At 60.5% G+C, this 57,671-nt stretch carries 45 protein-coding genes (1 of these 45 running past the window's edge); 12 read left to right on the top strand and 33 right to left on the bottom strand.

The window, feature by feature from the left end; translation table 11 throughout:
* The 11 genes from AC13RM_RS14645 to AC13RM_RS14695 form a co-directional block, all read right to left on the bottom strand.
* Positions 1–1,052: class I SAM-dependent methyltransferase (locus tag AC13RM_RS14645; RefSeq protein WP_488555222.1), on the bottom strand; the 1,052-nt coding region annotated here is incomplete at its 3' end.
* Between the two features lie 185 nt (positions 1,053–1,237).
* Positions 1,238–1,789 (bottom strand): glutathione peroxidase, encoded by a 552-nt coding sequence (locus AC13RM_RS14650; RefSeq protein WP_440478395.1) that lies wholly within the window; start codon positions 1,787–1,789, stop codon positions 1,238–1,240.
* Between the two features lie 79 nt (positions 1,790–1,868).
* The gene (locus AC13RM_RS14655; RefSeq protein WP_488555223.1) at positions 1,869–3,719 is read right to left on the bottom strand and encodes an ABC transporter ATP-binding protein; all 1,851 of its coding nucleotides are present in this window, start codon (positions 3,717–3,719) and stop codon (positions 1,869–1,871) included.
* Between the two features lie 50 nt (positions 3,720–3,769).
* A complete protein-coding gene (locus AC13RM_RS14660; protein WP_488555224.1) occupies positions 3,770–4,528 on the bottom strand; it encodes a DUF1028 domain-containing protein in 759 nt (252 codons plus the stop codon).
* Between the two features lie 5 nt (positions 4,529–4,533).
* Positions 4,534–6,321 (bottom strand): gamma-glutamyltransferase family protein, encoded by a 1,788-nt coding sequence (locus AC13RM_RS14665; RefSeq protein WP_440478392.1) that lies wholly within the window; start codon positions 6,319–6,321, stop codon positions 4,534–4,536.
* 23 nt (positions 6,322–6,344) lie between these two features.
* On the bottom strand, positions 6,345–7,223 hold the full coding sequence (locus tag AC13RM_RS14670; RefSeq protein ID WP_440478391.1) for an ABC transporter permease: 879 nt from the start codon (positions 7,221–7,223) through the stop codon (positions 6,345–6,347).
* Positions 7,220–8,167, bottom strand: coding sequence for an ABC transporter permease (locus AC13RM_RS14675; protein ID WP_440478390.1), 948 nt, complete (start codon positions 8,165–8,167; stop codon positions 7,220–7,222). Before AC13RM_RS14675 ends, AC13RM_RS14670 begins: the two co-directional genes overlap by 4 nt.
* Before the next feature lie 70 nt (positions 8,168–8,237).
* Positions 8,238–9,746 (bottom strand): ABC transporter substrate-binding protein, encoded by a 1,509-nt coding sequence (locus tag AC13RM_RS14680; protein WP_440478389.1) that lies wholly within the window; start codon positions 9,744–9,746, stop codon positions 8,238–8,240.
* A gap of 83 nt (positions 9,747–9,829) precedes the next feature.
* Positions 9,830–10,567, bottom strand: coding sequence for a FadR/GntR family transcriptional regulator (locus AC13RM_RS14685; RefSeq protein WP_374819194.1), 738 nt, complete (start codon positions 10,565–10,567; stop codon positions 9,830–9,832).
* A 188-nt stretch (positions 10,568–10,755) separates the two neighbouring features.
* Positions 10,756–12,198 (bottom strand): M81 family metallopeptidase, encoded by a 1,443-nt coding sequence (locus AC13RM_RS14690; RefSeq protein WP_374819196.1) that lies wholly within the window; start codon positions 12,196–12,198, stop codon positions 10,756–10,758.
* A 7-nt stretch (positions 12,199–12,205) separates the two neighbouring features.
* Positions 12,206–13,339, bottom strand: a complete 1,134-nt coding sequence (locus tag AC13RM_RS14695) for an ROK family transcriptional regulator (protein ID WP_374819198.1) — start codon at positions 13,337–13,339, stop codon at positions 12,206–12,208.
* A gap of 381 nt (positions 13,340–13,720) precedes the next feature.
* On the opposite strand from AC13RM_RS14695, the gene AC13RM_RS14700 reads away from it, so the two are divergent.
* Positions 13,721–15,220 (top strand): MDR family MFS transporter, encoded by a 1,500-nt coding sequence (locus tag AC13RM_RS14700; protein WP_113230975.1) that lies wholly within the window; start codon positions 13,721–13,723, stop codon positions 15,218–15,220.
* A 35-nt stretch (positions 15,221–15,255) separates the two neighbouring features.
* Here the strand turns inward: AC13RM_RS14700 and AC13RM_RS14705 are convergent, their stop codons facing one another.
* Entirely contained in the window at positions 15,256–16,050 is a 795-nt protein-coding gene (locus tag AC13RM_RS14705) for a FadR/GntR family transcriptional regulator (RefSeq protein ID WP_113230976.1), read from the bottom strand.
* 412 nt (positions 16,051–16,462) lie between these two features.
* On the opposite strand from AC13RM_RS14705, the gene AC13RM_RS14710 reads away from it, so the two are divergent.
* On the top strand, positions 16,463–17,926 hold the full coding sequence (locus AC13RM_RS14710) for a DHA2 family efflux MFS transporter permease subunit (protein WP_374819202.1): 1,464 nt from the start codon (positions 16,463–16,465) through the stop codon (positions 17,924–17,926).
* Between the two features lie 20 nt (positions 17,927–17,946).
* On the opposite strand, the gene AC13RM_RS14715 is transcribed toward AC13RM_RS14710, so the two are convergent.
* Entirely contained in the window at positions 17,947–18,087 is a 141-nt protein-coding gene (locus AC13RM_RS14715; RefSeq protein WP_285171838.1) for a hypothetical protein, read from the bottom strand.
* Positions 18,088–18,342: 255 nt separating this feature from the next.
* Between AC13RM_RS14715 and AC13RM_RS14720 the strand changes: the two genes are divergently transcribed.
* Together AC13RM_RS14720 and AC13RM_RS14725 are read left to right on the top strand one after the other, a co-directional pair.
* Positions 18,343–19,389, top strand: coding sequence for an NAD(P)-dependent alcohol dehydrogenase (locus AC13RM_RS14720; RefSeq protein ID WP_285171839.1), 1,047 nt, complete (start codon positions 18,343–18,345; stop codon positions 19,387–19,389).
* Between the two features lie 170 nt (positions 19,390–19,559).
* Positions 19,560–21,302, top strand: coding sequence for a cation:proton antiporter domain-containing protein (locus AC13RM_RS14725; RefSeq protein WP_374819205.1), 1,743 nt, complete (start codon positions 19,560–19,562; stop codon positions 21,300–21,302).
* Between the two features lie 4 nt (positions 21,303–21,306).
* Here AC13RM_RS14725 and AC13RM_RS14730 read toward each other — a convergent pair whose 3' ends face one another.
* On the bottom strand, positions 21,307–22,218 hold the full coding sequence (locus AC13RM_RS14730; RefSeq protein ID WP_374819207.1) for an acetamidase/formamidase family protein: 912 nt from the start codon (positions 22,216–22,218) through the stop codon (positions 21,307–21,309).
* A 135-nt stretch (positions 22,219–22,353) separates the two neighbouring features.
* Positions 22,354–23,304, bottom strand: a complete 951-nt coding sequence (locus AC13RM_RS14735) for a GlxA family transcriptional regulator (RefSeq protein ID WP_374819209.1) — start codon at positions 23,302–23,304, stop codon at positions 22,354–22,356.
* 85 nt (positions 23,305–23,389) lie between these two features.
* Here AC13RM_RS14735 and AC13RM_RS14740 point away from each other — a divergent pair, with 85 nt between their 5' ends.
* From AC13RM_RS14740 to AC13RM_RS14750, 3 genes are all read left to right on the top strand, one after another.
* Positions 23,390–24,079 (top strand): DJ-1/PfpI family protein, encoded by a 690-nt coding sequence (locus AC13RM_RS14740; RefSeq protein ID WP_285203127.1) that lies wholly within the window; start codon positions 23,390–23,392, stop codon positions 24,077–24,079.
* 251 nt (positions 24,080–24,330) lie between these two features.
* Positions 24,331–25,335, top strand: coding sequence for an alpha/beta hydrolase (locus tag AC13RM_RS14745; RefSeq protein WP_374819365.1), 1,005 nt, complete (start codon positions 24,331–24,333; stop codon positions 25,333–25,335).
* A 356-nt stretch (positions 25,336–25,691) separates the two neighbouring features.
* On the top strand, positions 25,692–26,525 hold the full coding sequence (locus tag AC13RM_RS14750) for an alpha/beta fold hydrolase (protein ID WP_113407562.1): 834 nt from the start codon (positions 25,692–25,694) through the stop codon (positions 26,523–26,525).
* Positions 26,526–26,603: 78 nt separating this feature from the next.
* On the opposite strand, the gene AC13RM_RS14755 is transcribed toward AC13RM_RS14750, so the two are convergent.
* The 17 genes from AC13RM_RS14755 to AC13RM_RS14835 form a co-directional block, all read right to left on the bottom strand.
* A complete protein-coding gene (locus AC13RM_RS14755; RefSeq protein WP_015342656.1) occupies positions 26,604–26,777 on the bottom strand; it encodes a hypothetical protein in 174 nt (57 codons plus the stop codon).
* Positions 26,778–26,944: 167 nt separating this feature from the next.
* Positions 26,945–27,451 carry a hypothetical protein gene (locus AC13RM_RS14760; protein WP_113230983.1) on the bottom strand — a complete coding sequence of 169 codons (507 nt, stop codon included), beginning with the start codon at positions 27,449–27,451 and terminating at the stop codon, positions 26,945–26,947.
* Positions 27,452–27,514: 63 nt separating this feature from the next.
* On the bottom strand, positions 27,515–28,546 hold the full coding sequence (locus AC13RM_RS14765) for a CorA family divalent cation transporter (RefSeq protein ID WP_374819212.1): 1,032 nt from the start codon (positions 28,544–28,546) through the stop codon (positions 27,515–27,517).
* A 129-nt stretch (positions 28,547–28,675) separates the two neighbouring features.
* Positions 28,676–31,333: a nitrate reductase gene (locus AC13RM_RS14770; protein ID WP_374819214.1), complete on the bottom strand. Its 2,658-nt coding sequence runs from the start codon at positions 31,331–31,333 to the stop codon at positions 28,676–28,678.
* A gap of 345 nt (positions 31,334–31,678) precedes the next feature.
* Positions 31,679–32,017 (bottom strand): nitrite reductase small subunit NirD, encoded by a 339-nt coding sequence (gene nirD / locus AC13RM_RS14775; RefSeq protein WP_374819216.1) that lies wholly within the window; start codon positions 32,015–32,017, stop codon positions 31,679–31,681.
* Between the two features lie 4 nt (positions 32,018–32,021).
* Positions 32,022–34,472, bottom strand: a complete 2,451-nt coding sequence (nirB, locus tag AC13RM_RS14780; protein ID WP_374819218.1) for a nitrite reductase large subunit NirB — start codon at positions 34,470–34,472, stop codon at positions 32,022–32,024.
* Positions 34,473–34,476: 4 nt separating this feature from the next.
* Positions 34,477–35,274 carry an ABC transporter ATP-binding protein gene (locus AC13RM_RS14785; protein WP_374819220.1) on the bottom strand — a complete coding sequence of 266 codons (798 nt, stop codon included), beginning with the start codon at positions 35,272–35,274 and terminating at the stop codon, positions 34,477–34,479.
* A gap of 10 nt (positions 35,275–35,284) precedes the next feature.
* Entirely contained in the window at positions 35,285–36,181 is an 897-nt protein-coding gene (ntrB, locus tag AC13RM_RS14790) for a nitrate ABC transporter permease (protein WP_440477773.1), read from the bottom strand.
* A 34-nt stretch (positions 36,182–36,215) separates the two neighbouring features.
* The gene (locus AC13RM_RS14795) at positions 36,216–37,514 is read right to left on the bottom strand and encodes a CmpA/NrtA family ABC transporter substrate-binding protein (protein WP_440477772.1); all 1,299 of its coding nucleotides are present in this window, start codon (positions 37,512–37,514) and stop codon (positions 36,216–36,218) included.
* Between the two features lie 368 nt (positions 37,515–37,882).
* Complete coding sequence (locus tag AC13RM_RS14800) at positions 37,883–39,181, bottom strand: CmpA/NrtA family ABC transporter substrate-binding protein (RefSeq protein ID WP_440477771.1); 1,299 nt, start codon at positions 39,179–39,181, stop codon at positions 37,883–37,885.
* A gap of 55 nt (positions 39,182–39,236) precedes the next feature.
* Positions 39,237–39,824, bottom strand: a complete 588-nt coding sequence (locus tag AC13RM_RS14805) for an ANTAR domain-containing response regulator (protein WP_092706529.1) — start codon at positions 39,822–39,824, stop codon at positions 39,237–39,239.
* A gap of 113 nt (positions 39,825–39,937) precedes the next feature.
* Positions 39,938–40,993: a DUF2218 domain-containing protein gene (locus AC13RM_RS14810; protein ID WP_488555225.1), complete on the bottom strand. Its 1,056-nt coding sequence runs from the start codon at positions 40,991–40,993 to the stop codon at positions 39,938–39,940.
* Positions 40,990–42,981 carry a Fe(3+)-hydroxamate ABC transporter permease FhuB gene (gene fhuB / locus AC13RM_RS14815; RefSeq protein ID WP_488555246.1) on the bottom strand — a complete coding sequence of 664 codons (1,992 nt, stop codon included), beginning with the start codon at positions 42,979–42,981 and terminating at the stop codon, positions 40,990–40,992. Before fhuB ends, AC13RM_RS14810 begins: the two co-directional genes overlap by 4 nt.
* Positions 42,974–43,819, bottom strand: coding sequence for an ABC transporter substrate-binding protein (locus tag AC13RM_RS14820; RefSeq protein WP_488555226.1), 846 nt, complete (start codon positions 43,817–43,819; stop codon positions 42,974–42,976). The genes fhuB and AC13RM_RS14820 overlap by 8 nt, the downstream gene beginning before the upstream one ends.
* 237 nt (positions 43,820–44,056) lie before the next feature.
* A complete protein-coding gene (locus AC13RM_RS14825; protein WP_488555247.1) occupies positions 44,057–46,243 on the bottom strand; it encodes a TonB-dependent siderophore receptor in 2,187 nt (728 codons plus the stop codon).
* Positions 46,244–46,411: 168 nt separating this feature from the next.
* Positions 46,412–47,296, bottom strand: coding sequence for a helix-turn-helix domain-containing protein (locus tag AC13RM_RS14830; protein WP_488555227.1), 885 nt, complete (start codon positions 47,294–47,296; stop codon positions 46,412–46,414).
* Between the two features lie 205 nt (positions 47,297–47,501).
* The gene (locus tag AC13RM_RS14835) at positions 47,502–48,140 is read right to left on the bottom strand and encodes a hypothetical protein (RefSeq protein WP_374819237.1); all 639 of its coding nucleotides are present in this window, start codon (positions 48,138–48,140) and stop codon (positions 47,502–47,504) included.
* A gap of 323 nt (positions 48,141–48,463) precedes the next feature.
* On the opposite strand from AC13RM_RS14835, the gene htpG reads away from it, so the two are divergent.
* From htpG to AC13RM_RS14855, 4 genes are all read left to right on the top strand, one after another.
* Entirely contained in the window at positions 48,464–50,353 is a 1,890-nt protein-coding gene (gene htpG, locus AC13RM_RS14840) for a molecular chaperone HtpG (protein WP_374819239.1), read from the top strand.
* A gap of 281 nt (positions 50,354–50,634) precedes the next feature.
* Positions 50,635–51,408, top strand: a complete 774-nt coding sequence (locus AC13RM_RS14845) for a siderophore-interacting protein (RefSeq protein ID WP_374819241.1) — start codon at positions 50,635–50,637, stop codon at positions 51,406–51,408.
* Positions 51,409–51,743: 335 nt separating this feature from the next.
* The gene (locus AC13RM_RS14850) at positions 51,744–53,483 is read left to right on the top strand and encodes a type I secretion system permease/ATPase (protein WP_374819243.1); all 1,740 of its coding nucleotides are present in this window, start codon (positions 51,744–51,746) and stop codon (positions 53,481–53,483) included.
* Complete coding sequence (locus AC13RM_RS14855) at positions 53,480–54,790, top strand: HlyD family type I secretion periplasmic adaptor subunit (RefSeq protein ID WP_374819245.1); 1,311 nt, start codon at positions 53,480–53,482, stop codon at positions 54,788–54,790. Before AC13RM_RS14850 ends, AC13RM_RS14855 begins: the two co-directional genes overlap by 4 nt.
* 89 nt (positions 54,791–54,879) lie before the next feature.
* Here the strand turns inward: AC13RM_RS14855 and eglC are convergent, their stop codons facing one another.
* On the bottom strand, positions 54,880–56,316 hold the full coding sequence (eglC, locus tag AC13RM_RS14860) for an endo-1,3-1,4-beta-glycanase EglC (protein WP_374819247.1): 1,437 nt from the start codon (positions 56,314–56,316) through the stop codon (positions 54,880–54,882).
* 585 nt (positions 56,317–56,901) lie between these two features.
* On the opposite strand from eglC, the gene AC13RM_RS14865 reads away from it, so the two are divergent.
* A protein-coding gene (locus AC13RM_RS14865; RefSeq protein ID WP_374819249.1) for an ABC transporter substrate-binding protein crosses the window boundary here: on the top strand, positions 56,902–57,671 show its 5' end (the start). Its footprint extends 862 nt past the window's final position; the window shows 770 of its 1,632 coding nt (coding positions 1–770); its start codon is at positions 56,902–56,904; its stop codon lies beyond the right edge, outside the window.

Here is a 57,671-nt window from a genome sequence, read left to right on the forward strand (position 1 = left end):
ACTTCGAAGACCATGTTGAACGGCGTTTCGGTCGCCTTGCGGAAATGCGAATAACCCGCATCCATGGCAACCTTGCGCAGTTTCAGCTCGCCGGCTTGCGCGCCCAGACCTAGCCCGACTTCCTGCGACAGCGAGGCCGGTGTACAGATCATCGTTGAAGCCCCGTAGTAGACGCGGCCGACCGGGTTGAGATTGTCCTTCAAGCAATCATGCGCAAAGGGCTCGACGATCATCCAGGTGCCGTCATCGGCGAGGGTTTCCTTGATATGTTTGCCGGCACCGACGGGATCGCCCATGTCGTGCAGGCAATCGAACATCGCCACAAGATCGTAGTCGGCAGCCGGGAAGTCCTTGGCGGTCGCCTGTTCGAACGTGATACGGCCCGCAACGCCTGCCTCCTGCGCCGCAGCTTTTGCTCGTTCGATGGACGGGAGATGGTAGTCGAAGCCGAAGAAGGTCGAGTTCGGATAGGCTTCTGCCATCAGAATGGTCGAGGCGCCGTGGCCACAGCCGACATCGGCGACAATTGCGCCGGCCTCGAGCTTTTCCTGCATGCCGTCGAGCGCCGGTATCCATTCCGGAATGAGATGGCTGTTGTAGCCAGGCCGGAAAAAACGCTCGGTGCCGCGGAACAGACAGGCGCTATGCTCATGCCAGCCAAGGCCGCTGCCGGTCTTGAAGGCGTTGACGACCTTCGGCTCGTCGATCCACATGGATTGAACGACATCGAAAGCGCCCGCGAAGAAGGCAGGGCTGTTTTCCTCCGCGAATACCATTGCCTGTTCCGGTGTCAGGTAGAAACGCTCGGTCTTGTCGTCATAACTGACATAGTCGGCGGCTGCCTGAGCTGACAGCCATTCGCGCACATAGCGCTCTTTCACACCGACTTTATCGGCCAAGTCAGCCGAAGTTCTCGGCGTTCCATCCGCCATAGCCTTGAAGAGGCCCAAATGATCTCCGAGTGTCACCAACACACCTGAGACCGCCGCGCCGAGATCGCCGACCAGGCGCCCGACAAGGGTATCGAGTTTCTGCATATCAGGTTCGCGCATGACATCCTCCCATCAGAATTGATGCAGCGTTCCATTGCGATGTATTCGAATGGGGAAGGATACTCCCCGGCCGGATGACAGGCAATTACGCCATCCGGCTGAACAGACTCAGTGCAGTCCTGAGGGCAGGCGCAACCTATTGATGCAATGTGCTATTTTGGAGGTTCACAAGCTGCTGGAGCGTCTCAGCCGGCACGCGCCAGCTCCTTTTCCAGAACCGAGAGCAGGCGTGGATCGTCGGCCGTTACGTCGGGCGCGAAGCGGGCGGCAACTTTGCCGTCGCGGCCGATGAGGAATTTTTCGAAATTCCAGACGATGCCGCCATCCTGTCCGGTTTCGAGACCGTGCTTTGCCAGGCGCTCGCGCATCGGCCCGTCGCCTGTTGTCTCGACGCCCGAGGCAATGAGATTGTTGTAGAGCGGATGGCGCTCTTCGCCTGTCACGGCGATCTTGGAGAACATTGGGAACTGGACGTCGTAGGTCAGGGTGCAGAAATTCAGGATTTCCTTGTCGCTGCCGGGCTCTTGGCCCTTGAAGTCATTAGCCGGGAAGCCGGCGATGACCAGACCTTCGCCGCGCTTTTCCTCATACAGCTTTTCCAGGCCTTCGTACTGCACCGTCAGGCCGCATTTGGATGCGACGTTGACGACCATGATGACCTTGCCGCGATAGTCGGCGAGCGTCGTATCGCTGCCGTCGATCCTCTTTACCGGAATATCGAGCACGCTATCGGTCATATCATTCAACTCCGTTGAGATGGAAAACAGGATGCCGATATTTGCCCGGATTTTGACCGCGTCAAGGCCAGAAACCGGCTTAAGCGGCTTCTTCCATCCGCACCAGATGGCCGCTGGACACTTCGCGATACTGTCGCGCGGGTGGTTGATATCCGACCGGGCGCACCGGGCTCTTCAATTCGTCGACGGCGAGATTGCGCTGGATGCCGCGCCGCGCCGGGTCCGGCACCGGAACGGCGGCCATCAGCTTCTTCGTATAGGGGTGCTGCGGATTTTCGAATACGGAGGCGCGCGGGCCGATCTCGACGATTTCGCCGAGATACATGACGGCAACGCGGTGGCTGACACGTTCGACCACGGCCATGTCGTGCGAGATGAAGAGATAGGAGAGGTTGAGGCTCTGCTGCAGATCCATCAGCAGATTGCAGACCTGCGCCTTGATCGACACGTCGAGCGCCGAGACGCTTTCGTCGGCGACGATCACTTTCGGATCAAGGGCGAGCGCGCGGGCGATGCAGATGCGCTGGCGCTGGCCGCCGGAGAATTCATGCGGATAGCGGCTCATCATATCGGCCTTCAGGCCGACGCGTTCCAGAAGATCGGCCGCCTTCTCCCGGGCTTCGGCGCGCGTGCCCAAGCGATGCTCAATGAAGGGTTCGGCAACCGCGGCGCCGATCGTCATGCGCGGATTGAGGCTCGCGAAGGGGTCCTGGAAGATCATCTGGATACTGCGGCGCATCCGGCGCAGATCGAGGGTATTGAGCTTCATCACGTCATAGCCGTCGAGGCGAACCTCGCCGGACTTGGGGTTGATAAGGCGCATGATGGAACGCCCGGTCGTCGACTTTCCGCAGCCGGATTCTCCGACTAGCGACAGCGTTTCCCCCTGGGCGAGATCGAAGGAGACATTCTCGACGGCATGGATGGCGCCCGTCGGACGGGCGAGCAGACCGCCGCGAAGATCGAAGCGGGTGACGAGATTCTTCACCTCGAGCACCGGTGTCTTGCGGTGATCGATGGTATCGGCGAGCGCCTTCGGTTCGCTGCGTTCACCGGTGCTCGCGTCGACAATCGGGAAGCGCAGCGGTTGCGGCTGGTCCTTCATCGAACCGAGGCGCGGCACGGCTGACAGCAGGGCGCGGGTATAGGGGTGCTGGCCGCGATGGAAGATATCGTCGGTCTTGCCGGTCTCGACCGCCTCGCCGCGATACATGACGATGGTGCGCTCGGATATCTCGGCGACGACGCCCATATCATGGGTGATGAAGAGGACGGACATGCCTTCCTCTTCCTGCAGCACCTTGATGAGGTCGAGGATCTGCCCTTGGATCGTCACGTCGAGCGCGGTTGTCGGCTCGTCGGCGATCAGCAGTTTCGGGCGGCTGGCAAGCGCCATCGCGATCATGACTCGCTGACGCATGCCGCCGGAAAACTGGTGCGGATATTCGTCGAAGCGCGAGGATGCATTGGGGATACGCACTTTTTCCAGGAGGCGGATCGTTTCCGCCTTCGCCTCGGCCTTCGAGATATTGCCATGGCAGGTCAGTGCCTCGGAAATCTGCCGGCCGATGGTGAAGATCGGATTGAGAGAAGTCATCGGCTCCTGAAAGATCATCGCCACATCCTTGCCGCGCACCTTGCGCATTTCGGTTTCCGGCAACGTCAGAAGATCGCGGCCGTTGAGCCTGACTACGCCTTCGATGCGGCTGCTGGCCCTGGCGAGCAGCCGCATGATCGAGAGCGAGGTCACGCTCTTGCCGGAACCGCTTTCGCCGACGATGGCGACTGTTTCACCCGGCATGACGTCGAAGGAGATGTCCTTGACGACCGTGCGCCACTCGCCATCGACGAGAAACGACGTGGTGAGATCGGAGACAGAAAGAACAGGCTGGGTGCCAGGATTGGTCATCTGCGCTGCAACGGTCGGCATGAAGTTCCCTTTTATGATTTTACCATTGGCCGAGCTTCAATCGAAGGTGTTCACGATGGGGCTGCCATGGTGGCATGGGAAGCCGAGGGCCGGCCTTCGGCAATTCTCCCGGCTTCGAGTGCGGCAATCTTTTCGTCGATCTCGCGCCGGTCGGTCATGCCACTGGGGTTCTGGCGCGTCGGCATGGTTTCGGCGACATGGAGATAACGCTCCTGCGCGACCGCATAGAGCCGTTCGAGCTCGGTGAGTGGATCGGCACTGTCGTCGACGCGAATGTTCAACCAGGCATAATCCTGGTCGCGGTGGATGACGAGTGCCGCCGACTGCTTGCCACGCTTATCCCCGCCAGCGTCTTCGCCGGCGCGCATCGCTTCGAGCAACCGTTCCGCAAGGGGCTTGCCCGCGGTTTTCTTGAAGGTCGCAAGCGTTTCAGCAATCACCTGTGGCCCTGCCAGCATGTTGCCGGCGACCGACACATTGTCGTCGACCAGATGGCCGGCCCAGTCGATGCACTTGGCCCCGGTAAAGGCGGCGTTGGCGCCCTTGCTGCCGATCAGGTGAAACTGCCGCTGCTCGCGGCCTTCGTCGCGAGCGCTCAGCGCCTCAACGATTTCGCCAGGCGCATGACCTGCTGCCAGCATGGCCAGTCCGTCGATACCGTAAAGCGGGCTGGCAAAGGCCTGCGTCGCAACCGCGCCGATGCCGCCGCGAATATGCGGCACGATGCTGCCGACGGCAAAGAAGCGGGTGGCGACGGCGATAGCAAGATTTCCGGTTTCCGGCTCTCGTGCAACGATCGACCAGGTCATCGGCTCTACCTCCCAACGGCGTAGGCTTGCATCAAACGCGGAGTTGCCGCAGCGCGTAAGAGGCCGTCGGCATCGCGGCGCGCTGCGGTGAGGCGACCCACGGTCCATTCCGGCGCGACGGTCAACTGATGGCCTTTCTTGCGGAGCGCATCGAGGACATCGGCGCTGAAATTCGCCTCCGCCGTCAGGCCGCCCGGCTCACGCGTGCGCGGATAGAAGGAGCTCGGGAAATGCGTGCTATGGAACAGCGGCTTGTCGATCGCCTCCTGCAGGTTCAGCCCGTGATGAACATAGCGCAGGAAGAAGGAAAGCTGCCACTGCTCCTGCTGATCGCCGCCGGGCGTGCCGAAGGCAAGCGTCGGACGCCCCTCATGCAGTGCCATTGTCGGGGTCAGCGTCGTGCGCGGCCTCTTGCCTGGCGCAAGCGAGGAGGGCAGGCCCGGCTGCAGCCAGAACATCTGCGCGCGCGAATTCAGGCAGAAGCCGAGGCCGGGAATGATCGGCGAGGATTGCAGCCAGCCGCCGGATGGCGTCACCGAAACCATGTTGCCCTCTCGGTCGATGACGTCGATATGCACGGTATCGCCGCGCTTCTCGGTCAAATGCGACATTGTCGGCTCATAGACCGCACCGCTCTTGGCTCCCGGCGCATCGAGCATCTGCATGGTGAGATCATACTGGCTTTCGAAACCGGCAAGCTTGCCGGGGCGCAAGGCAAGCGACGCCTCGGACGAAATTAGCCGGCGGCGCTCGTCGGCATAGGCATCCGACAGCAGGGTTTCGAGCGGTACATTCGTGAAATTCGGATCGCCGTAATAGACCTCGCGGTCGGCAAAGGCGAGTTTCATCGCTTCCGTGACGGTATGGACGAAATCGGCGCCTGCGGGGTTCATCGCGGCCAGATCGAAACCCTTTAGCAGTGCCAACGTTTGGAGGAAGACGGGTCCCTGGCCCCACGGACCGATCTTGGCGACCGTCCAGCCGTGATAGTCATAGGTCAGCGGCTCTTCGATCGTAGCCTGCCAATTGGCCATGTCATCCGCAGTCAACACTCCCTTGTGGCGGGTGCCGCTCGCATCCATGACCTCGGTCTTGCTGACATAGCTGTCGATCGCTTCAGCGACGAAGCCGCGGTAATAGGCATCGCGTGCGGCTTCGATCTGCGCTTCGCGATCGCTCTTGCTTTCCGCCTCGGCGACGACCCGCTTCCAGGTTTCGGCAAGAACCGGGTTCTTGAAGTTGGACCAGGGTTCGGGGGCGGCACCGCCGGGAAGCCAGGTGTCGTAGGAGGTCGGCCATTCCTTGCGATAGAAATCGGCAAGACCTGCGATGGTGGCGGAGACGCGCGGCAGGACGGGATGGCCTTTTTCGGCATAGTGGATCGCCGGTTCCAGCACGTCGCGAACGGTCAGCCGGCCGTAATCGCACAGCATCAGCATCCAGCCGTCGAAGGAGCCGGGAATGACGGTAGCGAGCAGGCCATCGCCGGGGATGAGCTTCAGCCCCTCCCGCGTGTAATGTTCGATCGTTGCGCCGGCTGGCGCTGGCCCCTGGGCGCAGATGACCTCGACCTTGTCCTTCTTCTTCGAATAGAGGATGGCGGGCATGTCGCCGCCCGGCCCGCAGAGATGCGGCTCGACAATCTGCAGCACGAAGCCCGTGGCAACGGCGGCATCGAAGGCATTGCCGCCCTTTTCGAGAATGCTCATGCCGACGGCCGATGCGATCCAGTGCGTCGACGTGACGACGCCGAAGGTGCCGAGGATTTCAGGACGGGTGGTGAATGCGGTCATTGGGGCATCCTTTTTGTGTTTATTTATGCTTCGCGCGGGTCGAGCGCATCGCGCAAGCCGTCGCCGAGGAGATTGAAGCCGATCACGACGAGAAAAATGGCGGCACCCGGCCACATGGCCATCCAGGGCGCCTGTTCGAGATAATTCTTGGCGACGTTGAGCATCGAACCCCAGCTCGGGGCAGGCGGCTGCTGGCCGAGGCCGAGGAAGGAAAGGCTGGCCTCGGCGATGATGGCGGTCGCGATGGTGAGTGTTGCCTGGACGAGGATCGGAGCAAAGACGTTCGGCAGGATATAACGGGTGATGATGCTGAAATGGCGCAAGCCGATCGATCGGGCGCCCTCGACGTAATCCTCCGTCTTGACCGCCAGCACTTGGCCGCGTGTCAACCGTACGAAAACGGGCGTTGCCGAAAGCCCGATGGCGATCATCGCATTGGTGAGGCTCGGACCGAGGAAGGCGGCAAGCGCAATGGCGGTGATGAGGAAAGGCATCGCCAGGAAGGCCTCGGTGATGCGCGAGACGATCTGATCGATCCAGCCGCCATAGTAGCCCGACATCAGGCCCAAAGGCACACCGATCGCAACCGCGATGGCAACCGAGAAGACGCCGGCCATCAAGGACGCCCGCGCGCCCCAGATCATGCGGGAGAGAATGTCCCGGCCGAGATCGTCGGTGCCGAGCCAGTGCGCGGCCGATGGTGCTTTGCGGATCGCAGACCAGCTGGTTGCGACCGGATCGGGGATCGGCAGGAGCGGTGCAAGCGCAGCAAGTGCGGTAAAGAACAGGATGATCGCAAGTCCGACCAGTGCCCCCTTGTTGGCTCGCAGCTTGCGCCAGGCCCGGTTGGGAGCACGCTTGACCGAGGCACTTGCGGCAGTCACCTGAACGATCGTGCTCATAGGGCCGCCCTCATGCGTGGATTGAGGAGGACGTAGAGAATATCGGCAATGAGGTTCATGGCGATGAAGCCGACGGCGGTGCAGAGCACCACGCCCTGGACGACGGCGTAATCCCGGTTGAAGACAGCATCGACAATCAGCTTGCCGAAGCCGGGAATAGTGAATATCTGCTCGGTCAGAACGGCACCGGCCAGGAGCTCTCCGAACAGCAGAGCGCTGACTGTCACGACCGGCAGGATGGCGTTGCGGAAGCTGTGCTGCAGCACGACGGCCGTTTCCGGCAGGCCCTTGGCGCGGGCCGTGCGGATATAGTCGGCACTGAGCACACTCAGCATCGACGAACGCGTGTGGCGCATCAAGGTGGCTGCCAGTGCATTGCCGAGCACGAAGGACGGCATCAGCATCGTCTGGATCGAGCGCCATGGATCTTCGAAGAAAGGTTGGTATCCCGAAGCCGGCAACCAATGCAGCTTCACCGAGACCAGCAGGATCAGCATGATGCCGAGCCAGAAGTTCGGCACCGACAGGCCGCACAGGGCAACGATATTGGCAAGAAAATCGATGAAGGTATTTTTCTTCACCGCCGCCAAAATGCCCATGGGAATGCCGATGGCAAAAGCGAAGATCATCGACATCACGGCAAGCTGAATGGTGACCGGCAGTTTTTCGGCAACGAGCGTCAGCACCGGCTGATTGGTGCGCAGCGAAACGCCGAGATCACCCCTGGCGACGCCCTGCAGCCAGTAGCCATATTGATAGATGACTGGGTCGTTCAGGCGATATTTCTCGCGAAGCAGCTCCAGGACCTGCGGATCGCGCTCCTCGCCGGCCATGGCAAGCACAGGATCGCCGGGCAGAAGCTTCTGCAGCGAGAAGACGAAGATCGAAATGATCAGCAGCGTCGGTATCGCGACGAGCAGCCTCTTTCCGATATAGCTATACATGGGCAGATCCTTGCCGCGATGTCGAATATGAAAGGGCCATGCAGGAAGGAGCCCGCATGGCGCTAGTCGCTCAGCTATTCTTCTTCACGCCAACGAGACGGATCATGCCATCCGGGGAGGGCACGAAGCCAGATACCTTCTTGTTGTAGGCCCAGATCCAGGCCTGATGCCCGAGGAAAATGATCGGCAGGTCCTGGCTGAGGATCGCCTCTGCAGCGTCGTATTTCTGCTTGCGTACGGCGTTGTCCTGCGACTGGCGCGCCTCCAGCAGCAGCTTATCGACTTCCGGATTGCTGTATTTGGAATCGTTGAGGCCGGCGCCTGTCGTGACGAACTGCTGGATGTTGCCATCCGGATCGGAGCGGCCGGACCAGTCGGATCGGCTGAGCTGGTAATTGCCGCTCGACTGCGCGTCTAGCAGGGTTGCGAATTCAGTCGTCTTCAGCGTCACGTCGAAGCCGGCTTCGGCAACCATCGACTGGATGATTTGCATCATCTGCATCGATACGGGATTGTTGGCGACGGCGAGCTCGACCGGGATGCGGTCGAAACCGGCTTCCTTGACCAGGGCCTTGGCCTTGTCGATATCGCGAGCGGGCACCGGAATATCCTTGTCGAACCAGGGGCTGTTCGGTGCGAACGGCTGATTGCCGGCAAGTCCGGTGCCGTCGAAGACGATCTGCATGGCGGCTTCGCGGTCGATCGCCAGTGAGAAAGCCTGGCGCAGGCGCTTGTCCTTTCCCATCGGATTGTCGGCGCGCGCACCATTGCCGACATTGGCGTAGACGCCAAGCCAGCCGGTGCCGACAGCATCGGCGTAGACGAGATTGGGATCGCCCTTGACCGTGCCGGCATCGGAGGCTGCGACACGCTCGATCATGTCGAGATCGCCGGAGCGCAGGTTAGCGAGGCGCACCGTCGTATCGGGGATTGGCAGATAGGTCACCTTGTCGATGAAGATCTTGTCCTTGTTCCAGTAGTCCTGGAATTTTTCGAGCACGATACGGTCCTGCTGCACGCGCTCGACGAATTTGAACGGGCCGGAGCAGACCGGATGATCGCCGAATTTGGCACCGGCAGCCTTTGCCGCCGTCGGTGAAACCATCATGCCGGAGCGGTCGGAAAGCTGGGCAAGCAGCGTGACGTCAGGTGCCTTCAGGGTGAAGGTGGCTTCGTATTCGCCTGATGCTTCGACCTTGGCGACAGAGGAAAGCTCACTCTTGCGGCGTGATTCCGGCATGGTCTGGTAGCGCTGGATGTTGTCGATGACGGCTTGCGCATTGAACGGCGTCCCGTCCTGGAATTTCACGCCCTGGCGCAGCTCCATGACGAGCTGCTTGCCATCGGCGGACCATTTCCAGGATGTGGCAAGCTGCGGCACGAATTGCAGGTCCGGCGTTATATCGACGAGCTTGTCGCAGAGTGCGGTATAGACGATGCGGCCGACGAAGGTGCGCGATTGCGCGGGGTCCAGCGCATCGGCATCGTCCTGCAGGCCGATCTTGAGTTCGACGGCTAGGGACGGCAGCGCGATCAGGGCGCCGGCGGCAAGCGATGCCAGGAATTGGGCGATCTTCATTCTGTTCTCCTGTTTATCGTTTTCGTTCTTTGCAGTCTCGACCGGTTTCCTCTCCGGTCATCGTGGGCGAGCCCGCTTTTGGGTCAGCCCACCTCCTCAGTCAGTGGCTCCTCAGCTTGGCGCGCATCCAGCGAGGTGATGCGGATCAGGCTTTCCTGCAACATCAGCAGATGTTCGCGCATGGCTTCGGCCGCCTTCATCGGGTTGCGTGCGGCAATGGCGTCGATAATCGTCCTATGCTGGGCGTAGGAGACCGGGCGGGTCTTGTTGATGCTGCGGGCCAATTCGCGAATGGTTTGCCAGGCTTCGTCTTGGCGGACATGATTGATGACGTCGAAAATCGTCAGGAAGAACTGGTTGCCGGCGCTCTGTGCGATCAGCCGATGCAACGCGCCATCCCAGAGTTCGCGGCTGTCGGCATCGTCGCTGGCGGTGATCTTCTTAGCCAGCTCATACATGCGGTCGATGTCATCGGGTTTGGCGCGCATGGCGGCGAGTTGTGCCAGTTGCGGCTCGATGCGCAAACGGACTTCCATGACCTCCATGAGATCCGTGCTGGCCACAAGCGTGCTGACATGCTGGCTCCAATCGTCCGGGCGCTGCCCGACATAGGTTCCGGACCCCTGGCGTCGCCAGACGCGTCCTTCTGCTTCCAGCACCTCAAGCGCCCGCCTGATCGCACGCCGGCTGACACCCAGCGTCTCCGATAGAGCCCGCTCAGTCGGCAGTTTTCCGTCAGCCGGGAGATCGGCCGAATTCAAAAGCCCACGGAGCCTCTCCAAGGCATAAACCGAATTCTCCGGAAGGCCGTCGATTGCCATATTGAGAGGTGAACCAATTTGAAATTGGTCCAATAGAAGTTGAACTCGATCGCCTCGTCAAGCGCTTTTTTGTGCAATTTTGGCAATGCACAATGTTTGTGCGCGATGCAGGCGAGCCGCAAAAAACGAGTCGCCTTCTTGAGATGACGGATCAACGATGCCGCTCTTGCGGTTCTTTGACTTGAGCCTCAGCGGCCTATGGCGCGCGCAGAAATCGCCGTCTCGGGCGTGAAGTCGAAATCCTTGTCGAATGGATAGGTCGGCTTGGTCTTGCGCAGGCGCGGCAGGCGTTCGACGAACTGATCGACGACACCGGGGGACAGAGCCATCAGGTTCGGGTTGGCGATCGGCGCCAGCTCGGGCGAGAGGTAGCCGGATTTGACGACGATGATCTTTGCCTTGTGCGGATCGAGGCCAAGGCGGGTGAAATCGGCAATATTATGATAGGGGCGACGCTTGGCCGACAGCACAAGGTCGATGCCGCCGATGGAGACGACAGCCTGTCTGTCGCTCGCTTCCGTAGTGTCCAGCAAATGTTTGACGGTGAAGTTGCCTCGTACCGGCTTGCTGCCCTTGGTGTCGAGCGATGCGCCGACCGAGAGATCGAGGGTGGCGCCCAGGCCAGCGGCGTAGCAGGCTTCCGTGGCGGCCTTGTCGGCGATGCCGGCGAAAATGACGCCTTGTGCTTTCTTGGCAATCAGTGCCGCCAGCACATCGGCGCGGTCACCGACGCCGCCGCCCGTCGGATTATCTCCAGATTCCGCCAGAACCACGGGCGCGGTCGTGCTGGCGATTGCCTTGGCGACGCATTCCTCGATCGAGCCAGTCTCCGAGCCGAAAACGAAATCCTTGCGCACGTCCCAATAGGCCTGCGCCAGGCGTTTTGCTTCCCGCTCAAGCACGGCGCGATCCGTGCCGGTCATGATGGCGGCAGCGGTAGCGCGCGGCTCGTCGGCCCAAACATAGCCGACCATCAAGGAGGCGTCCCACACGCCGTCGATGGCGTCGATGCCGGGCAGCCTATCGTAAAGGCTCTTGGCCGGCTCATCGACCGTGCTGGTGCGTTCGCCCGGCAGCACCACAGGGATCGGCGCCCAAAGCAGGATGGGTTTTACACCGGTCTTCAGGCTTTCCATCAGCATCTTCACGGCGCGGCGCATGGTTTCCTCGACATCGATATGCGGCGCGGTGCGATAGGTTGAGTACATGTCGAGCGCATCGATGATGCGCTGGGTGACATTGCCGTGCAGGTCGTAGCTGGCGGAGACCGTGCAATCCTCACCGACGATGGCGCGAGCCGCACTGATCCAGTCACCCTCGGCGTCTTCCATGCCTTCGACATACATGGCGCCGTGCATGGCGAGATAGAGCCCATCGAGCGGCAGCAGCGCCTTCAGCCCTTCCAGAAACTCTGTCTTGAAGGCCTCATAGGTATGGCGGGCAACGGGGCCGCCCGCGATGGCTCTGGCGTGGATGGTCGGCAGGAACTCGCCGTCGTAATCCCTAAGAAAGGCGAAATAGGGCGAGGCAGTCAGCTCCGCGCCGCGCAGGACGCGAAAGTCCTTCTCTTCGTTCAGGACGGGATTGTAGGTGCTGCATTCGATGTGAATGCCTCCGACGGCAATGCGCATGGGAACCTCAATAGGGGTTGGGACCAATCAGGAAATTATGGGCGGCAATGCTGGCCGCGCCCCGTGCCCAAACATCGCCATCGACACGCTGCGTGCGGATCGGCGTCTGGCCGGCATAGCGCGGCAATACATTGCCCTCGACCGCCTGCCGCATGACAGTGCCGAACAGGCCATCAAACCGGCCTTCGACATGGGTAATCAGGATCAGGCCGGGATCGTTGAACTGGATGAGATGCGCAATCGCAAGCCCCAGTGCGCTGCCCGCGCGATGCAGAATGCGGATCGCCGCGGCATTGCCGAGTGATGCCTCCGTTTCCAGAGCGTCGAGGGATTGGCAGGCGAGACCTTCCGCCTTTGCCATTTCCTTGATCGCCTTCAGTGAGGCTACGGTATCGAGACAGCCGCGCTTGCCGCAGCGGCAGGGCGCACCATTGGGCTCGATCGTGCAATGAGCGATTTCGCCGGCGCCGCCATGATTGCCGCGATAGAGTTTGCCGCCGACGAAATGGGCGCAGCCGATGCCGTCATCGAAGGAAACGACGCTGAAATTCTGCACGTCGCGGGCGCCGCCGAACAGCTTTTCGCTGACGGCGACCGCCTTGGCGTCGTTTTCGATAAATGTGGCTATGCCGGTCTTCTGCCTGATGATACCGGCAAGCGGCACGTCCTGCCAGCCGAGTAGCGTGGATTTGACGCAGTTCGCCTGCTTTTCATCGACGAAACCGGAGAGCGCAATACCAAGGCCGGAAAGCTTTCGTCCGGCATCTTTGCATTCGGCAAGCAATTTCGGCAGCGTGTCGGCGATCATCGCGGCGATGACGTCAGGATCACGCGACAGTGGCATCGTCTGGCGAGCGACGATATTGCCGTTGAAATCGCTGAGTACCAGCGGCGCCGGGTCTTCGAGCAGCGAAATACCGCCGAAGAAGGCGCCTTTCGGATGCAGGTCCAGCAGGATCGACGGGCGGCCCTGTCCGTAGATCGTTTCCGTCTCCCGCAAGACGCCGAGGGAAATCAGATCGCGCGCAATCCCGCTCATCGCAGCCTTGCTCAGCCCCATGGAGGCTGCCAGAACCGTGCGGCTGGAAGGGCCTGATTGGCTGATGACCCGTAAAAGCTGCTGCTGGGAGGACGTTAGCAATTCGACGTTCCGCCTGGATTTTGCCTGTTTTGCGGAGAATAAGTTCAGAAAATAAACAAAGCAACCATATTTAGTTTTATTGCAGGCCTAATCATGCCGTACCGCAATATATTGGAAGAGCGCATCGATTTGCTCGACCTGTTTTGTGAATGACGGCAGTCCAGGCGCCGTCTTGGGGCGATTTCGCGAAACATGTTCGCGTTTAAATAGTTGACATCGACCTGTATCAATATGCAAAGCTTATCATAACGATTCAGCCGGTGCTCGCCCGCAATCGTCTCGTCCCTAGACTTTGATCCCACAAGCTAAGCGCTCGACCATGGCCGTTATAGCGGCATGTGCATGTTTCGATCCCGGGTGCCGCAGTCAGAAAGGAATGCCATGTCCAGCACGGTCGATCGTTCGAGACGCCCGTTGGTCATCGTCTCGATCATGCTTGCGACCTTCATGGTCGCCATCGAAGCGACTATCGTCGCGACCGCCATGCCGCGCATCGTCGGCCAGCTCGGCGGCTTCACCTATTATAGCTGGGTCTTCTCCGCCTTTCTGCTGGCGCAATCCACCACCACCGTCATCTATGGCAAGCTTTCCGATATTTTCGGCCGCAAGCCGATGCTGATCGGCGGCATCATCATCTTTCTCATAGGCTCGACGCTCGCCGGTTTCGCCTGGTCGATGGCGTCCCTTATCGTCTTCAGGCTGCTGCAGGGCCTCGGCGCGGGTGCAATTCAGCCTGTCACGATGACCGTCGTCGGCGATCTCTACAAGCTGGAAGAGCGCGCCAAGGTGCAGGGTGCACTTGCCAGCGTCTGGGCGATCTCGGCCGTCATTGGTCCGCTTGCCGGCGGCATCATCGTCGACAATCTCTCCTGGGCCTGGATTTTCTGGATCAACCTGCCGCTTGGCGTGCTCGCCATCGCCGGGTTCATCCTCTTCCTGCACGAGTCGGTTACCCCGCGTGAGGCGAAGATCGATTACCTTGGCACGGTCCTGTTTTCGATATCGATCGTGTCGCTGCTCGTCATCCTGACGGAGACCGATGCGGGCTTCGCCGTTCTCTGTCCCCTGGCGATCGTCTTTATCGTTACCGGCATCCTGTTCCTGTGGCAGGAGCGGCGAGCGCCGGAGCCGATCATTTCGATCGCTCTCTGGAGCAGGCGGCTGATTGCGACCAGCAATGCCGCCACCTTGCTTGCCGGCATGGCGCTGATCGGCCTGACGACCGTTCTGCCGATCTATGTTCAGGGTGTCCTTGGCCGCTCGCCGCTGGAGGCCGGCTTTACGCTCACCATGCTGATTGTCGGCTGGCCGCTGGCCGTGATGCTGGCGAGCCGGTTCTTCCGCACCTTCGGCATCCGCAACACGCTGCGCACGGGCAGTCTCATGTTTCCCTTCGGCTCGCTTTTCCTGCTGTTCCTGACGCCGGAGAGCAGCCCGGTGATCGCCGGCATCGGCTCATTCCTGATGGGCTTCGGCATGGGCCTTATCAGCCTTACCAGTGTCGTGCTGGTGCAGGAAAGCGTCGAATGGTCGATGCGCGGCAGCGCCACTGCCTCGATCATCTTCTCGCGCAGCCTCGGCAATACGCTCGGCGCAACCGCGCTTGGTGCGATCATGAATGTCGGCATCGCGCATTACGGCAGCGGCGAGCTCGCAACCAGGCTGCACGACATCCTCAATCAGCCCAGCGGCCTTTCCGATCTCGGCACCGATCCCGCAATCAGAAGTGTTTTCGATGCGGCATTGCACTGGAGCTTCTGGGGTGTCGTCATCGTCGCCCTGACGACCTGCGTGACCATCTGGCTGATTCCGGTCACGCGAGATGCCGGTCGCGGGTCGTCGGCGCCCAAGGCGGATGCGCAGGAAGCCATGACCCATTAGCGCAAGGCCAGGGGGGCGGGGCAGGGCGTGATCTGTCAGAAGCCGTAGTCGCGCGCGAGCCAGGCTTCCAGCAGGTTTCGCGATGCTTTGATTGCGGCGTCCGTGTCCTGCGTGACGATGGCGTCGAGGATGGCCTTGTGGAGGGGGAGGGCGCGCTTTTGCCCTTCGGCTATGTCCTCATGCCCGGAAAGTGTGCGATTGGCGTAGATTCCGACGGCGATCAGATCGATCAGCTGCGAATAGATCATATTGTGTGTGGCGGCGAAGATCGCGGTATGGAAGCGCAAGTCGGCGTCGGCGTTGCTGTTGACGTCGCCGATGGTGGACGCCATCTCCTCGTAGGCGGAACTGATCGCGGCAATGTCGCTCTCGGTGCGGCGCAGCGCTGCGCGCGCCGTCGCCTCCGGTTCGAGCGCCAATCGCAGGTCCTTGATCGATCGCATGATTTCGACCGACGGGCCGGTCTCGTAATACCAGACCATGACATCCGTATCGAGATGATGCCAGTTGGAGCGCTCCTTGACGCGCGTGCCGACGCGGGTCTTGATCTCGACCAAACCCTTGCCGGCCAGGCACTTCATCGCTTCGCGGATAACGGTGCGGCTGATGCCGAATTGCTCGACCAGATCGGGCTCGTTCGGTAGCGTTGCCCCGACCGGATAGTCTCCGCCGACGATGCGGCGGCCGAGCTCGTGGACGAAATAGCCGAAGACGCCGCGCCGCGGGATCGTACCGTATTTTCGCACAAAGGCATCGAAGGGCGACTGCGTTACGATCAGTTTGGACTCCGGGGTAGCCCTAGAGGTCATTGCGTCCTGGCCATGTTTCATTATGCGGGACTCTCGTTCCTTATTGATGCGCCGTTCGAACAATCGTCAGCCTACGTCGATTTGTGAGGCTTTTTGCTGGTATCTCGGCCAGTTAGGGGCTGTTCCATATTGATGTTGTATCGATCCCATTGTTCTTCCCGCGGCATTTTCCAGTGAAAACCCTAGCATGTCTTACGTATGCATGCCTACTGGCACCGAGTTGATCGATCTGTTTACCAATTTGAACATGCTGATGCGTTTCGCTACGGGCCTATTGGGATCGGCAGCGGTATCGGCGCGGAGATCAAATTGCGCACCATCCGCTGAGCGAAACGTGATCGCTTAATCGATTGATGGGACGATTTCGACTATCGTAAACGTTACCGAACCGGTTAAATGCGGGCGGGATGCGAGGCGGATTCGGAGTTGCTGCATGAATGACATGTCCACACCTGGGCAGAGGGAGGAGGTGCGGGAGGCGGGCTCGCGCTCGCTGTTGATTGCATTGCTTGTGGCCGGTGCCTTCTTCATGGAAAATCTGGACGGTACGGTCATCGCGACTGCCTTGCCGCAGATGGCCGTTTCCTTCGGCGCCCGCCCCGTCGATCTCAATATCGGGATGAGCGCCTATCTGCTGACCCTTGGCGTCTTCATCCCCATCAGCGGCTGGATCAGCGATCGCTTCGGTGCGCGTCTGGTCTTCACGACAGCCGTCGTCATCTTCACGCTCGCCTCCGTTCTTTGCGGTTTTGCCAATGGCGTCGGCTCCTTCGTTGCCATGCGCATTCTACAAGGCATCGGCGGGGCGATGATGGTGCCGGTAGGCCGGCTTGTGGTCTTGAACAATACGCCGAAGGACAAGCTGATATCGGCCATTGCGACGATCACCTGGCCGGCGCTGGTGGCACCGATCCTCGGACCGCCGCTCGGCGGCTTCATCACCGACCATGCAAGCTGGCGCTGGATCTTCTTCCTCAACCTGCCGCTCGGCATATTGGCCTTTATCTTCTCACTCCTGCTCATTCCGGAGACGAAAAGCACGGCGCGCCCGCCTTTCGACTGGATCGGCTTCGTCGTGAGCGGCATCGGACTTGCCGGCCTCATGTATGGGCTGGAACTGATCGGGCGCCCCGATCCCGTCTGGCTGGAAGCCTGGACCTATGTGATCGTCGGCTTTGTCCTGCTGGCCATCGCCGTTTTTCATTTTCTCCGCACGAAGCATCCGCTCATCGATCTCTCCGGGCTAAAACTGCCGACGTTCGCTATAACCATCTCCGGCGGATCGCTGTTTCGCACTGCCATCGGCGCCGTGCCCTTCCTGCTGCCGTTGATGTTTCAGGTCGGATTCGGGCTCAGCGCCTTCCATGCCGGCATGCTGACGCTTGCCGTCTTTGCCGGCAATCTGGCGATGAAGCCGGCAACGACGCCCATTCTGCGCCGCTTCGGCTTCAAGCCGGTGCTCATCGTCAACGGCCTGTTGAATGCCATCTTCATTGCCGCCTGTGCGCTGTTTTCGCCCGATACGCCGCTCTGGTTCGTCGTGCCGGTGCTGTTCATCGGCGGCATGTGCCGGTCGATGCATTTTACCGCACTCAACACGATCGCGTTTGCCGATATCCCACCGGGGCAGATGACGGGTGCCAACACCCTGTTCAGCACCGTCTTTCAGCTGACGATGGGCATGGGCATCGCCGTTGGCGCCATCGGCATCCGCATCGGCCAGGCGATCAGCGCACCGCTCGGAGTAGAGAGTATTGTCGCCATCGAGTTCCGTCTGGCCTTCGTGCTGCTCGGCATCATCGCGCTGCTCGCCGTGCTGGACTGCTTGCCGCTTGACCGCAAGGCAGGCGATAATGTGTCGCGCAAGCCGACGCAGGGCGCGAGGAGGGCGGCGTAGCGATGTCTTTTCCGAGGTGTTCAGTACGGATATTGGATGAGATTGTAGTGCAGCAATATTGCGGGAATCGCCATCAGGATGATCAGAAGCATTGCGACGCTTGCCGCGCGCATCATCTTCCTCCGGCGGGCGCGCTGACCGGTCCAATCATATACTGCCATAATGAGCCCCTCCTTCTTGATTATTAGAAAGGCAAGAAATGGAACGCCAGTCAATATCGGCAATAGCGAGCTAAATAATAAGCATCGCCTAATATTTCGTGGGTGAAGAGCGTTTCGCTGACTTAGGAAGAGCCGCGGAACTTCATCTGCAGGCCCTAAAGATCGTTTTATGATGCCGGCCCACACGATATAACGGGAAAGAATTTCGTCTCCGTGTCAGCGGGACGCCGGCTGCTTTGGAAAGAGGAAAAGGCAATGAGCAAGATGCGTGCCCTGGTTTTAGAGCGTCAGCATGAACTGGCGATCCGTGATATCGATCTGCCGCAGGAGGTCGGGCCGGACCAGGTGAAGATCAAGATCCATACGGTCGGTGTCTGCGGGTCGGATGTGCACTATTACACCCACGGAAAAATCGGGCCGTTCATCGTCAACGAGCCGATGGTGCTAGGGCACGAAGCGGCGGGAACGGTGGTGGAAGTCGGCGCAGGCGTGACGCATCTGAAGATCGGCGACCGGGTCTGCATGGAGCCCGGCATTCCCGATGCCAATTCCAAGGCCAGCCGTCTCGGCATGTACAATGTCGATCCCGCCGTCACCTTCTGGGCGACGCCGCCGATCCATGGCGTGCTGACGCCTTTCGTCGTGCATCCGGCCAACTACACCTTCAAGCTGCCCGATAATGTCAGCTTTGCGGAAGGGGCGATGGTCGAGCCCTTCGCCGTCGGCATGCAGGCAGCCACCAAGGCGCGCATCACGCCTGGCGATACCGCCGTCGTACTCGGTGCCGGCCCGATCGGCATCATGGTTGCTGTTGCTGCCCTTGCCGGTGGCTGCGCGCGGGCGATCGTCGCCGATCTCGCACAGCCGAAACTCGATATCGCCGCGCAGTATCAGGGCGTCATTCCGGTCAATATTCGCGAGAAGAACCTCGTCGAGGAAGTCGATCGCCTGACCGATGGCTGGGGTGCGGATGTCGTCTTCGAATGCTCTGGTTCGCCGAAGGCGTGGGAAACGGTGATGGCGCTGCCGCGTCCCGGCGGCGTGATCGTCGCCGTCGGCCTGCCGGTCAATCCGGTCGGCTTCGACGTCTCGACGGCATCGACCAAGGAGATCCGCATCGAAACGGTCTTCCGCTATGCGCATCAGTATGAGCGCTCCATCGCGCTGATCGCTTCCGGTCGCGTCGATCTGAAGCCCTTGATCTCCGAAACATTCGACTTCGAGGACTCGATCAAGGCTTTCGATCGCGCTGTCGAAGCCCGTCCGACCGACGTCAAATTGCAGATTGTCCTCAAGCAATAGGCTCGCTGTCACATCGCCTTGCCTCAATCCCGCTATTGGCTTCATACATCGGCAAGGCGATGTTTTCCCTGAGGTTTCATATCTCCCGTAGACGGCCTGGCAAAAGCGATGCTAGGTAGCCTTTCACAGAGGGAAACAGGCTTTAACGCCGTGAAACGGGAAGGACAGCCGTGCCACACGACGTTGCATTGATCGCATTGATTGCCGCGGGCTTCGTATTCGCGGCCATTTTCGGCTATCTGGCCGACAGGCTGCATCTGCCGCCGCTGGTCGGTTATCTGGTGGCCGGCGTCATCATAGGCTCGTCCACCCCAGGTTTTGTCGCCGATGTCTCGCTGGCATCGCAATTGGCGGAGATTGGCGTCATTTTGCTGATGTTCGGCGTCGGCCTGCATTTCTCGGCCGCCGACCTGCTGGCCGTGCGCGGCGTCGCCATTCCCGGCGCCATCGGCCAGATTGCGATTGCGACGGTGCTGGGTGTCGGGTTGACCTCGCTATGGGGCTGGAGCGTCGGCGCCGGCGTGGTCTTCGGCCTCAGCCTTGCCGTTGCCAGTACGGTCGTGCTGTTGAAGGCGCTGGAAGAGCGCAATCTCGTGAGTTCGACCAATGGCCGTGTCGCCGTCGGGTGGCTGATCGTCGAAGATCTGGCCATGGTGCTTGCTCTCGTGCTCTTGCCGGCCTTTGCCGGTGTTCTGGGCGGCCATGCGGATGCCGGCGGCCATGCCGCGTCCGGTTCGATCTGGCTGACGATCGGCATGACGCTTCTCAAGGTCGCAGCCTTCGCGGCTGTCGCGATCTTCATCGGCCCGCGTGTGGTGCCATGGCTCCTGACCTCGGTTGCGCGCACGGGTTCGCGCGAACTGTTCACGCTGTCGGTGCTGGCAATTGCGCTCGGTATTGCCTTCGGTGCGGCAGAAATCTTCGGCGTATCGTTCGCGCTCGGCGCCTTCTTCGCCGGTCTCGTGATGAGTGAATCGCATCTCAGCCACAGGGCGGCGGCCGACTCCCTGCCATTGCAGAATGCCTTTTCGGTGCTGTTCTTCGTGTCCGTCGGCATGCTCTTCGATCCGTCGGTTTTGATCCGCGAACCACTGATGATTATCGGCGTGCTTGCTCTGATCATGCTCGGCAAGGCGTTGATCGCTTTCTGTGTCGTGCTCTTGCTGCGCTATCCCGCCAGCATCGGCTTTGCGGTGGCCGCCGGTCTCGCGCAAATCGGCGAATTCTCCTTCATTCTGGCCGGGCTCGGCGTCTCGCTCGGATTGCTGACACGGGAAGGACAGGATCTCATCCTTGCCGGTGCGATCCTGTCGATCACGCTCAATCCGTTGGCTTTCTACGCCACGGAAAAGCTGGAAAACTGGGCCTTTGCGCGCTGGCCGTTCCTGGCGAACAAATACGGCATGGCCAAGCAGGAGGCTCTTCGCCGCCAGCTGGCCGTCATCAACAAGCAGCGCGAGGAGCGGGATCGCCAGCATCATCTCGAGATCGAACAGCTCATCGAAACCTTCCCGATGTTTGCCGAACTTGATGATAACGAGCATGAGGAGCTTCTGCTGCTCTTCCGCCCGAGATCGGCGTCGCCCGGCGACCGGGTGATCAGAACCGGCGATCGCGGCGACAGCATGTTCTTCATCGCTTCGGGCGCCGTTGAGGTACAGCTGGAGGATGACGAGATCCGGCTCGGCGCCGGGGCCTTTTTCGGCGAAATGGCGCTGTTGACGGGCGCGCGCCGCACTGCGGATGTCGTCGCCGTCGATTTCTGCCAGCTCTTCGTGCTGGACCGCCGCGACTTCAATCTGTTCATGTCGCGGCATCCACAGCTGCGTGCCGCCGTCAGCCGCATGGCGCGGGAGCGGCAGGAAAGCAACGTGTCGCGCCAGCGGCGTGACCTTTCCCAGGACGCAGGCTGATATTTTATCGGCGTTTCAGCCAGGTTTTCGAGACACGGCAAGCCATCGTATAGGCGGGATCGAAGACGTTGCCGACATCGTAGCGCACGACCTGACCGAGCAGGTGGCTGGCCGCAGTCTTGTCGAGACCGTAATCTGAGCCGAGCCAGCGCAGCATTTCGCTGGTGGCATGTTGCAGGGCCTGATCAAGCGGCCGGGCATTGCCAATGGTGAAAATATCCTCTGCCGTCTCGCCGCGCGGCCAGACGATCGTCCTTTTCTTTTCGACGCTGAGGCGTACCGTCACCTCGAAGGTGGTCTCGATACCGGTACCGACGATCTCGCCGTCTCCTTGCACCGCATGGCAATCGCCGAGGAAGAAGAGAGCGCCAGGTGCTGTTACCGGAAACCAGATGGTCGTCCCTGGCCCGAGCAATCGATAATCCATATTGCCGCCAAATTCGCCGCTGGTGGCGGTCGATATGGCCTGACCGAGCGATGGCGCGACGCCAAAACAGCCGATCATCGGAGCAAGTGGCAAAGCAAGGGATTCAAGACCCGCTACGGGTTCGGCAAGCCGCGCCGTCAGGGCCTCTCGATCGATCTGCCAGTATACCTTCTTGCTCGCCGGCAAGTCGCGTACGTCATGCGGGTCGACGACGTTGCTTGCTACCACACTGCGGGTAAAACCCGTGTCGCGCGTCGGCACCATGGCGAGAATCTCGACCTTGAGGCTATCGCCCGGTTCCGCGCCGTCGACGAAGATCGGCCCATTCATCGGATTGGGGCCGGATATCTGGCGGACATCATGCTTGTCGTAGCCGGCGGCATCAAGGGTTTCGGTAACAACAGTATCGCCATCGGCGATATGTAAGGCTGGCGGCAGCGAGCCGATGACATTGTGATAGGTGTCGGGAACGAAACGATGGGTCGCCATTTTGCTGAAGCCTTGTGTGGAATCCGGTGGCGGTAGCCTATGACGAGTCCGAACGTCTGGGAAAGGGCGGGCGACGATATTAGGCAAAGATCACTTCGCTTGTCGCGCGCAAATGCCTGCCACGGCAAACAGCCCTCAAGCAAAATGATCGCGAAATGCCTGCGGTGTCGTCCCGAATTTCCGCATGAAATTGCGCCGCATGGTTTCTTCCGAACTGAAGCCGCAGCGCATGCGTGCCTGATGCACGCTAAGGCCTTCCTCCAGAAGGCGGCGGGCCGCCTCGATGCGGATTTCCTCCACCGCGCGTGCAGGCGTCCGCCCGGTCGCTTTCAGATAGTGGCGCGAGAAGCTGCGTGCGCTCATATTCGCCTGCTCGGCCAGCGTCGGCAGGGAAAGGTCGGCGCGCAGATTGTCCATGATCCAGCCATGCAGACGGTCGAAGCGTTCGCCGCCCTCCTGAAGTCTCAGTGCCGCGCTGAACTGCGCCTGACCACCCGGGCGCTTGAGGAAGACGACGAGTTCGCGAGCCACGGAAAGCGCCAGCGGGCGGCCGAGATCTTCCTCAACCAAAGCAAGCGAGAGATCGATGCCGGCGGTCACGCCGGCGGAACTCCAGATCTGCCCGTCCTGAACGAAGATCGGATCGGGCTCAAGCTTCACTTGCGGAAAGCGCTTGGCAAATTCTTCGCAACGATTCCAATGGGTCGCTGCCCGCCGCCCGTTCAGAAGACCGGCTTCCGCAAGCAGAAAGGCGCCGCTGCAGACCGAGGCTATCCGTCGGGCATTCGCGGCACGCCGGCGTACCCATTCGACCAGGTCGAGATTCTCGCAGGCTTTATTGACGCCCCAGCCGCCGGCGATGATCAGGGTGTCGAGCGGTGTATCGGTATTGCCGGGTGGGGCGGTCATGAGCACGAGACCCGAGCTCGTTCGGGTCTGCGGGTTTTCCGCGACCACGATGGTCTCGTATGGTTTCGGCCGATCGAGCTCACGCGCCGCCTCGTTGGCGCTGGTGAAAACCTGCAGCGGACCCGTGATGTCAAGCAGTTGGGCGTTGTCGAAGGCAAGAATTTCGATGGGGCGCATGATTGGCAAAAAATGACGGTGGTTTGGCAAATGTGCCAGAGCATTGTCGCATAGGCTTGGAAAAGTCAATCATTGGAGACATGCCATGACCATCCGCTTCGGCCTGCTTGCGTTTCCAGGCGTCCAGCAACTCGATCTGACCGCGCCCTACGAGGTATTCGCCTCGATGGATGATGCGGAGGTGCATCTCGTGTGGAAGGACACGTCCCCCATCGTATCGGCAACGAAGCTGGCGTTGCAGCCAACAACGACGTTTGCCGAATGCCCGCCGCTTGACGTCATCTGCGTGCCCGGCGGCGTCGGCGTCAATGCATTGCTGGAGGATGCGGACGTTCTAAGCTTTGTCCGGAAACAGGCGGCCAAAGCCCGCTTCGTAACATCGGTGTGCACCGGTTCTCTCGTCCTTGGAGCGGCCGGCCTGCTCAAGGGCAAGAAGGCCACGACCCATTGGAATGCGCTTGATTTCCTCGAGAGTTTTGGAGCCGTAGTCACGCCGGGCCGCGTCGTGCGGGACGGTAATCTCTTCACAGCGGGCGGCGTGACCGCCGGCATCGATTTCGGGCTGACGATTGCTGCCGCCTTGCGCGGTCGAGAGGAAGCCGAAGCGATCCAACTGTCGCTGGAATACGCGCCGGAGCCGCCATTTCATTCCGGATTGCCCGAGAAGGCTAGTGCTGAGGTATTGGCCAGAACCAGGCAACGCCTTGCCGGCTCGAGAATGGCGCGGCAGGAGATCATCGCCCGCCTTACGGCGGTCAGACATGAGCCTGAATGAACATCGACTTGTCCACCGGCGCTGTCACCTCAATGAAACGGAGCACCGATAGGCAAGCGATCATCGGTCGATCGTGTCGAGGCAATGATGGGCAGCGGATGAATGGAAATTCCAGTCTCACGTCGCCTATCATACTTGACACAAATAGCTTTTCTGCGACCGTGGCATCACAATAGCGTCCACGGCCTTACGGGAAAAAGGCTTATTTGATGAACGAGTTCCGATCATTGCGCCGCATATTCCGTTTCGTCATGGCAGTGACCGTTCTGATATGTGCAGGCCTGGGGTCGATATCGCAAGCTGCAGCCGCCGAGACATCCGAGATCGCTCCGCAAACAAAGACTTCGAGCGAGCAGATCGAGAAGCTGATCGGCACCTTGCGCGACAGCGGCGCGGTGTCCGGAGCCGACCTGTTGCAACGCCGCTCCGATTTCGAAAAGCTCATGTCATCGACCCCAGGCCCGGCGCGTGTCCAGATACGTCATGTCGACGCCAACGGGGTGGATGGCGATCTGATCTGGCCGGCACGGTTGCATCATCCGATCGGGCGGCGTGCCATCCTTTATTTGCATGGCGGCGGCTTCTATAGCGGCTCCCTTCGCACGCACGCCAACATAGCGGGTTCGCTCGCCAAGGCCGCCTCAGCCGATGTGCTGTTGATCGACTATCGCCTCACGCCCGAAAATCGCTTTCCCGCGCAAAGGGACGATGCCATTGCGGCCTATCGCTGGCTTCTGACATCAGGATACAAGGCCGGCAACGTCGTTATCGTCGGCGAGTCGGTTGGCGCAACTCTGGCCATCGAGGTCGTTTTGAACCAGCTTAGGCTGAGTGGTCCGCTTCCCGCTGCCGTGGTCGCGATGAGCCCGATTACCGATTTCGCCGCAACGGGCGCGTCCCTGGCCGCCAACGCCGCCAGCGATCCCTTCATGAACAAGGCCGAGTTGACCCTTATCCACGATGCGTTCGCGCGCGACCGTCCTCTTGCCGATCCCGATATATCGCCGCTCTATGGCAATGTCTCCGGGTTTCCTCCGCTGCTGATCCAGGTCGGCGCTCGCGAGGTGCTACTTGATGACGCCTCGCGGTTTGCAGACAAAGTACGCCAGGCGGGCGGTAACGTGAGCCTGGAAGTCTGGCCGGGGATGATCCATCAATGGCAGATTTTCCCGTTCTGGCTCGACGATGCGAGGAAATCGAACGAGCGCGTTGCGCAATTCGCGATTGCGCATTTTGTCGATAAGCCAGTGCAATAGCTCGCACACCTGGTCGAGCTCAATCTGATTGCGAAAATGTCTGCTCTTCTGCGGTGCCTCATCAAGCGCGCGCGGCCGATTGGACTATGCGCCTAATTATTTATCGCAATAAATAATCGTGGATCAAATTTTTATATGGACAGGGCAGGTGAAAGCCATTATGCATGTCCATGTCGCGATAATAAATCGCACGATAAATTTAAGTGGAGATTGAAATGAGCCAGTCTATCCCTCAAGCTACTCGTCGGGGCGTTATGACAGCCGGGCTTGGCCTTGCCGCTGCTGCAGCTGCCAGCCCCTTCGCTCAACCTGCGCAAGCCTCTACAAAGCAATCAACTTCGAAAGGTAAGGACACAATGAGCAGCAGCACGATCACCACCAAGGACGGAACCCAGATCTTCTACAAGGATTGGGGAACGGGCCAGCCGATCGTCTTCCATCACGGATGGCCCCTGAGCTCTGACGATTGGGATGCCCAGATGCTATTCTTCCTTCACCAGGGCTACCGCGTCATCGCCCACGACCGTCGCGGCCATGGCCGTTCCAGCCAGACCGCAACAGGCAACGAGATGGACACCTATGCCGCCGATGTCGCGGCGCTGGCAGAACATCTGGATCTCAAGGGCGCCATCCATGTCGGCCATTCGACAGGCGGCGGCGAAGTTGCCCGCTATGTCGCCCAGTATGGCGGCCATGGCCGCGTCTCGAAGGCCGTGCTGATCGGCGCCGTACCGCCGATCATGGTCAAGTCCGACAAGAACCCCGGCGGCCTGCCGCTGGAAGTCTTTGATGGCTTCCGTACAGCGCTTGCGGCCAACCGCGCTCAGTTCTTCCGCGATATTCCGGCGGGGCCCTTCTACGGTTTCAATCGTCCCGGCGCAGCTGTTTCGCAGGGCGTTATCGATAATTGGTGGCGCCAAGGCATGATGGGCGGCACCAAGGCCCATTATGATTGCATCAAAGCCTTTTCGGAAACAGACTTCACCGAAGACTTGAAGAAGATCGAAGTTCCGACCCTCGTCATGCATGGCGATGACGACCAGATTGTGCCGATCGCGGATTCGGCGCTTCTCTCCTCGAAGCTGCTAAAGAATGGCACGCTCAAGGTCTATAAGGGCTTCCCGCATGGTATGGCCACCACGCATGCGGACGTGATCAACGCGGACCTGCTCGCCTTCTTCAAGGCCTAAGCATTAAAAAGGTCATGCGCCCGCCAAAAAGGCGGGCGCTTCACAGCCTGCCGGGTGCTGGTTACAGCCCTTGCCTCTTCAGCTGTCGAGTTTCAACGAAAGCTGAACGGCGCGGGGCAAGGGCGGTAGCGGCCGGCTGATTTCAACGCGGCGCGTCCATGTGGCGCGCCGTTCCTGTTCGCGCTCCCGAAGGGCCTTCGAGACAGCGACAAAGGTCATTGCACGTTCGATGACTTGTTCTGCCTTGGTCATGGAAAACTCCATTTGTTCACTTTATGTTCTCATATGGAGTCGAGAAAGTCAAGCGATCCGGGCTTTCGGATCGGGCCGCACCTTGTATGTTCCGTTTGGCGCCCCTCGCTGCTCTCAAAGACCAACGCACGATTGCTTTGGCCCCCCGGAGACGGTTCCGTTGAACCCTATTGACGCCGAAGATTGATCTCGCTGGTTACGACCGATTTGCCTGAGCTCAGATCCTTGTCGATGGTCCGGAGCGTCAGCTGGTCGTTGCCCTGCCTGCGAATGGTCATATTGGCATCGCGATCGCCGTTGACGAGACGTGCCCAGCGCACTGCCAGATTGATGACATCGCCCTGCCTGCTGCCCGACAGCTGCGATGTCGCACCGGAAGGACCGGTGTAGGTGCCTGAGTATCTGTTTCCGCGCGCCGTAAGCTGGGCCGAGATCGCGCGACTGATGATGAGAAGGCCGCGGCAGTTTCCCCTCATCGAAATCGAGGGGACCGGAGCGCTGATGGTGAATCTGCAGGAGACATTGATCGGCGAGTCGCCGATCTTTCGAACCACCTTGCCGGTTCCCGTCCAGCTGCCGTTCAGCGGCTTCAGAAATCCGCTTTCATCGGCGGCGGCAGGTGTCGCCAGGCAGATCGCGGCAAGGACGGCGAGAAGGCGCGCTTGATGATGCATGATATCAATCCCTTCATCAGACTTGCTAGGAACGCCGCAGGCATATGCGCGGTTCCCAGGCGGTCAGAGCCAGTTGATGCGCTTCAGAATATAGAGGGTGACGATGGAGGTGACGGCGACCAGCACGACGATGATGACGAAGGCCCAGGTATCGTTGACGCCTGGAATGCCGCCGACATTCATGCCGAACAGGCCGGCGACGACGCTCGGCGGCAGCAACAATGCAGCAAGCGCTGCAAGCCGGTTGGAGTTGCGGGCGATGCGCTCGCTGATGACGGTGGAAAGGTCGTCATGCAGGATGCCCGTCCGGTCGCGGATCGCATCCAGATACTCGATGCAGCGCATCAGCTTGTCGATGACCTCGCGCATACGAAGCTTGTCGCGTTCGGCAAGCCAGGGAGCGTCGTCATGTTCGATGCGATTGAGGGCATCGCGTTGCGGCGAAAGATAGCGTCTTAGCTGCACGGCGCGCCTGCGAAGCAGCTTCAGGCGCTCACGGACTTCGGCGGCCTCGCCGTGGAAGATCAGCTCATCCAGCTCGTCAACTTCCTCATCCATCTGATCAAGAACGGGTTCCAGGTCCCTCACGAGCTTGTCGCTGACGAGGGCAAGCAGTTCGCCAGTGCGCTTCGGGCCTTTGCCCTTTTCGAGCGCTTGGCGGATGTCGCGAAGGGCGGTGATGTAATGGCCGCTGTCGCGAAGGGTCACGACGCGATTCTCGTCCACCCAGGCATGCAGGGGAACGAGATCGAGATCCTCGACCGCCACATCCGCGTCGTCGGGCGGTGCAGCGCAGACGCCGCGAAGAATGATTAGCAAGCCATCATCGACCGGCTCGACGCGCGGGCGCGATTCATCCTCCAGCAACGCGTCGGCGACAAGCGGATCGAAGCCGCCATTGTGTGTTACCCACGTTGCCGCGGCATCATGGTCGCGCTCGAGATGAACCCAGAGAATTCCGTCTGTCGGCTTCCAACTCTGTAGGCCGGCGGCACCGATCTCGCGACAGCTGCCGTTGCCGTCGAGAAGGACGGCGAAGCGTATGCCGGGCTCGGCGCCGTAGCTGAGTTGAACCTTCCGGCTCTCGATCTCCATCCGCTCCCATCCTCCCCCGAGTGTAAAAGGAAAGCGAAATCATGCAGCTATTTTCAATAGTTCTAGCACCGAGAACGTTAAGGTGAAACCGAAGTTTAACGCGAATGATCGGCTATGATGCCAGACCGCTCATTCTGCCGCCGCGGCAAGACAGCTATCGATGATCGTACGGATCTCGGCGCGGCAGGAGCCGCAATTGGTTCCGGCATTGAGCTCCCTGCCGACGGCTTCGACACTGTGACAGCCGCCGCGAATGGCCGCGACGATCTGGTTGATGCCGACGCCAAAGCAGGAGCAGACCGTCGCACCGGCGTCGATCGCATCGGCTCCCGGTCTGCCTGCGATCAGCGCAAACCGCTTGCTGAGATTGCCATGCGATGCCGAAAGCTGAGCGATCGCCCAGTTTCGGGCCACGGCTACAGGCTGCCGTGCGACGAAGAGAGCCGCCTGCAGCCGCTCCCCATCGAAGAAAGCAAGGCGCAGATCTCCGGAGGCCTGATCAGCATAGCCGAGCGGTTCGAGATCGTCATCTATATCGAATGTCGCGCGACACCACCCGATCCAGTCGTCCGGTGCCAGATCGAACGCAAGCTCTGTCCGCCAGCCGCCATCGGCCTTGGCGAGCGCCCAATAGGCACTGTCGAGATCGTGCGGCTTTGCTGCGGAAACCGCGAAGCAATAATGTGAGGCCTGGAAACGGCAGGCGCGGACTGCGACATTCTTCGACGCGGGCTGGCCGGAAATCGGGTCGGTTATGGGAGCGACCACGACATCGATGCGGGCTTTGGCGGCGAAGCTATCGTTCCAGTGTATCGGCACGAAGAGACTACCGCGCGCCTGCCGCTCCGTCACCAAGGCGCGGACGATCACCTTGCCATGGGGGCTCTCAATCTCTACCAGGCCGGCTTCGGCAACGCCGATCTCGATTGCGTCGCGTGGATGGATCTCGACGAAAGGCTCTGCGATGTGGCCCGACAGGCGGGCGCTCTTGCCGGTCCGTGTCATCGTATGCCAGTGATCGCGAATGCGTCCGGTATTGAGCGTCAGGGGGAAGCGGCTGTCGGTTCGATTGGTTGCCGGCGGTTCTATGGCGATGAAGCGCGCCTTGCGATCGGAATGATAAAATCCGCCATTTGAAAAGAAACGCGTCAGCGTCGGAGCCGTGCCCGCCGGCTGTGGCCACTGGAAGGGTGCAAGCGCCTCATAGTCCTCCGTCGCGATGGCTTGATAAGCGCCGATGTCGAAATCGCGGCTGCCCTCGTTTTCAAAGCCGGAAAGGCCTGCGTGCTCGGCGAAGATCTCCGCATGTGTGCGAAAGGAGAAGGCTTGGGAAAATCCGATGCGGCGGCCAACTTCGGCCATTTGCCACCAGTCGGGCCTAGCTTCGCCGGGGGTTGCAAGAAATTGGCGCTGCCTCGAAATCCGCCGTTCGGAATTGGTGACGGTGCCGTCCTTTTCGCCCCAGCCGAGCGAGGGCAGCAGCACATGCGCGTGCCGCGCCGTATCCGTCTCACGCAGGATGTCTGAGACGACGACGAAGGGACAGGCTTTGATTGCCGCCTCGACGGCATCGGCGTCCGGCATGGAGACCACGGGGTTGGTCGCCATGATCCACAATGCCTTGATGCGACCGTTGGCAACGGCGCGAAACATGTCGACCGCCTTCAATCCCGGCTTTCCGGCAATCCGCGGCGAGTGCCAGAAGCGCTGCACACGGTCGCGATCCTCCGCACTCTCGATCGCCATGTGAGCGGCGAGCATATTGGCGAGACCGCCGACCTCGCGCCCGCCCATGGCGTTCGGCTGGCCTGTCAGCGAGAATGGTCCCATGCCGGGCCGGCCGATGCGGCCGGTGGCGAGATGGCAATTGATGATGGCGTTGACCTTGTCGGTGCCGGATACGGATTGGTTGACACCCTGGCTGTAGCAGGTGACGACCTTCTCGGTCTGTGCAAACAGCCGGTAGAATTCGCGAAGCTGCATCGCGGGCAAGCCGGTCAGCTCGAGCACGCGGTTGAACGACAGGGCGCCGGCGGCGGCGAAAGCCTCGGCAAAGCCGCTGGTGTGCTCGGCAATGTAATTCTGGTCGATGGTGTTGTTTGTGATCAGATGCTCGAAAAGACCCAGGAAAAGGGCGACATCGCCATCCGGCCGGATCGTCAGATGCAGATCGGCGATATCGCAGGTCATGGTCCGGCGCGGATCGATGACGACCATCTTCATCGTCGGCCGTGCTGCCTTTGCCGCCGCCAGCCGCTGATAGATGACCGGATGGCACCAGGCGAGATTGGAGCCGGTGAGGATGATGAGGTCGGCCAGCTCGATATCCTCGTAAGTGCCCGGCACCGTATCCGAGCCGAAGGCGCGACGATGGCCGGCAACGGAGGACGACATGCACAGCCGCGAGTTCGTATCGATATTGCCCGAGCCGATGAAGCCCTTCATCAGCTTGTTGGCGACGTAATAATCCTCCGTCAGCAGCTGGCCGGAGACGTAGAAGGCAACGGCATCAGGGCCGTGTTCGGCAATCGCCTCACTGAGGCGTTTCGCGACCAGATCAAGCGCCTCGTCCCAGCTCGCTCTCTGGCCGGCAATTTCAGGATGGAGCAGGCGTCCGTCGAGATCGATCGTCTCGGCAAGGGCGGAGCCTTTCGAGCACAGACGCCCGAAGTTGGCAGGGTGGTCCGGGTCGCCTTTCACGGAGACCTTGCCGTCATCATCGACGCTGGCGATAACGCCGCAACCGACGCCGCAATAGGGGCAGGTGGTTTTGGTTTCAATGGACATGGGTTGCGTCCATGAAGTTTAGAGCGTGGGAGAATATCTCCCTCTGTCTCTGCGGGACATCTCCCCCACAAGGCAGGGGTATCGCATATGAGCGGAGATCGCCGCTGTCCCCCTTCTCCCCAGCGGGGAGAAGGTGCCGCCAGGCGGATGAGGGGGTGCCCGCCAAGGCCATAAAAATCCATGAATTCAAATAGATAACCCCCTCATCCGACCCTTCGGGCCACCTTCTCCCCAAGGGGAGAAGGAGCTTATGGTGCTCGTCCGCCTCCATATGCGATAGCCCTGCCCCTTGTGGGGGAGATGTCAGCAAAGCTGATAGAGTGGGGTAACTTCTTCCGAACATCTTCACTCCGCCGCCATCATCAGGCTTTCGAGCGCGATGGAGAGAGCGCCGTCCTCGTTGCGGACGGGAATGGTCCGCACCTCGCCCTGGTCTGCACCAAGCGCCTTGCCGGTTTCGAGCGAGATCACCCAGTTGTGCAGCGGGCAAGTCACGGCTTTCCCGTGAACGATGCCTTGGGAGAGCGGGCCGCCTTTGTGCGGGCAGTGATCCTCGATGGCGAAGACCTCGTTTTCGGCCGTGCGGAATACGGCAATCTTGCCCTGCGGGGTTTTCACGCACCGTGCGCCGCGCAGAGGAATGTCCGAGATGTCGCCGATTGGATGCCAGGTTGTCATGTTCATTTCCTTACTCGGCGGCCTGCGGGAAGCCGACTGTCGCCATCGGCTTGAACTCGTGCTTGTCCTTGCCGGAGACGCGCTCGGACCAGGGGTCGACCTGGGCGAATTTCTGGCTGAAAACGAAGCGCTCGTAATAGGCGTTGCGCTTTTCGGCATCGCCCATGATCTGGCGGCGGATCTCGTCGAGACCGATGCGCTTGGCCCATTTGTAGATACGTTCGAGATAGCGGGCCTGCTCGCGGTACATCTGCGTCAGCGCCACGATATGTTCGAGCGCCTCGTCCTCCGTCTTCACGAGGCCGAGCACTTCCGTGCCTTTGATGTCGAGACCGGCAGCGCCTGCGAAATGGATCTCGAAGCCGCTGTCGACGCAGATGACGCCGATGTCCTTGCAGGTTGCCTCGGCGCAATTTCGCGGACAGCCGGAGACGGCCATCTTGAGCTTTGCCGGCGTCCAGGAACCCCACATGAATTTCTCGATGCGGATGCCGAGGCCGGTCGAATCCTGCGTACCGAAGCGGCACCAGTCGGAACCGACGCAGGTCTTCACCGTACGCAGGCCCTTGGCATAGGCCTGGCCGGAGATGAAACCGGCCTTGCCGAGATCGGCCCAGACGGCCGGCAGATCCTCCTTCTGCACGCCGAGAAGGTCGATACGCTGACCGCCGGTCACCTTCACCATCGGGATCTCGAACTTGTCGACGACGTCGGCAATCGCCCGCAGCTCGTTCGAACTGGTGACGCCGCCCCACATGCGCGGCACCACGGAATAGGTGCCATCCTTCTGGATGTTGGCGTGCACGCGCTCATTGATGAAGCGCGACTGGTAGTCATCGGCATATTCATCCGGCCAGTCGCAGACGAGGTAGTAATTCAGAGCCGGGCGGCATTTCGCGCAGCCGCAGGAAGTCTTCCATTCAAGCTCCTGCATAACGGCAGGAATGGTCTTCAACCCCTTGGCTTTTATCAGTCTTCTGACGTCGTCATGCCCGAGCTCGGTGCAGGTGCACATCGGCTGGACGGCGGCAGGGTTGTAGCTGTCGCCAAGGGTGATCGACATCAGCTGTTCGACGAGGCCGGTGCAGGAGCCGCAGGAGGCCGATGCTTTCGTGTGGGCGCGCACGTCGTCGAGTGAGGTTAGGCCTCTGGCCGTGATCGTCGAAGTGATCTTGCCCTTGCAGACGCCGTTGCAGCCGCAGATTTCCGCATCATCCGGCAAGGCTGCAACGGCCGCCATAGGGTCCAGCGGCGACCCTCCCTGATAGGCCTGGCCGAAGATCAGGGTTTCGCGCATCTCAGAGATATCGGTCGCCTTCTTCTTCAGGTCGTTGAACCAGGCGCCGTCACCCGTCTCGCCGTAAAGCACGGTGCCGATGATCCTGTTATCCTTCAGCACGAGGCGCTTGTAGACGCCGGCAGCCGCATCGCGCAGGACGATCTCTTCGCGATCGTCGCCATCGGCGAAGTCGCCGAGCGAGAATAGGTCGATGCCGGTCACTTTCAGTTTCGTCGGCGTGTCCGAGTGCACGAAGGCGGCGCTCGTGTCGCCGGCCAGATGTGAGGCGGCCACACGCGCCATCTCGTAGAGGGGGGCGACGAGGCCATAGACCATGCCGCCGACCTCGGCACATTCGCCGAGCGCCATGATGCTTCCGTCCGAAGTCTGCATGCCGTCATCGACGACGATGCCGCGGTTGACGGCGATGCCTGCCTCCTTGGCAAGGCCAACATTGGGGCGGATGCCGACGGCCATGACGACGAGCGTGGCGGGGATCACGCGTCCGTCGTCGAGTTCGATCCCCTCGACCTTGCCGTCGCCGATAATCGCCTTGGTGTTGGCCTTGGTGATGACCTTGATGCCGCGCTCCTCGACGGCCTTTTGCAGCAGATAGCCGGCGGCCGGATCGAGCTGGCGTTCCATCAGCGTCGGCTGCACATGGAGAACGGTGACATCCATTCCACGCAGGCTGAGGCCGGCGGCGGCTTCCAGACCGAGCAGACCGCCGCCGATGACAACGGCCTTCTCGCGCGATTGAGCCGCAAGCAGCATCGCCTGTACGTCGTCGAGGTCGCGATAGGTGATGACCCCGCGCAGTTCCTTGCCCGGAACCGGAATGATGAAGGGCACTGAGCCGGTCGCGATGACAAGCTTGTCGTAGCTCTCCGTCACACCGTGATCCGAGGTGACCGTCTTTGCCACCCGGTCGATGGCGACGATCTTGTGCCCCTTGTAGAGCGTGATGCCGTGCTTGATGTACCAGCCGTCGCCGTGGATGATGATCTGCTCAAAGTCTTTCTCCCCCGAGAGAACCGGCGACAGCATGATGCGGTCGTAATTGACGCGCGGCTCGGCGTTGAAGATCGTGACCTGATAGAGATCCGGCGCCTTTTCCAGCAGGTGCTCCAGCATGCGCCCTGGCGCCATGCCATTGCCGATGATGACGAGTTTCTGGGTCATGATATCACTCCGCGGCTTCGACGAAGCGGTGGCGTTCGTAAAGGAACTTCAGCACGGCCTCGCGGCATTTGAGGTAGGTTCTGTCGGAGGCAAGCTCGATGCGGTTGCGTGGCCGCGCGATCGGCACTTCCAGGATATCGCCGATATGGGCGGCCGGACCATTGGTCATCATGACGATGCGGTCGGAGAGCAACACGGCCTCGTCGACATCATGGGTGATCATCACCATCGTGCTGCCGAGGCGGGTATGGATTTCCATGACGGCATCCTGAAGGTGGGCGCGGGTGAGGGCGTCCAGCGCTCCGAAGGGCTCGTCGAGCAGCAGGATCTTGGGCTGCATGGCGAGCGCCCGGGCAATGCCGACGCGTTGCTTCATGCCGCCGGAGATTTCCGAGGGACGCTTGTCCTTGGCATGGGCCATCTGCACGAGATCGAGGTTGCGCATCACCCACTCGTGGCGTTCGGCCTTGCTCTTCGTGCCGCGAAATACCTTCGAGACGGCGAGATTGACGTTCTCGTAAACGCTGAGCCAAGGCAGCAGGCTGTGGTTCTGGAAGACCACGGCCCGATCCGGACCGGGTGCGTTGACCTCGCGGTTCTCAAGTAGCACCGCGCCGGCAGAGACCGGCGTCAGGCCGGCAATGAGGTTCAAAAGGGTCGACTTGCCACAGCCGGAATGGCCGATGATCGAGACGAATTCGCCCTTGTCGATGACGAGTTCGATGCCGGCAAGCACTTCGGCGCGCTGGCCACCCCGATCGAAATATTTGTCGATATGATCGAGCTTCAGATAGGCGCTCATCAGGTTCTCCTCAATTGCTCGTCATGCCGCGGGTCACGACAGCACCGAGGCCTGCGACTAGGCGGTCGAGGACAAAGCCGGTGATGCCGATATAGGCGAGTGCGACGATGATGTCGGGCAGGCGCGACGAGTTCCACGCATCCCAGATGAAGAAGCCGATGCCGACACCGCCGGTCAGCATCTCGGCAGCAACGATCGCAAGCCAGGAAAGTCCGGCGCCGATGCGAAGACCTGTGAAGATGTAAGGAGCGGCCGCCGGCACCATGATGCGGAAGAAGAATTCGATCTGGTTCAGCCGCAGCACCTTGGCGACGTTGCGATAATCCTGCGGAATGTTGCGAACGCCGACCGCCGTGTTGATGATGACGGGCCAGATCGAGGTGATGAAGATCACGAAGATCGCCGAGGGGTTGGAATTCTGGAAGGCCGCGAGCGACAGCGGCAGCCATGCCAGTGGCGGCACGGTGCGCAGCACCTGGAAGATCGGATCGAGTCCACGCATCGCCCAGACCGATTGCCCGATCACCGCGCCGACGAGCACGCCGGCAACGGCGGCAAGGCCGAAGCCATAGGCGACGCGCTGCAAGGAGACGAGCACGCGCCAGGCAAGCCCGATATCCTGGGGCCCGTTGTAGAAGAAGGGATAGACGATGAGGTCGTAGCTGTCCTGCCAGACTTGCGAGGGCGGCGGCAGGCTGGCGCCCGGCTGCTCACAGAGCAGCTGCCAGATAGCGAGCAGAAGCACGAGCACTACGAGGGGCGGCAAGACGTTGCGCAGGACTGCGAGCCCGATATGACGGATGTCGATGCGGCGAACAGGGCGGACCGCCAATGTCACGACATGGCTCTTTGCGGGAGCAGGCGTTTGCGCAACGGAGGCTTGCTGTTTGCGGGCGGTTACGGACATTGAACGAATCCTTTTTGGAGGAGAGTGCCGACCATCACGACGCCACCTTGATCGAGAGACTTTCGAGGTAGGCAGTCGGGTTTTCGGGATCGAAAACCTTGCCGTCGAAGAAGGTTTCCTTGCCGCGCGAGGTCGATGCCGGAATGTCCGATGCGGCGACACCGAGTTCCTTGGCGGCGTCGCGCCAGATGTCCTGGCGGTTGACCTGGCCGACCAGCGTCTTGATATCGGTATTGGGCGCGAACTTGCCCCAGCGAATGTTCTCGGCAAGGAACCAGGCGTCATGGCTCTGATAGGGATAGGAAACGCCGCCCTTCCAGAACTTCATGTAGAGATCGGTGCTTTTGGCGATCCGGCCGTTGCCGTAGTTGATGTCGCCCTTGAGGCGGCCGAGCACATCTTTTGGCGGCACGTTGAACCATTGCCGCTTGCCGAGGATGGTTGCCATTTCCTCCTTGTTGTCCATGCTGTCGCACCATTGCTGGGCTTCCATGACGGCCATCAGCAAGGCCTTGGCTGCATTCGGATTCTTCTCGATCCAGTCGGCGCGCATGCCGAGCGCTTTTTCCGGATGGCCTTTCCAGATCTCGCCGGTCGTACAGGCGGTGAAGCCGATGCCTTGGTTGACGAGCTGCTCGTTCCAGGGCTCGCCGACACAAAAGACGTCCATGTTGCCGACCTTCATGTTCGCCACCATCTGCGGCGGCGGCACGACGATGGTCGAAACGTCCTTGTCGGGGTGGATGCCGCCGGCGGCTAGCCAATAGCGGATCCACAGATCATGTGTGCCGCCCGGGAAGGTCATCGCCGCCTTGATCTCCTTGCCTGCAGCTCTTTTTGCGTCAAAGGCCGCTTTCAGCTTGGATGCGTCAAGCTGGACGCCTGTCTCTGCATATTCTTTGGCGACGGAGATGCCCTGGCTGTCGTAGTTGAGGCGGGCGAGGATCGCCATCGGCACCGGCTGGTTGTTCTGCGTCACCTTGCCTGTGTGCATGAGGTAGGGGAGCGGCGAGAGGATGTGGGCGCCATCGATGCCGTTTGCTGCGCCGCCGAGCACCAGATTGTCGCGCGTCGCGCCCCAGGAGGCCTGTTTGGCGACATCGGCGTCTGGTAGGCCGTGCTTTTCGAACAGGCCCTTTTCCTTGGCGATGACCAGCGGAGCCGCATCCGTCAGTGCGATGTAGCCAAGCTTGACCCCCGACACTTCCGGTCCCGACGTTGCTGCGAAGGCGCCGGAAGGGAAGGCTGTCCTGACGGCGCCGATCAGGGCTGCCGTGGCGGATGTCTTCAAAAGGTTTCGGCGCGTAACACCACCGGACAGGATCTTCTTCACTTGCAGTTTCCCCTTGTTTTGCTCGTGACGCGTGGATTTCGGACATAAAAAAACGCCGCTCGGTCGATGCAGCCCGGGACAAGAAGGAAATCCTCGGGGCAAGAACCTTGCGACGTCGATGTCTTTGCGAGCGCGTTATCAGCGCATTGCGTGCCTCGATCGCCATTGATCGAAGCGAATCTAAATAAGCAAGCCGCGTGCCAGTTTTCCACGCCAATGCCATGGCATTGTAATTGCTTGATTATTCAGGAGCGTGGTCCGACGGCTCGCTTTGCGGGCAGTTGCGATTTCTGCAAATATTTTGAGCGTATGCGCTCACTCGGCTTTCGATCCTGCGCTTATTCTGTGCAACGCAGCATAACTGAAGGCTAGATGTCGTCGCTCGAAGACCGCGTCCCGCATGTCGTTTTCACGGCAAATCCGGCAACATAGGCGGCGATCTCCGCTGGATCGAAAATATGGCCGTCCATAAAGCGGTCGCCATCTTTGTCGCCCTCGATACGGATATCGGCATCGTCGGACGACGCCTCGTTGCCGAGCGCCAGCCTATAGAGGTCGGAACGGTAGGCCGAGGCTGCCATCTTCATGTTCTGCTCGGAAAATGCGGTTTGCCCCCAGCGTATCATCTGGCTGAAGATCCAAAGCGCCTGGCTCGGGCGCGGATAGTTGGCAAACCCGCCATGGAAACTGAAATATCTGTCGATGACGCGGCGATGGCCCCTGGCATCAAGGTTGAATTCGCCCGCCAGCACATGGCGGATGATGTGCACAGGTGCCGCGATATAGCGCTGGTCGGCAAGCGCTTCAGCAAGGGCATCATGATTTTTCGCTCGGTCGCACCAGCGCGCTGCCGCGTCCAGCGCCACGATAAGGCGCGATACGGTTTCCGGATGGCTTTCGGCCCATTCCGGGCGCATGCCGATCACCTTTTCGGGTGCGGAGGGCCAGATATCCTGCTTGGCCGCGACGATGCGGCCGACGCCGCGCTCCGAGGCGACCATGTTCCAGGGCGCCCCGACGCAGAAGCCGTCGATGGCGCCGGCCGCAAGCGCATCGGATGTGAGAGGCGGCGGCACGACGACAAGCTTCACGTCGCGGTCGGGATCGATGCCGCCGGCGGCCAGCCAATAGCGGAATTCGTAATTATGCGACGAGAAGGGATAGGTCATGCCAAGCGTCGGCGGCTGCTCTCCGCGCGCCTTCATGGTTTCGACCACCTTCGCAAGCGCCTGCGAATTTTCCAGTGCGCTTGCCTGATCGGAAAGACCCGTTTCTTCGCACATGCGGTCGAACAACCGCGTCGACAGAGTGATGGCGTTGCCGCCGCAGCCGAGAGAGAATGGGGTAATCGTGGGCGAGGGGTTCGAGCCAAGCCCGAGCATCGCCGCGACCGGCATCGGCGAGAGCATATGGGCGATGTCGAACTGGCGAAAGGCAAGCCGATCGCGGACATTGGCCCAGGAAACGTCCTTGACGAGATCGAGAGCGATCCCCTCCTTGCGGGCGAAGCCGAATTCCGCGGCCGCAATCAGGACCGACGCATCGACAAGCGGAATGAAGCCGGCGCGCAATGTGCGCGGGCCTTCGCTGGTAATCTGGGCAGGCGCCGAAGGATTGCTGTCGCCCGCCTGTCGGCTTTTGGCGGAACGGGCTGCTTGCACTCTCATATTCACTCCGGTGCCTCCCCTCTCAGGGCGGCGGACAAGATGGGGCCTAGTACGCTCACATCAGTAACCCCGCTGCCGTCACGACGCTTTGCGCGATCTCGGACATCTTCTTCTTTTCGTTCATGGCCGTCTGTCGCAGCAGCGCGAAGGCTTCGTCTTCCGAAAGGCCGCGCATCTTCATCAGGATTCCCTTGGCGCGCTCGACGATCTTGCGTTCTTCAAGCGCCGACTTGGCATCCGCCAGCTCCCGCTGTAGCCGGCTGAAGGCATTGAAGCGGCTGACGGCCATGTCGAGGATTGGCTTGACCCGTTCCTTCTTGAGGCCGTCGACGATATAGGCTGATACCCCGGCCTCGACGGCCGCCTCGATGGAAGCCGTATCGGAGCGATCGACGAACATGGCGATCGGTCGTCCTACCGTCCGCGTCAGCTGAAACAGATGCTCCATCATGTCGCGATTCGGATTTTCGAGATCGATAATGATGACGTCGGGGCGAAGCGTCTCGATCGTCCGTGCGACGCCCTGCACTTCATGGATGACCGTCACTCGCGCATGACCAGCCTCCCGCAACCCCTCCTCGATGATCGAGGCGCGGATCGCATTTTCATCGATCACAAGAATGGTCAGATCGAGACGGCTCATGCCGTCTTTATGGCGCAATGCAGCAAAGCGGGCAAGTGTCGTTCGATGAAATATTAGGCGAATTGTAATTCGGCCTAAATTTTGATCACATTAGTTGCTTTCTGGCTAATTCTTTAGCAGTTCCGCCAATAGGCCGCGCTGCTGAAGGTGCCGTTATCCCTGGCGAGCTCGCTCTTGAGGAAGGTGCGGATGGCGCGGGCCTGTTTCTGCTCGCACGCGGCCCAGACAAAGGTATCGGGCTCGGCAGCGGGCACGACGTCGCGCAGGATGCGTTCAAGCGTATCCGTCGTCCCGGCAGCGGCACCATTGCGATGCAGCCAGGTGATATCCATCGATGCGCTTGAGGTCAGCGCCTGCTCTTCTTGTGTGTCGGCGACCTCGAGAAAGATGCGCAACTCGGCATCGGCAGGCACGGAGGCTGCGATGCGGGCGATGGCCGGCAGCGCGGTTTCGTCGCCGGCGAGAATGAGCTTGCGCGCTGTCGGCACATCGCCGCCCCCCGGACCGATCAGGCCGGCGCGATCGCCGGGGCGGGCAGTCATCGCCCAAGTCGTTCCCGGCACATCGTCGCCTGCATGCACAACGAAATCGATGTTCATCTCGCCGCGGTCAAGATCGATGCTGCGGATCGTATAGGCGCGGATGGTCAGCGCATCATCGTCTTTCGGCCAATGGATGCGACCGTCCGGCTCCGTATGCGGCCAGACCGGCTCGCGGCCTTTCGGCGGGATGAGTAGGCGGACATGCAAGCCGCCGTCGACGAAGTGCCTGGCGTTATCGGTTGTCACCACGACACGGCGCATATGCGGGGTGATGTCGTAGGCATCGACGACGCTGATTTCGCGGAAGTCCGGTATGGATGACGGTTGCGGGCCGTCGGCCCAATTGAGGGCGAGCGTGTGGCTGGTGGAGAGTTCGAACAGGCTTTCGGCGACCATGCTACGGATCGTGAAGAGCATGGCTGCCGTCGGGCAACGCAGCTCGATGTCTAGACGATTGTTGCTGACGGCGATGTCGGCGCTGCCGATGACGGTATCGAGGCGGGCTCCGGCCTCACTTCGCGTGATGGTGACATGTTCGGCAAAACGCGCGCAGAACTGATCCAGCAATTGACCAGCATCCTTATGGGTCGCCACGCCGGAAGCGGTGAAATCCCTTGCATGCATCATTTCTTTGCCTCCTTGCGGGTCAGGAACCAGATGAGATAAGGGCCGCCGATCAGGGCCGCGAACAGGCCGACGGGAACCTCGTAGGGAAAGATCACCATTCGCGACAGCCAGTCGGCCAGCACCAGCAGCGTGGCGCCAAGGAGCAGGCTAGCCATCAATTGCTTGACTGTCTCGCGGAAGCCGATGAGGCGCCCGAGATGCGGTGCGATCAGCCCGGTCAGGCTGAGCGGACCGACGAGGAAAGAGGGGATCGCAGTCAGGAGAGCCGCAAGAACCGCCAGAGTGAGGCGGCTTGCCGCAACCGAGAGGCCGACGGAGCGCGAAACGTCGCCGCCGAGCGGCAGCACATCGAACCATCGCCTCAGGATCGGCAGGATCGGAACGAGAAGCACAAGCGAAATGACGCCGGTCCAGGCTTCGAAGGAACCGGCCCGATTGGTGGAGCCCGACAGCCAGGTCAAGAGGAGATAGGCGCGCAGATCGCCGCGTGAGAGAACGACAGTGACGATTGCCATGCAGAGAGCGCCGATGGCGACGCCCGAAAGCAGCAGTCGCTCGGGGTCGAAGCCGCCGCGTGCGCTGAATGCCATCATGGCAAGGAATGCAATCAGCGCGCCGATCGTCATTGCGGTGATCGTGACGACGGGCGAGGGGAATACGAAGAGAAAGAGTGCGATCGTCAGGCCCGCACCGCCGCCGGCGCTCACTCCCAGAACCTCGGGGCTTGCGAGCGGATTGGCGGTGAGGCGCTGCATGATGAAGCCGGCTGCGGCGAGCATCGCGCCGGCAGTTGCCGCAACGACGGTGCGCGGCAGGCGGAAAGGCAGAAGTTCCCGAAACTGGCTGCCGATCGCCACGTGCCAGCCGTCGAAGCTGCGCCCGACCGAGAGAACAATGAGGATCAGAAGAACGAAGCCGAGCGCAAGCAAAGCAAGCGCTCGTCCCGGTGCTGCAATAGCCAGCCGCGCCCGAGGACCGCCATTGGTGCGGAGCGCATTGCCGGAATGCAAGCGCGGCAGAAGCAGCAATAGGAGCGGTCCGCCAAGGAGCGCGGTTGCTGCTCCCGTTGGAGCGAGATCAGTGAACCCCGGAGAGAGGAGTTGCACCAGGCAATCCGTCAGGAACAGCAGGCCGGCTCCGACCATGGGTGCGGCGATCAGCAGCTGTCTGGTGCGGCGCGCGCCGCAGAATCTGGCAATGTGAGGCGCTGCAAGCCCCAGAAAGCCGATGATGCCGACCTGCGCCGTCACCGAAGCCGCAAGCCAGACGGCAAGCGCCAGAATGGCAAAACGCATGCTGTGCAATGCAAGGCCGAGGTTTTTGGCGCTGCTGTCATCCAGGCTCATGACAGTCAGAGGACGGATCAATACCAATGCGGCTGCAAAGCCTATGATCAGGCGCGGCGCGAGCGTGATGACGCCGTCCCAGTTTTGCTGGTTCAGAGCGCCCGCGCCCCAGATGAAGACGGACATGGCATATTCGCCGCGTGCGAGAATGATCGTGACGCTAAGTGCGGTTGCTACCAGCGTCACCATCATGCCGCATAGCGCCACCGTCACCGGGTCGAGACCACGTCGCCAACTCAATGCCAGAACGATCAGGACCGCCGAAAGGCCGCCGACAAAGGCAGAGATTTCCCTTGGCAGGCCGATCAGCAACGGAAACAGCCCGACAGCGATCGTCATCGCCAGCTGCGACCCGGCGGCGATCCCGAGCGTCGAGGCGTCGGCGATCGGATTGCGCAAGACTCTTTGCAGCAAGGCGCCGGAAAGGCCGAGAGCCGCGCCGGCTATGATTGCGATCGCCGATCGCGGCAGCAGGCTATCGATCAGCAGGATATGGTTGAGGGTGGTTGCCTCCCGCACATCGGCGGTAAGCTGTGGCCGCAGGAAGACGAGGGCCGCAAAAGCAAGGATGCAGATAGCACCGAGCAGAGCACCGTTGCGTGCCAGCGATTTGCCTTGGGCAATCACAGGCCGATCAACCATTCCATGCACGGTTGAGCCCTCCTGCAAGGAGATCGGCAAAGCGTTCTGCTGCCGGCAGCGCACCATAGGGATTGATCGAGCCGAGCATGAGAACACGACCTTGCCGTACCGGCGGAAGCGCATTCCAGAATGCGCTTTGCTGGAGTTCCGCCAGAGCTTCGGCCGGATGCGGCGGGATGAGAACGATCCATGCATCCGGCATGGCGGCGAGCCGCTCAATGCCGACGGGTGCGGTTGCCGAATAACTCGTCAAATCCGGCCAGGCATTGGTCAGGCCGGCGCGGGTCAGAACTTCCCCGAACATGCTGTCGGAACCGAAAACGCGAAAGTGCCTGGAGTCACCCAGATTGATCGGCAGGATCGGCCGGTGATCGCCCTTGCTGAAACTGGCGCGATAGGCTTCGAGTTTTTCGCGCGTCTTATCGACGAGGGCGCGACCGGTCGTAAGTCCGAGCCGCTCGCCGATCGCAAGGGTTGCCTGCTCCGCAAGCTGGTAGGGGCTGGTTCCGGGTTGATAAATAGCGTGGCTCTCGACCGGTGCGATCAGTCGCATGCGATCGTCGGCCCAGCTATAGAAATTGGAATTGAAGATCAGATTTGGCCTGGATGCATAAAGGACTTCGAAGTTCGGCGTGCCGCGTAGCCCGAGATCGGCAACACCCGCGGGAATGGCCGGTGTGACGGCGACCTCTCGAAATTGCAGCAATTCGGTACCGGCAACCACATTTGCGCCGATCGCTAGCAGGGTTTCCAGAATGGCCCAATCGAGCGTCGCCACACGCGGGCTCGCCGCCGCGCGAGCCGGCGTCAGGCCGGCGATCCCGCCTGCGCCCGCCATCGCAAGGAATTGTCTTCGTGACAGCTTATGAGCGTTTCCTGCGGTCATGGGAAATAGCTGACCATGCTGCAGCACTGTGACTGGGCAAGCATCCCCGCGCCGACGCGGTAAATTCGCAGCCACTGCGTCGTCATGCGTAAGCGTTGCCTTCGGTTTGAAACGAGTTCGAGGATTGCCTTGCGGCAATCCCCGGTTCCTTGCCATGATCGAAAATGAAAGTATACTATAATTCTCAACTTACCACTTCTTGCTGAGCTTGAAAGTGATGGTTCTCGCTTCGCCGTAGCCGCACACATTTTCGCCGGCGCAACCCGAGACATATTCCTTGTCGAACAGGTTCGAGACGTTGAGTGCAGCACCCCAGCCCTTCTTCTCGTAGCGGATGCCCGCATCGAAGAGCGTTGCCGAAGGTACGCGCAGCGTATTGGCCTGGTCTGCCCAGGACTTGCCCTGGTAGCGCACGCCGGCACCGATGCTGAGCCCGTCAAGCGCATCGCTCGTGAAGGCGTAGTCGAGCCAGAGGGACGCGGTGGAATTCGGCACCAGATAGGGCGAATTGCCGATGATGGAGGAATCTAGATCCTTGGTGACTTCGAGATCGGTATAGGAGTAGGAGCCAAGCACCTTCCAATTGTCATCCAGATTGACCTTGCCTTCGAATTCGACACCGCGCGAGCGGACCTCGCCGACCTGGCGCTGCAGGAAGGTGACCGGATCAGTCAGCGCCATGTTCTTGCGGTTGATCTGGAAGATGGACGCCGTGAACAGGCCGTCGATGAAGTCGGGCTCGTACTTGATGCCGGCCTCGTACTGCTCGCCCTTTTCCGGAGTGAGGCCGCCGCCGCTGACGCTGGTGCCGATCAGCGGATTGAAGAAGGTGCCGGCGCTGATATAGGGCGTGATGCCGTTGGAAAACTCGTAGGCAAGGCCGGCTCGTCCGCTCGGCGCTGATGCGTTCGACTTGTAGCTCGTGCCGACCTTCGAGTCGGAATTGGTATCGACGAAGTCGTAACGGCCGTTGAGCGTCACCAGCCAGCCGTCGCCGAAGCGCATCTGGTCCTGCGTATAGATACCGAGTTGCTGCTGCGTCATGACCTGATTGAGGTAGACGAAGTTGGTCCCCTGCGGCGTGCCATAGACCGGGTTGGTGGCGCTGATCGGATTGGAGCCGCAGCACGCCTGGATCTGGTCGAGGCGGTAGATCGAATAGTCCGTGCCGATCAGGAAATCATGGCTGATCGGGCCGGTGTCGAACTTGTTTTCCGCGCGTGTGTCGACGGAGAAGGTATCGACCTTTGAGCGCTCGAAAAAGCCGATGCGGTTCAGCATGTAGTTGGGATCGTCATAACCAGGGCTGAGCGGATTGCCGTCGACATAGCCGTTCAGATACGGGCCTTCCTCGCGCTTATAAAGGTGACCGTAGCGCGCGTTCTGCGACACGGTCCAGCCGCCGTCGAAATCGTGCGAGAATTCGTAACCCAGCATCTGCTGGGCATATTTAAGATTATCGATGCTTCGCTCGCCATAGAAGGCATCGCGCTTGATCTTGCCGAAGGGCGCATCGACGACGGTGCCGACATAGGGGAAGAAGCCGTTGCCGCTATGGATTTCATCCAGGCCGCTCAGCATGCCGAAGACGGTCAGCTTGGTGGACTCATCGGGCGAGATGGTGACCTGCGGCATGATGAAGCCGCGCAGGTCGTGGGTGCCGTCGCTATAGGTGTCGCCGCCGGCGATCTTGCCGGTCAGGCGGTAGCGATAGACGCCGTCGGCCGAAAGCTTGTCGGAGAAGTCGAAGCCGACGAAGGCATTGCCGAGATTGTTGATGCCGATCTCGGTCGAATATTGAGGAGTGTCCGTCGGCTCCTTGCGGACCATATTGACGAGGCCGCCCGGATTGGCGCCGCCGTAAAGCACGGAGGAAGGCCCCTTCAGCACTTCGACGCGCTCGAGCATGTACGGATCGATCTGGAAGCCGCCGAAGCCGTAGCTGTAGAGCGTCAGGCCGTTCATGAAGACGCCGCTCTGCGTCGCATCGAAGCCGCGAATGTAGAACCAGTCGGTATCGCCATCATTGCCGAAGGGCTGTGCGGTGACGCCGGGCGTATAACGCAGCGCCTCGTCGACCTTGTTGGTAATGCCGCGATCCTGCATCTCCTGCTGGCCGATGACGGAGACCGACTGCGGTACCTCGGTGATTGGCGTGTCGGATTTTGAGCCTGCCGTGGTCTTCCTGGCGACATAGCCCTTGACCGGCGCGGTGCCGCTGTCTTCACTCTTCTGTTGCGAACCCTGAATAACCAAAGGCTGCAGCTCCGTCGGCGTTTCCTGCGCCATGATCTTGGAGCCCGCCAGCAGCGCGATAATGGCTGCGCCCGTCGCCATGAGCCGCGCTCGCGATACGTCCTGCTTCAATTCCTGCATTTCCGTCATTCGTCCCGAATTCTTGCGCCCGTTCGGCCGGTTGGCCGATCCCTCGATAAGATGAGTAGTTAACTCATATTTATGGGTGCGGCTTGTCTGTCACGGGGGAAATTGAATGTTCTTGGGCAATTCTCCGCAAAACGTACAATTGCTCGCGGAGTGTGGTTTTCAGGCAAGCCTGCTCCGCTTCCAACTGGCGGGCGCGGTGCCGACATTCTTGCGGAAGACACGGGTGAAATGCGCCTGATCGGCAAAGCCGGTTTCGACGGCGACGGTCGTCAACGGCATCTCGCTGTTCAGAAGAAGATGCTTCGCCCGTTCGAGCCTGGCCTGCGTTTGCCATTGATGCGGCGGCAGACCCGTCGACGCCTTGAAGGCGTGGCTGAAATGCGACTGCGAGAGGCCGGTCAGCGCCGCCAGTTCTTCCAGCCGGATGGCGCGCGTGCAGTTCTCTTCGATATAATCGACCGCGCGCCGCAGCTGCCAGGTAGCAAGGCCGCTGCGTTTGCGTGGCTGGGTTCCGCGTAACTGCAGCACGTCGATCAAAAGCGAAAGCGTCAGACCATCGCCGTAGAGATCGTGCAGCGGCTCGGGGTTTTCACATTCGGCGGCGATAAGCTCGGCGAGCGCCATCACCCGCGGGTCGTTGAAATGCAGCTGCGGCCGGTCGAGCTGTGCCGGATCGATATTTTCCATCAGGCGTTGGCTGACAACCCCAGCATCGAAATGAATATCGAGGTGGCGTACGAATTCGACGCCTGCCATGTCGACCCAGAGCTCCATGCCGGCGGGGATATAGGAGATGCGACCGCTACTATAATCCTGCAGCTGGGCCTGCGCGCGAGGCGAGGGGCGGACATTGGTCTTGCCTGCACCACGCTGTTCCAGAAGGATGAACAGGCGCGGATCGCGTGCCACATAATATCCGCCGGCCTGTGCGGCGCAATTGACGTTCCAGATATCGGCAACCATGCCGTTCCAGTAGCGGCGATGCATACCGCCGATGACGGAAAAGCCTCCGATCTTGTTCTGCATTCTCGGCTGAAACGTCATTTGCTGCTTCCGGCGTCGCCTTTGTGCAATAATCCTTCAAATTAAACTCAAGTTATTATAGCAACACTGCCCGGATAGCAATCCGCATGGTCGCGAGGGCGATTGCCATGCAAAAATATCTCCACCCGCGTCTCCAAATACAAACGGGATGCCCTTTCGAGCATCCCGCCTTTGAGATCGATACTGCCGACTTGGGGTCTGTATCCTAGAACAGACCTGCCAATCTCACCGTTTTTGCATCGGGCTGAAACGAAGCCTGGATCACGTTGGACGGCTGATGGTTGGGAGATGGCTGAGGCGCAATGGCATGTGCCGGCCGGGTAGCCAGGCTCTGAGCCGGGCCGCAGCTTCCGGAGCTCGTTTTCTCGACCCGAGGTTTGCCGCTGCCGGAGCTGAAATACTCCACGGTTCGAGTGCAGGTGCCCTTGGCCGATGTGGTGGAGATGACCGTATATCCTTTCACGCCTGTGGGGAGCTTCGACAGATCGATCTTCATGAGATTATCCGAGCCATCCGGCCACGGCGCGAAAAGATGGGGATCATTCATCAGGGCTGCAGCCTCGCGATCCATGGCAGCCGAGATACGTTCTATGTCGGCGAAGGGCGAGATGTCGTCGAATGGAGCAAAGCCCGCCATCGACGCCGGACCGTCCCGGAAGGTAATCGTCGGTTGCTGAGCGCCGCTGTAGCGGATCAATTCCAGCGAGCCGTCCGGCAGGCGAACTGTCATTTGGTGCGTATTGGCGGATTGCTCAATCTTCTGCTGAGCGACGGCCTGGCTCGCCAATCCTGTGGCTGTGATAAGGCCGGCGCCGATGAGAAATGCATTGCGGAGGGTTAGCACGATGATCTCCTTTGCGTTGAGAGCATGTCGGATCCGCTCCCGCTTGAATGGCTTGGAGCGCCGATCGATGCGACCCTTTCGATCTTGGTCTCGCCTCTGCCAAATTTATGGCAGTGACTGCGGCACCGTGCCGCAGTCGGGCCGCACTGATGTCAATCCTGCGTGAAAAGCCCGTGACAGAAGCGTCGTGTGAACGCTTCCGCACGCGAAAGCGGGCCTATTTGCTCGTTTTGAGCTCCGTGAGACAACGCAAGCTTGAAATTTCCCTCGTCTTCCGCCACCTGTGCGGCGCGACTTTTTTATTCCCAGGAGACTAGACGCTTATGACGACCACCACCGCAGAAAATACCGCCGAGAGCCACGTTTTCGAGGCCGACGTTGCCCGCCTTCTGCATATGATGGTTCACTCGGTTTATTCGGACAAGGATGTCTTCCTGCGCGAGCTGATCTCGAACGCGGCCGATGCCTGCGAGAAGCTGCGCTACGAAGCGATTGCCCATCCCGGCCTGCTTGCCAACGATCCCGACAGCCGCATCCTGCTGACGCTCGATGCCGATGGCGGCAAGCTCGTTGTCGAGGATAACGGCATCGGCATGAGCCGCGACGAGATGATCGAGGCGCTTGGCACGATCGCCCGTTCTGGCACGCGCGCCTTCATGGAGCGTATCGAAGCCAACAAGCAGGGCGAGGGTGCGCAGCTCATCGGCCAGTTCGGCGTCGGCTTCTATTCCTGTTTCATGGTTGCCGACCGCGTCGACGTCATCTCGCGCCGCGCCGGTGCCGAGGATGCCTGGCTCTGGTCTTCCGACGGCAAGGGCGGCTACAGCGTTGCGCCTGTTGACGTCAGCGAAGCGCCGGTGCGCGGCACCCGCATCACGCTGCATCTGATGGAAGATGCCAAGAGCTATGCTTCGCGCTGGAGCGTCGAGCGTATCGTCAAGGAGCAGTCCGGCCATGTCCCGGTGCCGATCAAGATCGCGGAGAAGCCCGGCGAGGAAGCGACGCAGCTGACCGACGGCACCGCGCTCTGGACGAAATCGAAGAACGACATCACGTCCGAGGAATATACCGATTTCTATCGCGGCGTTTCCGGCCAGTATGACGAGCCGGCGCTGACGGTGCATTTCCGCGCCGAGGGCCGCCATGAATATTCCGCGCTTGCCTTCGTGCCCGGTTCGCAGCCGTTCGATCTCTTCGATCCCGATCGCAAGGGCCGCATGAAGCTCTATGTGAAGCGCGTCTTCATCACCGATGAAGCCGAATTGCTGCCGCGCTATCTCCGCTTTGTGCGCGGTCTCGTCGATACGTCCGACCTGCCGCTCAACGTCTCGCGCGAGATGATCCAGGAAAGCCCGATCCTGACTGCGATCCGCAAAGGCGTGACCAATCGCATCATCACGGCGATCGAGAAGCAGGCCGAGAGCGATCACGACGCCTTCCTGAATATCTGGGGGAATTTCGGCAGCCTCATCAAGGAAGGCCTCTACGAGGACTTCGAGCGTCGCTCACAGCTTCTGGCGCTCTCGCGCTTCCGCACGACTACCTCGGGAGATGGCTATCGTTCGCTTGCCGATTACGTCAGGGATGCGAAGGAAGGTCAGCAGTCGATCTATTATCTGGTCGGCGGCAGCCTGGAGCAGCTGAAGGCGTCGCCGCAGCTTGAAGGTTTCCGTGCCCGCGGCATAGAAGTTCTGTTGTTGACCGATTCCGTCGACAGCTTCTGGGTGACCAATGCACCGGAATTCGAAGGCAAGAGCTTCAAGTCGATCACGCAAGGCTCGGCGGATCTCGCCCAGTTCAAGAAGCAGGATGAAGACAAGCCGGAAAGCGAAAGCGCACCCGCGGACGTGCAGGCTTTCCTTGACTATGCCAAGCAGAAGCTTGCCGACGAGGTATCCGATGTCCGCGCCTCCGACCGCCTGATCGAAAGCGCTGTCTGCCTCGTTGCCTCCGAGCAGGGCTATGATCGCCAGCTAGAAAAGATCCTGCAGGGGGCCGGCCGCCTGCAGTCCGGCGCCAAGCCGATCCTTGAGATCAATATGGATCACCCGGTCGTCAAGGCGATTGCCGCCAAGGCGGATGCGCCGTCCCTGCGCGACGATGCTGCCTTCCTGCTGCTCGATCAGGCTCGTGTTCTGGACGGCGACAAGCCTGCCGATCCGCGTGCCTTTGCCGAGCGGCTGGCGCGTTTGATGGAGAAAGCGCTGCAGTAATCCCATGGAGATCGGCACGGTTCGAAGCAGCCGTGCCGATCTGCTCCGCAGAGGCCTGCGATGGCGCTCGATTTTCTATGGCTCAGAAAACTTGTCTAGAAAAATCATCTTTTTGTTGCGGTGTAAGAATTCTTCTTCTATAGGTGACGCAGATTGGCTTGATATCGTCCAGCCACGTAAGCGTTAACGTCACTCAACGCGTATGATCGAACGGCTCTGCGGCTTCGGTCTGCGCGACTGTGTCCTGCGGATCGAGATCGAAGCGCCTCGAAAGGACACTCATGGATACCCCCCATAATTCCAACACGGCCATCTCCGTTCCGAAGATCGAGCGCGTGCGCCATGAACTGAAGCGGCGCTCCCTGACGGTAACGGCCATCGACAGGATCACCCCCGGCATGCTGCGCATCCGGCTGGCCGGCGAAGATCTCGCCGATTTCGTCAGCCTGGCGCCCGACGACCACATCAAGGTTCTGGTGCCGGGAGCGGGCGAGGAGATGGAGCGGCGCGACTATACACCTCGCCAATACGATACCGATGCACGCACACTCGTCATCGATTTTGCCGTCCACGAGGCAGGACCGGCCACGCAATGGGCGCTCGACGCTTCCGTCGGCGACAGGCTGGAGATCGGCGGCCCTCGCGGCTCGGCCGTTGTGTCCACAGAGATCGAGAATTGGCTGCTGATCGGCGACGAGACGGCGCTGCCGGCCATCGGCCGCCGGATTGAAGAGGCTCGTGCAGGGGCGCGCATAACGGCGATCGGGGCAGTTGCCGATGCGCGCGAACATCAGGCGTTTCAAACCGATGCGCAGCTGGATATGCGCTGGGTATATCGGCCTCTCTCGGAGGCAACGGATCCGTCCTCGCTTCTGAAGATACTTCAGTCGATCGATGTGGCTTCCGGCACGTTCGTCTGGATTGCCGCTGAGGCTTCCGTCACGCGCGCCTTGCGCTCCTACCTCGTCGAAGAACGCGGCTACCCGCTGAGCTGGATCAAGGCATCCGGCTATTGGGTTAAGGGCAAGGCGGATACGACGGAGAAATTCGATTGAACGCGGGAGGCAGGCGGCAAGACGCCGCCTGCTCATCCCAATATGATGGGTCAGGCATCTTGCCGGAACAGGCTGCCGCCCCATTTCATGGCACAATTGTCCCGCAAGTGGACAAGGCGTTCCGCGATAAGGTTAGGTTCACCGAAACTCCGTTCTGGATAGATTTCGACTTCCTAAATTGCATGGGATCGCCGAAGGTTAGGCGTAAAGCGGGAATTATGGCGAAGGCCATAGCCGATCGCTTTGCAGGTCCATCGCACCGAGCGGGAGGCGGTGTTTTGGGCGTCATGTAAATCCTGCCGTGCGCGACGGCCAATGTTGAGGATCGACGCAAGGTGCTTGCCGTCCCGAAAGACCCGCCGCAAACATTCGTTGCGCTGATGCTGTCGGCGCTTCGCAAGGCTTTCATCGGTATCGCCCTGGCGAGCGCCGCCATCAACGTGCTGGCGCTGACCGGCTCCTTCTTCATGCTGCAGGTCTATGATCGGGTCATTCCGAGCCATAGCCTGCCGACGCTGTCCGGTCTCGTCATCATCGTCGTGACCCTCTATCTTTTTCAGGGCGTGATCGAATTCCTGCGATCCATGCTGCTTGTGCGCATCGGAATGTCGCTAGACGAGCGTTTAAACAGGAAGGTCTTTGGCGCGCTTCTGTTCCTGCCGAGCAAAAAACAGACGTCGGACGATGGGCTGCAATCGGTGCGTGATCTGGAGCAGATCCGCTCCTTCCTCTCCGGCAGCGGCTCGACCGCGCTTTTCGACCTGCCGTGGGTGCCGTTCTATCTGATCCTTTGTTTTCTGTTCCATTTCTGGATCGGCTTCACTGCTTTGTGCGGCGCCTTGCTGCTCGTCGTCATTACCGTGGCTGCCGAAATACTGTCGCGCAGACCGGCCCTGGAGGCGGCCAAGTCTTCGGCGGCGCGTCTCGGCTTCGCCCAGGCGGCGCGGCGGAATTGGGAAGTCGCAATTGCCATGGGATTTTCCGGCCGCCTAACCGAGAAGTGGGCCGCGATGAATGAGGGTTATCTCAAGCATCAGGCGATAGCGAGTACCCGCGTCGGAGCGCTGACCATTGCCGCGAAGATCGCGCGCATGATGCTTCAGTCCGGCGTTCTCGCCGTCGGCGCGATCCTCGTCATTCGTCAGGAAGCGACGGGAGGCATTATCATCGCCAGCTCGATCCTGCTGACGCGAGCGCTGGCGCCCGTCGAGCTCGCAATTGCCCAGTGGAAGGGCTTTGTTGCCGCTCGCCAGGGCTGGACGCGGCTTGCCAAACTTCTTGATGCCGCGCCGCCTGAGCCACAGGCATTCGCCTTGCCATCGCCATCGCGGGAGCTCAGCGTCGAGAATATTAGCGTGACCTCTCCGGGTGGCCGCGACCTTATCCTGCGCAACATCTCGTTCAAGATAGCAGCCGGGACGGTGCTCGGTATCATCGGCCCGAGCGCATCGGGCAAGTCTTCGCTGGCCCGCGCGATTTGCGGCCTTTGGCCGGTCGCCATCGGCACGGTGAGGCTGGATCGTGCCGCGCTGTCGCAATGGGATAGCGACGAGCTTGGGCAGCATATCGGCTATCTGCCGCAGGATGTGGATCTCTTCGATGGCTCGATCGCCGAGAACATTTCACGTTTCGCCGAAGGCATGCGAACCGAGCCGATCATCGCCGCGGCGAAGGCGGCAGGTGTCTACGACATGATCGTCAAGCTTCCGGATGGCTTCGATACGAAGATCGGTGAAGGCGGATCGCGCCTTTCGGCCGGGCAAAGGCAGCGTATCGCTCTGGCAAGGGCGCTTTACGGCGATCCGTTTCTGGTGGTTCTCGACGAACCGAATTCCAATCTGGATGCTGAAGGCGAGGCGGCACTGACGGCGGCGCTTGCAGGCGTGAAGGAGAGAGGCGGCATTGCGATCGTCATCGCCCATCGGCCGAGCGCTCTTGCCGCCGCCGATACGGTCATGATCGTTGCCGGCGGCCAGGTCCAGGCATTCGGGCCGAAGAAGGACATCCTCGGTCCGTCGCCCAAGCAGCTCGGAACGGCTCATCTGGCCATTGCCGGCGGGGAGACGCACGGATGATCGACAAGGCCGCGCCATCGACCGAACGGACGATTCGCCGCTTGTCGCTGCTGGTGATAGTTGCCATTCTACTGTTATTCGGCGTCATGGGCGGCCTTGCCGCCGCAACGAAGATCGCCGGTGCGGTCGTCGCCTCCGGCACGCTCGTCGTCGACAGCTATGTAAAACCAGTGAAGCACCTGAAGGGCGGGATCGCCCGTGCGATCCTGGTGAAAAACGGCGATCATGTCGCTGCCGGCCAGGTGCTCGTCCGGCTTGACGACACCCAGACCCGAGCCAATCTCTCCATCATCCGCAAGCGAATCAACGAGCTTTCCGCCCGCACGGCGCGCCTGACGGCGGAGCGCGATGGCGAGCAAGAGATCGCCTTTCCGGCCGATCTCCTCTCGTCCGCCGGAAACGAGGATGTCGCTGCCATTCTAGCCGGCGAGCGTCGGCTCTTTTTCGATCGACAGGCATCGCGCGACGGGCAGAAATCACAGCTGCACGAGCGCATTCAACAACTCAATCGGGAGATCGAGGGACTTGTTGCGCAGGAAGAGGGCAAGCGGCGGGAAATCACGCTCATCGCCAAGGAGCTGGGAAGCCTCGAAGGCCTGCTCAATCGGGGCATCATTTCGGCGACGAAGGTCTACTCGTTGCAGCGTGAAAGCGCTTCGCTGAACGGCGATCTCGGAAACCTCGTGTCGTCCATCGCCCAGACCCGCGGCAAGATCGCGGAGACCGAGCTGCAGATCCTGCAGATCGATGCCGATCGCAGTTCGGAAGTGTCCGAGCAATTGCGCCAGGCGGAAAGCGATAGCGGTCAGTTTTCCGAGCGTCTGATCGCGGCAGAAGATGATCTGAAGCGGATCGACATCAAGGCACCGCAGGCTGGCATCGTCGACCAGCTAAGCATCCATGCCGAGGGAGCGGTGATCTCGCCGGCAGAAGCGATCCTGCAGATCGTTCCGGATAAGGACGCGTTGGTCGCAGAGTTGAAACTTGCTCCGCAGGATATCGACCAGATTACCGCGTGGCAGGCGGTTTCTCTGCGTTTTCCTGCCTTCAATCAGCGGATCACCCCGGAATTGAACGGGCATGTCGATACGATCTCGGCGGATCTGACGACGGATCAGCGTTCGGGGCAAAGCTACTATGTCGTACGGGTCAAGGTGGCAAAGCCTGAATGGGAAAGGCTCGGAGCCCTGACGCCATTGCCCGGCATGCCGGTGGAGGCCTTTCTGCAGACGGGCGAGAGAAGCGTTCTTGCCTATCTGACAAAGCCGATGACCGATCAGATCAGGCGGGCATTCAGGGAGGATTAGGGTGGTCTCGACTGAGCTGCGTTATTTCCCCGGTGGCCGCCCGATTTGCGTCGAACGGCCGCCCTGGAAAATATCGAGTTTTGGGCCGGTCAGATATGCCAATCCGTCGTATGCGCGGATTGGGATGAGGCGGCAAGCTGGGTGGCATGATCGTCCAGGGAATAGGCCTTGATGTAGTCGATCTTCATCTCGGACCCGTTCGGGAGGCCATCCGAAGGCGTGCCCGCCACACCGCCGACGGCGAGGTCGACCAACATGTACATCGGGCCGTGCATATCGGCCGGCGTATCGGCATGGGCAACGGCAACGTCATCGAAATACCAGACGATCTGATCCTTGTCCCAGAGCACGCCGTAATTGTGAAAGCCATCGGTGCTCGGCACTTCCACCGGAATAGACGTCTTCGTGTGCTCGCCGGTGGCATTCGAATGTACCGTTACATTGACGGTGGTCGGATTCTGCCCGCGCATTTCCACCACGTCGAGTTCCGGCGGCCAGGAGCCATCCTCCGGCAGCAGCCAGAAGGCAGGCCAGACGCCCTGATTGTGCGGCATCTCTGCCCGCATTTCGAAATATCCGTAGGTCTGCGAGAAGGTGGAATGAGTGGTCAGAATGCCTGACGTATAATCGTGGTTCTCGACGATCGATTTCAAGGCATCCGGCGTCTGCTTCGCCGTGATCGTCAGAACGCCGTCGGAGACGGAAAAGGGGTTTGCAGATGCGGTCGGGGCATAAGACGGATTGATGTACCATTGCAGCTCGTCATTCAGGCTGCTGCCTTTGTCCGGCGCCCAGGAATATTTCGCATCCCAGGTGCCCTGCGTTCCCTCGTGCAGCGAGAGCGTGTTGAAATCATCCGAAAAGGTCTGCGTCAGCGACGATCTGTCGAGCCCGAGCTGAAACTGGTCTTCATGCAGGTCGGAGATGGTCTTGTTGGCGAAGACCAGGCTTTCGCCATTGCCGAGATCGAGCCGGACATTGGCGCCTTCCTGCGTGGAATGGCTGACAACCTGATCGAACGATGTCAGGCCATATTGATTGAGCCTGACCTTGTCGTCATCGCTGAAATCAGTGATGAGGTCACTGCCGTTGCCCTTGCTGACGATGAAGGTGTCGGTCCCGCCGCCGCCTGTCAGCACGTCGTTGCCGGCACCGCCATCGATGGTCTGGCTGCCGCTGCCGCCGGTGATGATGTTGTCGGCGTCATTGCCATAGGCATGACGGTTGTTGCCGGTGACGGTGAGATTTTCGAAATTTTCGGGCAGCGTATAATCCATCCAGGTATTAATGGTATCGATGCCGGCATTGGGCGCCTCATAGGCGTGATTGATGCTGGAATAGAGATAGTAGATATCGTCGCCGGTGCCGCCCATCATCGTCACGTTGACGGAGGCGTCACCCCACATGGAGTCATTGCCGGCGGTGCCGTTAAGCACCGGGCCGGAGCCGGTGGCGGAAAAGAAGCCTGTCGACGTGTCGCTATAGTAAAGTGGCTGTCCAAGGGCATTCAAAACTGAATTGGGCATGAGAATCCTCTTCCTTCGTGCCGGACGACCTCCTCCACCGAGCTAATATTTCTCCCCGCTCATATGCATCAAATAGCGTGCATTGTTTTTCTGCCCACCCCCGCGGCCAAGTTTTTTCGCCAAGCTGTCCAAAAGCGTTGATTGAGGCATTCACGCACATGGGGCTGAGGCAGGAGACGCGGTTGCTCACCGCGTCCCCAAATTCAGATTTTAGAGGGCGGCCTTCACCTTGGCGGCGACATCCGGGCTTGTTCGACCATTTCCGCTTCTTCAGATAGTCCATCGCAATCCCGGCTTGATCGGCGAACTTCTTGGTGACGACGGTGTATGGCATCTGCATCGCTTTGAGCTGCCTCATAGCTTGCTCGAGAGCATTCCAACGCCAAAGAACGAGCCACGGGCGAGCTTGCTGCCGACGTCCTCAGCGATCTTGAAACGGATTTCCGCCTGTCTTTGCATAAACGCATCACAATGCCTTTAGTCTAGTATTTTTATAGACAAATATGATGCCGTTCAGTTTGAGCGATATCGAGTGGCCTCTTGGCCGAATGATCGATGTCGTGGCAGCCAAAATAGGGACGGGATATGAGAAAAACGCATTCAAGCGCGAAGACTATCGGGCGAAGCAAGATCCGCATTGCCCTTGCATTTTCTTTTCTGACGATGATGGGCACTATTGCAAATGCCGCATCCGATACGACAAAGCCGATCGATGGTGGTGTTCTCAACGTCGGGCTGGCAACGGATGCCTCCATTATCGACCCGTCGATCACGGGCAATTCCGTCACGGCATTGATTACCCGTAATATCGTCGACTCGCTTGTCGGGCAGGCCGAAGACAACAAGTTCACGCCGTGGCTGGCAGAAAGCTGGGACATCAGCGGCGACAATACCGTCTATACCTTCCATCTGCGTCAGGGCGTGACGTTCAGCGACGGCACTCCGCTCGACGCAGCCGCCGTCAAATTCAATTTCGATCGCATTCTCGATCCGAAGACGACATCGAGCTATGCCAAGTCGCTGCTCGGACCGATCGACAAGATCGAGGCGCCGGATAGCCATACGGTCGTGATCCGTTATCGCCAATCCTTTGCTCCCTTGCTGCAGGGATTGAGCCTTCCCTATCTCGGTATCCAGTCTCCGACCTATCTTCAAAAGGCCCAGGGCACGACGAATACCGTCATCGGATCGGGTCCTTACGTGCTCGACAATTTTACCAAAGGCAGCGGAAGCAAGCTGAGCCGCCGTGCGGATTACAATTGGGGTCCCGGCTATGCCGCGCATAAGGGGCCGGCTCATTTCGATCAGATCGTCTTCAAATATCTGCCGGAGGCTTCCGTGCGTCTCGGTGCGCT

Source organism: Martinezella sp. CNPSo 3732, assembly GCF_057784515.1.

What these genes read in the sequence shown, in the direction of transcription:
- AC13RM_RS14810 (WP_488555225.1), bottom strand. Translation starts at nt 40,993, where the DNA reads ATGATGCATGCAAGGGATTTCACCGCTTCCGGCGTGGCGACCCATAAG.
- AC13RM_RS14845 (WP_374819241.1), top strand. Translation starts at nt 50,635, where the DNA reads ATGGATACCCCCCATAATTCCAACACGGCCATCTCCGTTCCGAAGATC.
- AC13RM_RS14680 (WP_440478389.1), bottom strand. Translation starts at nt 9,746, where the DNA reads ATGAAGATCGCCCAATTCCTGGCATCGCTTGCCGCCGGCGCCCTGATC.
- AC13RM_RS14700 (WP_113230975.1), top strand. Translation starts at nt 13,721, where the DNA reads ATGTCCAGCACGGTCGATCGTTCGAGACGCCCGTTGGTCATCGTCTCG.
- AC13RM_RS14755 (WP_015342656.1), bottom strand. Translation starts at nt 26,777, where the DNA reads ATGACCAAGGCAGAACAAGTCATCGAACGTGCAATGACCTTTGTCGCT.
- fhuB (WP_488555246.1), bottom strand. Translation starts at nt 42,981, where the DNA reads ATGGTTGATCGGCCTGTGATTGCCCAAGGCAAATCGCTGGCACGCAAC.
- AC13RM_RS14825 (WP_488555247.1), bottom strand. Translation starts at nt 46,243, where the DNA reads ATGCAGGAATTGAAGCAGGACGTATCGCGAGCGCGGCTCATGGCGACG.
- nirD (WP_374819216.1), bottom strand. Translation starts at nt 32,017, where the DNA reads ATGAACATGACAACCTGGCATCCAATCGGCGACATCTCGGACATTCCT.
- AC13RM_RS14650 (WP_440478395.1), bottom strand. Translation starts at nt 1,789, where the DNA reads ATGACCGATAGCGTGCTCGATATTCCGGTAAAGAGGATCGACGGCAGC.
- AC13RM_RS14675 (WP_440478390.1), bottom strand. Translation starts at nt 8,167, where the DNA reads ATGTATAGCTATATCGGAAAGAGGCTGCTCGTCGCGATACCGACGCTG.
- AC13RM_RS14735 (WP_374819209.1), bottom strand. Translation starts at nt 23,304, where the DNA reads ATGCGCCCCATCGAAATTCTTGCCTTCGACAACGCCCAACTGCTTGAC.
- AC13RM_RS14655 (WP_488555223.1), bottom strand. Translation starts at nt 3,719, where the DNA reads ATGCCGACCGTTGCAGCGCAGATGACCAATCCTGGCACCCAGCCTGTT.
- AC13RM_RS14685 (WP_374819194.1), bottom strand. Translation starts at nt 10,567, where the DNA reads ATGGCAATCGACGGCCTTCCGGAGAATTCGGTTTATGCCTTGGAGAGG.
- AC13RM_RS14690 (WP_374819196.1), bottom strand. Translation starts at nt 12,198, where the DNA reads ATGCGCATTGCCGTCGGAGGCATTCACATCGAATGCAGCACCTACAAT.
- nirB (WP_374819218.1), bottom strand. Translation starts at nt 34,472, where the DNA reads ATGACCCAGAAACTCGTCATCATCGGCAATGGCATGGCGCCAGGGCGC.
- AC13RM_RS14715 (WP_285171838.1), bottom strand. Translation starts at nt 18,087, where the DNA reads ATGGCAGTATATGATTGGACCGGTCAGCGCGCCCGCCGGAGGAAGATG.
- AC13RM_RS14830 (WP_488555227.1), bottom strand. Translation starts at nt 47,296, where the DNA reads ATGACGTTTCAGCCGAGAATGCAGAACAAGATCGGAGGCTTTTCCGTC.
- htpG (WP_374819239.1), top strand. Translation starts at nt 48,464, where the DNA reads ATGACGACCACCACCGCAGAAAATACCGCCGAGAGCCACGTTTTCGAG.
- AC13RM_RS14720 (WP_285171839.1), top strand. Translation starts at nt 18,343, where the DNA reads ATGAGCAAGATGCGTGCCCTGGTTTTAGAGCGTCAGCATGAACTGGCG.
- AC13RM_RS14710 (WP_374819202.1), top strand. Translation starts at nt 16,463, where the DNA reads ATGAATGACATGTCCACACCTGGGCAGAGGGAGGAGGTGCGGGAGGCG.
- ntrB (WP_440477773.1), bottom strand. Translation starts at nt 36,181, where the DNA reads ATGTCCGTAACCGCCCGCAAACAGCAAGCCTCCGTTGCGCAAACGCCT.
- AC13RM_RS14820 (WP_488555226.1), bottom strand. Translation starts at nt 43,819, where the DNA reads ATGGCGGGCGCAGGCGGGATCGCCGGCCTGACGCCGGCTCGCGCGGCG.
- AC13RM_RS14705 (WP_113230976.1), bottom strand. Translation starts at nt 16,050, where the DNA reads ATGAAACATGGCCAGGACGCAATGACCTCTAGGGCTACCCCGGAGTCC.
- AC13RM_RS14770 (WP_374819214.1), bottom strand. Translation starts at nt 31,333, where the DNA reads ATGTCCATTGAAACCAAAACCACCTGCCCCTATTGCGGCGTCGGTTGC.
- AC13RM_RS14785 (WP_374819220.1), bottom strand. Translation starts at nt 35,274, where the DNA reads ATGAGCGCCTATCTGAAGCTCGATCATATCGACAAATATTTCGATCGG.
- AC13RM_RS14760 (WP_113230983.1), bottom strand. Translation starts at nt 27,451, where the DNA reads ATGCATCATCAAGCGCGCCTTCTCGCCGTCCTTGCCGCGATCTGCCTG.
- AC13RM_RS14660 (WP_488555224.1), bottom strand. Translation starts at nt 4,528, where the DNA reads ATGACCTGGTCGATCGTTGCACGAGAGCCGGAAACCGGAAATCTTGCT.
- AC13RM_RS14665 (WP_440478392.1), bottom strand. Translation starts at nt 6,321, where the DNA reads ATGACCGCATTCACCACCCGTCCTGAAATCCTCGGCACCTTCGGCGTC.
- AC13RM_RS14750 (WP_113407562.1), top strand. Translation starts at nt 25,692, where the DNA reads ATGAGCAGCAGCACGATCACCACCAAGGACGGAACCCAGATCTTCTAC.
- AC13RM_RS14800 (WP_440477771.1), bottom strand. Translation starts at nt 39,181, where the DNA reads ATGAGAGTGCAAGCAGCCCGTTCCGCCAAAAGCCGACAGGCGGGCGAC.
- AC13RM_RS14730 (WP_374819207.1), bottom strand. Translation starts at nt 22,218, where the DNA reads ATGGCGACCCATCGTTTCGTTCCCGACACCTATCACAATGTCATCGGC.
- AC13RM_RS14670 (WP_440478391.1), bottom strand. Translation starts at nt 7,223, where the DNA reads ATGAGCACGATCGTTCAGGTGACTGCCGCAAGTGCCTCGGTCAAGCGT.
- AC13RM_RS14765 (WP_374819212.1), bottom strand. Translation starts at nt 28,546, where the DNA reads ATGGAGATCGAGAGCCGGAAGGTTCAACTCAGCTACGGCGCCGAGCCC.
- AC13RM_RS14855 (WP_374819245.1), top strand. Translation starts at nt 53,480, where the DNA reads ATGATCGACAAGGCCGCGCCATCGACCGAACGGACGATTCGCCGCTTG.
- eglC (WP_374819247.1), bottom strand. Translation starts at nt 56,316, where the DNA reads ATGCCCAATTCAGTTTTGAATGCCCTTGGACAGCCACTTTACTATAGC.
- AC13RM_RS14745 (WP_374819365.1), top strand. Translation starts at nt 24,331, where the DNA reads ATGGCAGTGACCGTTCTGATATGTGCAGGCCTGGGGTCGATATCGCAA.
- AC13RM_RS14805 (WP_092706529.1), bottom strand. Translation starts at nt 39,824, where the DNA reads ATGAGCCGTCTCGATCTGACCATTCTTGTGATCGATGAAAATGCGATC.
- AC13RM_RS14740 (WP_285203127.1), top strand. Translation starts at nt 23,390, where the DNA reads ATGACCATCCGCTTCGGCCTGCTTGCGTTTCCAGGCGTCCAGCAACTC.